Source organism: Arminella tubonensis (genome assembly GCF_003240585.1).
Taxonomy (GTDB): domain Bacteria; phylum Pseudomonadota; class Alphaproteobacteria; order Rhizobiales; family Rhizobiaceae; genus Rhizobium; species Rhizobium tubonense.
This window is the reverse complement of the sequence record NZ_PCDP01000001.1, coordinates 223,358-278,849: the sequence shown is the minus strand read 5'-3', so window position 1 is coordinate 278,849 and position 55,492 is coordinate 223,358. Positions and strand designations below refer to the sequence as shown.

56 protein-coding genes, 1 tRNA gene and 1 pseudogene (1 of these 58 only partly in view) are annotated in these 55,492 nt (G+C 58.9%); 37 read left to right on the top strand and 21 right to left on the bottom strand.

Annotated elements, in window-relative coordinates; translation table 11 throughout:
• The first annotated feature begins 178 nt into the window (after positions 1-178).
• The 5 genes from CPY51_RS01460 (at position 179) to CPY51_RS01440 (ending at position 6,381) form a co-directional block, all read left to right on the top strand.
• Complete coding sequence (locus tag CPY51_RS01460) at positions 179-1,306, top strand: AI-2E family transporter (RefSeq protein WP_111158271.1); 1,128 nt, start codon at positions 179-181, stop codon at positions 1,304-1,306.
• A 1-nt stretch (position 1,307) separates the two neighbouring features.
• Entirely contained in the window at positions 1,308-2,027 is a 720-nt protein-coding gene (gene hdaA / locus CPY51_RS01455) for a DnaA regulatory inactivator HdaA (protein ID WP_111158270.1), read from the top strand.
• Positions 2,028-2,088: 61 nt separating this feature from the next.
• Positions 2,089-4,290 carry an RNA degradosome polyphosphate kinase gene (locus CPY51_RS01450; protein ID WP_111158269.1) on the top strand — a complete coding sequence of 734 codons (2,202 nt, stop codon included), beginning with the start codon at positions 2,089-2,091 and terminating at the stop codon, positions 4,288-4,290.
• Between the two features lie 10 nt (positions 4,291-4,300).
• Positions 4,301-5,821, top strand: a complete 1,521-nt coding sequence (gene ppx, locus CPY51_RS01445; RefSeq protein ID WP_111158268.1) for an exopolyphosphatase — start codon at positions 4,301-4,303, stop codon at positions 5,819-5,821.
• A 71-nt stretch (positions 5,822-5,892) separates the two neighbouring features.
• Positions 5,893-6,381 carry a hypothetical protein gene (locus CPY51_RS01440; RefSeq protein WP_146260062.1) on the top strand — a complete coding sequence of 163 codons (489 nt, stop codon included), beginning with the start codon at positions 5,893-5,895 and terminating at the stop codon, positions 6,379-6,381.
• 105 nt (positions 6,382-6,486) lie between these two features.
• Here CPY51_RS01440 and CPY51_RS01435 read toward each other — a convergent pair whose 3' ends face one another.
• The 5 genes from CPY51_RS01435 to CPY51_RS01415 all read right to left on the bottom strand — a co-directional run bounded on the left by CPY51_RS01435 (position 6,487) and on the right by CPY51_RS01415 (position 13,089).
• On the bottom strand, positions 6,487-7,845 hold the full coding sequence (locus CPY51_RS01435; RefSeq protein WP_111158266.1) for an esterase-like activity of phytase family protein: 1,359 nt from the start codon (positions 7,843-7,845) through the stop codon (positions 6,487-6,489).
• Between the two features lie 71 nt (positions 7,846-7,916).
• Entirely contained in the window at positions 7,917-9,008 is a 1,092-nt protein-coding gene (locus CPY51_RS01430; RefSeq protein WP_111158616.1) for an adenylate/guanylate cyclase domain-containing protein, read from the bottom strand.
• Positions 9,009-9,139: 131 nt separating this feature from the next.
• A complete protein-coding gene (gene rnd / locus CPY51_RS01425) occupies positions 9,140-10,285 on the bottom strand; it encodes a ribonuclease D (RefSeq protein WP_111158265.1) in 1,146 nt (381 codons plus the stop codon).
• A gap of 84 nt (positions 10,286-10,369) precedes the next feature.
• Complete coding sequence (locus CPY51_RS01420) at positions 10,370-11,761, bottom strand: multicopper oxidase family protein (RefSeq protein WP_111158264.1); 1,392 nt, start codon at positions 11,759-11,761, stop codon at positions 10,370-10,372.
• Positions 11,762-11,850: 89 nt separating this feature from the next.
• Complete coding sequence (locus CPY51_RS01415) at positions 11,851-13,089, bottom strand: MFS transporter (RefSeq protein WP_111158263.1); 1,239 nt, start codon at positions 13,087-13,089, stop codon at positions 11,851-11,853.
• A gap of 223 nt (positions 13,090-13,312) precedes the next feature.
• Here CPY51_RS01415 and aspS point away from each other — a divergent pair, with 223 nt between their 5' ends.
• Positions 13,313-15,103: an aspartate--tRNA ligase gene (aspS, locus tag CPY51_RS01410; RefSeq protein ID WP_111158262.1), complete on the top strand. Its 1,791-nt coding sequence runs from the start codon at positions 13,313-13,315 to the stop codon at positions 15,101-15,103.
• A 71-nt stretch (positions 15,104-15,174) separates the two neighbouring features.
• Here aspS and CPY51_RS01405 read toward each other — a convergent pair whose 3' ends face one another.
• Entirely contained in the window at positions 15,175-16,332 is a 1,158-nt protein-coding gene (locus CPY51_RS01405; RefSeq protein ID WP_111158261.1) for a serine hydrolase domain-containing protein, read from the bottom strand.
• A 65-nt stretch (positions 16,333-16,397) separates the two neighbouring features.
• Here CPY51_RS01405 and CPY51_RS01400 point away from each other — a divergent pair, with 65 nt between their 5' ends.
• Complete coding sequence (locus tag CPY51_RS01400; RefSeq protein WP_420820653.1) at positions 16,398-17,042, top strand: TetR/AcrR family transcriptional regulator; 645 nt, start codon at positions 16,398-16,400, stop codon at positions 17,040-17,042.
• 48 nt (positions 17,043-17,090) lie between these two features.
• On the opposite strand, the gene CPY51_RS01395 is transcribed toward CPY51_RS01400, so the two are convergent.
• On the bottom strand, positions 17,091-18,281 hold the full coding sequence (locus tag CPY51_RS01395) for a hypothetical protein (RefSeq protein WP_111158259.1): 1,191 nt from the start codon (positions 18,279-18,281) through the stop codon (positions 17,091-17,093).
• 227 nt (positions 18,282-18,508) lie between these two features.
• Here CPY51_RS01395 and parC point away from each other — a divergent pair, with 227 nt between their 5' ends.
• Positions 18,509-20,761: a DNA topoisomerase IV subunit A gene (parC, locus tag CPY51_RS01390; RefSeq protein ID WP_111158258.1), complete on the top strand. Its 2,253-nt coding sequence runs from the start codon at positions 18,509-18,511 to the stop codon at positions 20,759-20,761.
• 16 nt (positions 20,762-20,777) lie between these two features.
• Here the strand turns inward: parC and CPY51_RS01385 are convergent, their stop codons facing one another.
• From CPY51_RS01385 to hemB, 5 genes are all read right to left on the bottom strand, one after another.
• Positions 20,778-21,167 carry a type II toxin-antitoxin system death-on-curing family toxin gene (locus CPY51_RS01385; protein WP_111158257.1) on the bottom strand — a complete coding sequence of 130 codons (390 nt, stop codon included), beginning with the start codon at positions 21,165-21,167 and terminating at the stop codon, positions 20,778-20,780.
• The gene (locus tag CPY51_RS01380; protein ID WP_111158256.1) at positions 21,167-21,388 is read right to left on the bottom strand and encodes an AbrB/MazE/SpoVT family DNA-binding domain-containing protein; all 222 of its coding nucleotides are present in this window, start codon (positions 21,386-21,388) and stop codon (positions 21,167-21,169) included. Before CPY51_RS01380 ends, CPY51_RS01385 begins: the two co-directional genes overlap by 1 nt.
• Positions 21,389-21,446: 58 nt before the next feature.
• Entirely contained in the window at positions 21,447-22,220 is a 774-nt protein-coding gene (locus CPY51_RS01375) for an arginyltransferase (RefSeq protein ID WP_111158255.1), read from the bottom strand.
• 151 nt (positions 22,221-22,371) lie between these two features.
• Positions 22,372-22,830 (bottom strand): RDD family protein, encoded by a 459-nt coding sequence (locus CPY51_RS01370; protein WP_111158254.1) that lies wholly within the window; start codon positions 22,828-22,830, stop codon positions 22,372-22,374.
• 72 nt (positions 22,831-22,902) lie between these two features.
• Complete coding sequence (gene hemB, locus CPY51_RS01365) at positions 22,903-23,919, bottom strand: porphobilinogen synthase (RefSeq protein WP_111158615.1); 1,017 nt, start codon at positions 23,917-23,919, stop codon at positions 22,903-22,905.
• Between the two features lie 241 nt (positions 23,920-24,160).
• On the opposite strand from hemB, the gene CPY51_RS01360 reads away from it, so the two are divergent.
• The gene (locus tag CPY51_RS01360) at positions 24,161-24,598 is read left to right on the top strand and encodes a DUF6163 family protein (RefSeq protein ID WP_111158253.1); all 438 of its coding nucleotides are present in this window, start codon (positions 24,161-24,163) and stop codon (positions 24,596-24,598) included.
• A 131-nt stretch (positions 24,599-24,729) separates the two neighbouring features.
• Positions 24,730-25,245: a transcriptional regulator LdtR gene (gene ldtR, locus CPY51_RS01355; RefSeq protein WP_111158252.1), complete on the top strand. Its 516-nt coding sequence runs from the start codon at positions 24,730-24,732 to the stop codon at positions 25,243-25,245.
• A 94-nt stretch (positions 25,246-25,339) separates the two neighbouring features.
• Here ldtR and CPY51_RS01350 read toward each other — a convergent pair whose 3' ends face one another.
• Complete coding sequence (locus tag CPY51_RS01350; protein ID WP_195909386.1) at positions 25,340-26,056, bottom strand: GntR family transcriptional regulator; 717 nt, start codon at positions 26,054-26,056, stop codon at positions 25,340-25,342.
• Positions 26,057-26,154: 98 nt separating this feature from the next.
• On the opposite strand from CPY51_RS01350, the gene CPY51_RS01345 reads away from it, so the two are divergent.
• The 8 genes and pseudogenes from CPY51_RS01345 (at position 26,155) to CPY51_RS01310 (ending at position 35,710) form a co-directional block, all read left to right on the top strand.
• On the top strand, positions 26,155-27,711 hold the full coding sequence (locus CPY51_RS01345; protein WP_111158250.1) for a sugar ABC transporter ATP-binding protein: 1,557 nt from the start codon (positions 26,155-26,157) through the stop codon (positions 27,709-27,711).
• Between the two features lie 20 nt (positions 27,712-27,731).
• Positions 27,732-29,014 (top strand): annotated as a pseudogene (locus tag CPY51_RS01340) (ABC transporter permease).
• A gap of 32 nt (positions 29,015-29,046) precedes the next feature.
• Positions 29,047-30,012, top strand: a complete 966-nt coding sequence (locus CPY51_RS01335) for a substrate-binding domain-containing protein (protein ID WP_111158249.1) — start codon at positions 29,047-29,049, stop codon at positions 30,010-30,012.
• 587 nt (positions 30,013-30,599) lie between these two features.
• A complete protein-coding gene (locus CPY51_RS01330; protein ID WP_111158248.1) occupies positions 30,600-31,904 on the top strand; it encodes a L,D-transpeptidase family protein in 1,305 nt (434 codons plus the stop codon).
• A 288-nt stretch (positions 31,905-32,192) separates the two neighbouring features.
• A complete protein-coding gene (gene glyA, locus CPY51_RS01325; protein WP_111158247.1) occupies positions 32,193-33,491 on the top strand; it encodes a serine hydroxymethyltransferase in 1,299 nt (432 codons plus the stop codon).
• A 9-nt stretch (positions 33,492-33,500) separates the two neighbouring features.
• Complete coding sequence (gene nrdR / locus CPY51_RS01320; protein ID WP_111158246.1) at positions 33,501-33,977, top strand: transcriptional regulator NrdR; 477 nt, start codon at positions 33,501-33,503, stop codon at positions 33,975-33,977.
• A gap of 3 nt (positions 33,978-33,980) precedes the next feature.
• Entirely contained in the window at positions 33,981-35,090 is a 1,110-nt protein-coding gene (ribD, locus tag CPY51_RS01315; protein WP_111158245.1) for a bifunctional diaminohydroxyphosphoribosylaminopyrimidine deaminase/5-amino-6-(5-phosphoribosylamino)uracil reductase RibD, read from the top strand.
• Positions 35,090-35,710, top strand: coding sequence for a riboflavin synthase (locus CPY51_RS01310; protein WP_111158244.1), 621 nt, complete (start codon positions 35,090-35,092; stop codon positions 35,708-35,710). Before ribD ends, CPY51_RS01310 begins: the two co-directional genes overlap by 1 nt.
• On the opposite strand, the gene CPY51_RS01305 is transcribed toward CPY51_RS01310, so the two are convergent.
• Both CPY51_RS01305 and CPY51_RS01300 read right to left on the bottom strand, forming a co-directional pair.
• The gene (locus tag CPY51_RS01305; protein WP_244598383.1) at positions 35,691-36,257 is read right to left on the bottom strand and encodes a GNAT family N-acetyltransferase; all 567 of its coding nucleotides are present in this window, start codon (positions 36,255-36,257) and stop codon (positions 35,691-35,693) included. The genes CPY51_RS01310 and CPY51_RS01305 overlap by 20 nt on opposite strands.
• Complete coding sequence (locus CPY51_RS01300; protein WP_111158243.1) at positions 36,254-36,757, bottom strand: cupin domain-containing protein; 504 nt, start codon at positions 36,755-36,757, stop codon at positions 36,254-36,256. The genes CPY51_RS01305 and CPY51_RS01300 overlap by 4 nt, the downstream gene beginning before the upstream one ends.
• A 190-nt stretch (positions 36,758-36,947) precedes the next feature.
• Between CPY51_RS01300 and ribH the strand changes: the two genes are divergently transcribed.
• From ribH to CPY51_RS01285, 3 genes are all read left to right on the top strand, one after another.
• Complete coding sequence (gene ribH, locus CPY51_RS01295; RefSeq protein WP_111158242.1) at positions 36,948-37,394, top strand: 6,7-dimethyl-8-ribityllumazine synthase; 447 nt, start codon at positions 36,948-36,950, stop codon at positions 37,392-37,394.
• Between the two features lie 3 nt (positions 37,395-37,397).
• Complete coding sequence (gene nusB, locus CPY51_RS01290) at positions 37,398-37,880, top strand: transcription antitermination factor NusB (RefSeq protein ID WP_111158241.1); 483 nt, start codon at positions 37,398-37,400, stop codon at positions 37,878-37,880.
• Between the two features lie 309 nt (positions 37,881-38,189).
• Positions 38,190-40,325 (top strand): sodium-translocating pyrophosphatase, encoded by a 2,136-nt coding sequence (locus CPY51_RS01285; protein WP_111158240.1) that lies wholly within the window; start codon positions 38,190-38,192, stop codon positions 40,323-40,325.
• Positions 40,326-40,398: 73 nt separating this feature from the next.
• Here CPY51_RS01285 and CPY51_RS01280 read toward each other — a convergent pair whose 3' ends face one another.
• Entirely contained in the window at positions 40,399-40,908 is a 510-nt protein-coding gene (locus CPY51_RS01280) for an outer membrane protein assembly factor BamE (protein ID WP_111158239.1), read from the bottom strand.
• Positions 40,909-41,128: 220 nt separating this feature from the next.
• Here CPY51_RS01280 and CPY51_RS01275 point away from each other — a divergent pair, with 220 nt between their 5' ends.
• From CPY51_RS01275 to CPY51_RS01250, 6 genes are all read left to right on the top strand, one after another.
• Positions 41,129-41,722 carry a ubiquinol-cytochrome C chaperone family protein gene (locus tag CPY51_RS01275; RefSeq protein WP_195909385.1) on the top strand — a complete coding sequence of 198 codons (594 nt, stop codon included), beginning with the start codon at positions 41,129-41,131 and terminating at the stop codon, positions 41,720-41,722.
• A gap of 11 nt (positions 41,723-41,733) precedes the next feature.
• Positions 41,734-42,294 (top strand): YceD family protein, encoded by a 561-nt coding sequence (locus tag CPY51_RS01270; RefSeq protein ID WP_111158237.1) that lies wholly within the window; start codon positions 41,734-41,736, stop codon positions 42,292-42,294.
• Between the two features lie 103 nt (positions 42,295-42,397).
• The gene (gene plsX, locus CPY51_RS01265) at positions 42,398-43,444 is read left to right on the top strand and encodes a phosphate acyltransferase PlsX (RefSeq protein ID WP_111158613.1); all 1,047 of its coding nucleotides are present in this window, start codon (positions 42,398-42,400) and stop codon (positions 43,442-43,444) included.
• A 19-nt stretch (positions 43,445-43,463) separates the two neighbouring features.
• Positions 43,464-44,435, top strand: a complete 972-nt coding sequence (locus CPY51_RS01260) for a beta-ketoacyl-ACP synthase III (RefSeq protein ID WP_111158236.1) — start codon at positions 43,464-43,466, stop codon at positions 44,433-44,435.
• 109 nt (positions 44,436-44,544) lie between these two features.
• Entirely contained in the window at positions 44,545-44,883 is a 339-nt protein-coding gene (locus tag CPY51_RS01255) for an integration host factor subunit alpha (RefSeq protein WP_111158235.1), read from the top strand.
• 193 nt (positions 44,884-45,076) lie between these two features.
• Complete coding sequence (locus tag CPY51_RS01250) at positions 45,077-45,610, top strand: MerR family transcriptional regulator (protein WP_111158234.1); 534 nt, start codon at positions 45,077-45,079, stop codon at positions 45,608-45,610.
• Between the two features lie 9 nt (positions 45,611-45,619).
• Here CPY51_RS01250 and CPY51_RS01245 read toward each other — a convergent pair whose 3' ends face one another.
• A complete protein-coding gene (locus CPY51_RS01245; RefSeq protein WP_111158233.1) occupies positions 45,620-45,982 on the bottom strand; it encodes a response regulator in 363 nt (120 codons plus the stop codon).
• A gap of 173 nt (positions 45,983-46,155) precedes the next feature.
• Between CPY51_RS01245 and CPY51_RS01240 the strand changes: the two genes are divergently transcribed.
• From CPY51_RS01240 to CPY51_RS01230, 3 genes are all read left to right on the top strand, one after another.
• Complete coding sequence (locus tag CPY51_RS01240) at positions 46,156-47,796, top strand: ATP-binding protein (RefSeq protein ID WP_111158232.1); 1,641 nt, start codon at positions 46,156-46,158, stop codon at positions 47,794-47,796.
• 258 nt (positions 47,797-48,054) lie between these two features.
• Entirely contained in the window at positions 48,055-49,167 is a 1,113-nt protein-coding gene (locus tag CPY51_RS01235) for a porin (protein WP_111158231.1), read from the top strand.
• 163 nt (positions 49,168-49,330) lie between these two features.
• Positions 49,331-49,516, top strand: a complete 186-nt coding sequence (locus tag CPY51_RS01230; RefSeq protein WP_111158230.1) for a hypothetical protein — start codon at positions 49,331-49,333, stop codon at positions 49,514-49,516.
• 73 nt (positions 49,517-49,589) lie between these two features.
• Here the strand turns inward: CPY51_RS01230 and CPY51_RS01225 are convergent, their stop codons facing one another.
• Entirely contained in the window at positions 49,590-49,775 is a 186-nt protein-coding gene (locus CPY51_RS01225) for a hypothetical protein (RefSeq protein WP_111158229.1), read from the bottom strand.
• Between the two features lie 113 nt (positions 49,776-49,888).
• Between CPY51_RS01225 and CPY51_RS01220 the strand changes: the two genes are divergently transcribed.
• On the top strand, positions 49,889-50,356 hold the full coding sequence (locus CPY51_RS01220; protein WP_111158228.1) for a YbaK/EbsC family protein: 468 nt from the start codon (positions 49,889-49,891) through the stop codon (positions 50,354-50,356).
• A gap of 9 nt (positions 50,357-50,365) precedes the next feature.
• Here CPY51_RS01220 and CPY51_RS01215 read toward each other — a convergent pair whose 3' ends face one another.
• On the bottom strand, positions 50,366-50,620 hold the full coding sequence (locus tag CPY51_RS01215; RefSeq protein WP_111158227.1) for a hypothetical protein: 255 nt from the start codon (positions 50,618-50,620) through the stop codon (positions 50,366-50,368).
• Positions 50,621-50,856: 236 nt separating this feature from the next.
• Between CPY51_RS01215 and CPY51_RS01210 the strand changes: the two genes are divergently transcribed.
• Together CPY51_RS01210 and CPY51_RS01205 are read left to right on the top strand one after the other, a co-directional pair.
• Positions 50,857-51,207, top strand: coding sequence for a CAP-Gly domain protein (locus CPY51_RS01210; protein ID WP_111158226.1), 351 nt, complete (start codon positions 50,857-50,859; stop codon positions 51,205-51,207).
• A gap of 135 nt (positions 51,208-51,342) precedes the next feature.
• Positions 51,343-51,633, top strand: a complete 291-nt coding sequence (locus CPY51_RS01205; RefSeq protein WP_111158225.1) for a hypothetical protein — start codon at positions 51,343-51,345, stop codon at positions 51,631-51,633.
• A 166-nt stretch (positions 51,634-51,799) separates the two neighbouring features.
• Here CPY51_RS01205 and CPY51_RS01200 read toward each other — a convergent pair whose 3' ends face one another.
• Positions 51,800-52,243 carry a DUF3597 domain-containing protein gene (locus CPY51_RS01200; RefSeq protein ID WP_111158224.1) on the bottom strand — a complete coding sequence of 148 codons (444 nt, stop codon included), beginning with the start codon at positions 52,241-52,243 and terminating at the stop codon, positions 51,800-51,802.
• A gap of 347 nt (positions 52,244-52,590) precedes the next feature.
• Between CPY51_RS01200 and CPY51_RS01195 the strand changes: the two genes are divergently transcribed.
• From CPY51_RS01195 to CPY51_RS01185, 3 genes are all read left to right on the top strand, one after another.
• A tRNA-Pro gene (locus CPY51_RS01195) sits at positions 52,591-52,667 on the top strand.
• A gap of 321 nt (positions 52,668-52,988) precedes the next feature.
• The gene (locus tag CPY51_RS01190; protein WP_111158223.1) at positions 52,989-53,384 is read left to right on the top strand and encodes a DoxX family protein; all 396 of its coding nucleotides are present in this window, start codon (positions 52,989-52,991) and stop codon (positions 53,382-53,384) included.
• Positions 53,385-53,719: 335 nt separating this feature from the next.
• Positions 53,720-54,046, top strand: a complete 327-nt coding sequence (locus CPY51_RS01185) for a hypothetical protein (protein WP_111158222.1) — start codon at positions 53,720-53,722, stop codon at positions 54,044-54,046.
• A gap of 90 nt (positions 54,047-54,136) precedes the next feature.
• On the opposite strand, the gene CPY51_RS01180 is transcribed toward CPY51_RS01185, so the two are convergent.
• Positions 54,137-54,532 (bottom strand): hypothetical protein, encoded by a 396-nt coding sequence (locus CPY51_RS01180; protein WP_111158221.1) that lies wholly within the window; start codon positions 54,530-54,532, stop codon positions 54,137-54,139.
• A 297-nt stretch (positions 54,533-54,829) separates the two neighbouring features.
• On the opposite strand from CPY51_RS01180, the gene CPY51_RS01175 reads away from it, so the two are divergent.
• A protein-coding gene (locus tag CPY51_RS01175) for an extracellular catalytic domain type 1 short-chain-length polyhydroxyalkanoate depolymerase (RefSeq protein ID WP_111158220.1) crosses the window boundary here: on the top strand, positions 54,830-55,492 show its 5' portion. It continues 348 nt past the right edge of the window; only the first 663 of its 1,011 coding nucleotides appear in the window; it begins with the start codon at positions 54,830-54,832; its stop codon lies off the right edge, out of view.

The window sequence follows — 55,492 nt, the reverse complement described above, 5'->3', positions numbered from 1 at the left end:
GATCGGGTCGCAATTGCATGGCAAGACCCTTTATGCAAGGCATTGCCGGCGGAAGCCCTGCATTTTCCCCGCTTTGCAGCTGCCGAAAGCGCTTCGCCGGCGTGAGACTTGACCATACTTACGACGCCATCCTATGTCCTAAGCCGAAGGTGCGACGGTACCAAATTCGGGGAAGATGATGGAGCAGAAACTCAGCAACGCAGGCCTCAGGCAGCAGGTTATCTTCTGGCTTGTCGTGCTTGTCCTGGTGATCGGCTTTCTTTTCCTGTTCAGCTCGATCCTGCTGCCCTTCATCGCCGGCATGGCGATTGCATATTTCCTTGATCCGGTAGCCGATCGACTGGAAATGCTGGGTCTCAGCCGGATGATGGCCACCCTGGTGATCCTGATCGTATTCGTCCTGGTATTTGCCCTGGCGCTGACGCTGTTGATCCCCGTTATCATCAGCCAGTTCAATGATTTCATGTTGCACATTCCGGGCTACGTCCAGCAATTCCAGCAATTTGTTGAAAATACCCAGAATACCATCGTGCCGGAATGGATCCGTAGCCAGGCGGGCGCGCTGAAAAACAATCTCTCGAGCATCATGTCGGATGGCCTTGGCTTCGTCGCCGGTCTGTTCGGGCAGCTATGGAGTTCGGGCAAGGCCCTGGTCAATATCATCTCGCTGATGGTCATCACCCCCGTCGTCGCCTTCTATATCCTGCTGGACTGGGATCGCATGATCGCGAAGGTCGATGCCTGGATCCCGCGCGATCACGTCGCGACGGTGCGGCAGATCGCCCACGAGATCGACCAGGCGATCGCCGGCTTCATCCGCGGGCAGGGCTCGCTTTGCATTATCCTTGGCATCTACTACGGCGTCGGCCTGTCGCTTGTCGGCCTTAACTTCGGCCTGCTGATCGGCCTGTTTGCCGGCATGATCAGCTTCATCCCGTACGTCGGTTCGCTAGTCGGCCTGTTCCTCGCCGTCAGCATCGCCATCGTGCAGTTCTGGCCGGATTATCTCTGGGTCGGCCTCGTGCTTGCTGTCTTCTTCACCGGCCAGTTCCTGGAGGGCAACATTCTCCAGCCGAAGCTCGTCGGCTCCAGCGTCGGGCTGCATCCGGTATGGCTGATGTTTGCCCTGTTCGCGTTCGGCGCGTTGTTCGGTTTCGTCGGCCTGCTTATCGCGGTACCGGCAGCGGCTGCCTGCGGCGTTCTTGTCCGCTTCGCCCTTTCGCGATATCTTCAGAGCGACCTTTACTACGGCCGCTCGGCGACCGGTCCGGCCAGCCGGACCAAGGCACGCACTCCTGAGAAATAATATGGAACCGAACGACCCCAAGAACGCCTCGCCGAGGCGCAAGGGCGCTGAGCAGCTGCCTCTGGCTTTTACGCACGACACCGCAAGCGGCCGGGACGATCTGCTGGTCTCCGGGCCGCTGAGTGCCGCCGTGACGCTCGTCGACAGCTGGCCGAACTGGCCGTCCCCCATCGTGATCCTGACCGGCCCGATCGGCTCCGGCAAGTCGCACCTTGCCAGCATCTGGCAGGAACATAGCGCCGCCGCCGCCATTCACCCGGTCGCAGGATCGGGCGCTGCCATGGCGGCAGCGCTCGGACCCGTTGTATTCGAGGACGTCGACCGGCGAGGCTTCGATGACACTGAGTTATTCCACGTCATCAACAGCGTCCGCGAAAACGGCACGAGCCTGATGATGACGAGCCGTCTCTGGCCGATGTCCTGGCCCGTTGAATTGCCCGATCTGCTGTCCCGGCTGAAGGCGGCGACAGTCGTCGAGATCGGCGAGCCGGACGAGGAACTGCTATCGCAGGTAATCGTGAAGCTCTTCGCCGATCGGCAGCTTTATATTGATGACAAACTTGTCCTCTACGTTGTCTCGAGAATGGAGCGGTCGCTGAATGCCGCCCAGACCATCGTCGACCGGCTGGATCGCTTGGCGCTTGCCCGCGGCACGCGGATCACACGGACGCTCGCAGCCGAAGTATTGAATGAATTGGGAAATTCCGAACCGGCGGATTGACTGTCACGGTTACGTCATCAAACTGATATAGTCGCAAGAAAAGCAATAAAGGCAGGTGGACATGGACTCGTCAGTCGCGGAACATCAGGAACAGAGCCCGCCGGCAGTTGTGCCACGGCCTCCGGTCAGCGAGCTTCTGTCGAGCCCCGAACGTTTCATCAACCGCGAGTTCTCCTGGCTGCAGTTCAATCGGCGTGTCCTCGAGGAGACGCTGAACACCGCTCATCCGCTGCTCGAGCGCGTGCGGTTTCTTTCCATCTCGGCCGCCAACCTCGATGAATTCTTCATGGTGCGCGTGGCCGGCCTCGAAGGCCAGGTCCGGCAGAACATTGTCATGCGTAGCCCGGACGGCAAGACGCCAGCCGAGCAGCTCGATGACATCCTGCGCGAGATCGACAATCTGCAAATGGAGCAGCAGGCTTCGCTCGCCGTCCTGCAGCAATATCTCGCCAAGGAAGACATTCTGATCGTCCGCCCGGCCGCTCTGTCGGAGGCCGATCGCCAGTGGCTTGCGACCGAGTTCGATCAGTCGATCTTCCCGGTCCTGACGCCGCTGTCGATCGATCCGGCCCATCCTTTCCCCTTCATCCCCAACCTCGGATTCTCCATTGGTCTGCAGCTGACCAGCATGAACGGCCGCGAGCCGATGACGGCGCTTCTGCGCCTGCCGCCGGCGCTTGACCGGTTCGTCCGGTTGCCCGATGCGAGTAGCGTCATCCGCTACATCACGCTTGAAGATGTCGTGAACATCTTCATCCACCGGCTTTACCCCGGCTACGAGGTCAAGGGTTCGGGAACGTTCCGCCTCATCCGAGACAGCGATATCGAAGTCGAGGAAGAAGCAGAAGACCTGGTGCGGTTCTTCGAGACCGCGCTGAAGCGCCGCCGGCGCGGTTCGGTGATCCGCATCGAGACCGACAGCGAGATGCCGGCGTCGCTGCGCCAATTCGTGGTCACTGCGCTTGGCGTGCCGGACAATCGCGTCGCGGTTCTGCCTGGCCTGCTGGCGCTGAATACGCTTTCCGAGATCACCAAGGCGCCGCGCGACGACCTCCGGTTCGAGCCCTACAATGCGCGATTTCCTGAGCGCGTCCGCGAACACGCCGGCGATTGCCTCGCCGCCATCCGCGAAAAGGACATGGTGGTCCACCATCCGTACGAGTCTTTCGACGTGGTGGTCCAGTTTCTGATCCAGGCGGCCCGCGACCCTGATGTACTCGCCATCAAGCAGACGCTTTACCGAACCTCCAACGACAGCCCGATCGTCCGCGCCCTGATCGACGCGGCCGAGATGGGCAAGTCGGTGACCGCGCTGGTCGAGCTCAAGGCGCGCTTCGACGAGGAAGCCAACATCCGCTGGGCGCGCGATCTGGAACGCGCCGGCGTGCAGGTCGTCTTCGGCTTCATCGAATTGAAGACTCATTCGAAGATGTCGCTGGTGGTCCGTCGCGAAGAAGGCAAACTGCGCACCTACTGCCATCTCGGCACCGGCAACTACCATCCGGTAACGGCGAAGATCTATACCGACCTGTCCTTCTTCACCTGCAATCCGAAGATCGCCCACGACATGGCGAACATCTTCAATTTCATCACCGGTTATGGCGAGCCGGAAGAGGGCATGAAGATCGCGGTTTCGCCTTATACGCTGCGTCGCCGTATCCTCCAGCACATCGAGGAGGAGATCGTCCATGCCGAGAACGGCGTTCCGGCGGCGATCTGGATGAAGATGAATTCGCTGGTCGATCCGGAGATCATCGACGCGCTCTATCGGGCAAGCTATGCCGGCGTCGAGATCGATCTCGTCATCCGCGGCATCTGCTGCCTGCGGCCGCAGGTTGCCGGCCTCTCCGAAAACATCCGGGTGAAGTCCATCGTCGGGCGCTTCCTCGAGCACAGCCGGATTTTCTGCTTTGGCAACGGTCACGGCCTCCCATCCGACAAGGCGCTGGTTTACATCGGTTCGGCCGATATGATGCCGAGAAACCTCGATCGACGCGTCGAAACGCTGGTTCCGCTCATCAATCCGACCGTACACGAGCAGGTTTTGTCACAGATCATGCTCGGCAACTTGATTGACAACCAGCAGAGCTACGAGATATTGCCCGATGGTACGTCCCGGCGCATGGAAGTGCGCAAGGGGGAGGAGCCGTTCAACGCGCAGCAATATTTCATGACCAATCCAAGCCTTTCGGGCCGCGGTGAAGCTTTGAAATCCAGTGCGCCCGAACTCATCGCCGGACTGTTGTCCGGCCGCAAGACATAACTGGAATTGCATGGTGGAATCAGAAGCCCAGGGGCGCCTTCCCGGAATTGCCCCTGTTTCCGTCGTTGACATCGGTTCGAACTCCGTCCGCCTGGTGGTCTATGAAGGTCTGTCTCGGTCGCCGACCATTCTTTTCAACGAGAAGGTGCTTTGCGGTCTCGGCAAGGGCATAGCTTTGACCGGAAAGATGGACGAGGACAGCGTGCTGCGTGCGCTGAGCGCGCTGCACCGGTTCAAGGCGCTCTCCGATCAGGCCCGCGCCAGCACCATGTATATCCTGGCAACGGCTGCGGCGCGCGAAGCCAGCAATGGCCCCGATTTCATACATCAGGCGGAGACCATCCTTGGCCGCAAGGTCCGCGTGCTTTCCGGCGAGGAAGAGGCGCGCTTTTCAGCGCTTGGCATCATCAGCGGCTTCTTCAGTCCCGACGGCATAGCCGGTGACCTCGGCGGCGGCTCGCTCGAACTGATCGACATCAAAGGCAAACAAATCGGCAAGGGCATAACGCTTCCGCTCGGCGGGCTGCGCCTTTCAGAATATGCCTCCGGATCGTTGGCCAAGGCGCACAGCTTTGCCCGCAAGCACGTCAAGACCGCAAAGTTTCTGGGCAACGGCGAAGGGCGCACCTTCTACGCGGTCGGCGGCACGTGGCGAAACATCGCCAAGCTGCATATGGAAATTCGCAAATACCCGCTGCACATGATGCAGGGCTACGAGCTTCCCCTCGACGAGATGCTGCGCTTTCTCGATCAGGTCGGTCTGGCCAAGGACAGCAAGGAACCGGCTTTTCAGGCGATTTCCAAACATCGCCGCTCGCTCTTGCCATTCGGCGCCATTGCCATGCAGGAAGTGCTGATGGCCATGAAGCCGGCCACCGTCTCCTTCTCGGCGCAAGGCGTTCGCGAAGGCTATCTCTATTCGCTGTTGACCGAGCACGAGCGCAACGCCGATCCGCTGCTTGCCGCTGCCGGCGAACTGGCGATCCTCAGGGCGCGATCACCGGAACACGCGCGCGAGCTCGCAGACTGGACGGGCCGGATGATGCCGTTCTTCGGCGTGGCCGAAACCGAAGAGGAAAGCCGCTACCGACAGGCCGCCTGTCTTCTGGCCGACATCAGCTGGCGCGCCCATCCCGATTACCGCGGGCTGCAAGCGCTGAACGTCATCGCCCACTCGTCCTTCGTCGGTATAACCCATGCCGGACGCTCGTTCATCGCCCTGGCAAATTATTATCGCTACGAGGGATTGAGCGACGACAGCGCCACCGGTCCGCTGGCGACGATCGCAACGCCGCAATTGATCGAGCGCGCAAAGCTGCTCGGCGGCCTCTTGCGCGTCGTCTATCTGTTCTCGGCGTCGATGCCCGGCGTGGTGCGCAACCTGACGTTCCGCCGTTCACGAAGCCCCGATGTCGATCTCGAGTTCGTCGTGCCGCCCGAATACCATGACTTCGCCGGCGAACGACTCGACGGTCGCCTGCAGCAGCTCGCGAAACTGACCAACCGAAGATTGACGTTCGTATTCGAATAGGTCAATATACAGCCTTTAGTTGATATATTATTATCGCGAGGCTCATTCTGGCTACTTATTTGAGCGAGGCAGTGAAAATGATTGTCGTCGCCGCATGCGCTGCAGCCTTGGCGCATTCCGCGATAGTGGTTACCAGGGTCGTTGGCACCTATCGGCCGGATGCAAACGCCGGTGTATCGAACGCACCGTCGGCGGAGGAGGCTTCCTTTGTCATCGACAACACGCGGGTAACATTGCAGCGCTATGCCAGCGAGCTGGCGGGATATAAGCGCTACCTCATCGTCGAGAGCGGCAAAGGACAAAAGATTCGCGCTGAGCTCGATAAAGACCCTGGGGGATGGGGACATTTCGATATTTGTGAGACGATGGAAGGTGATATCGCCCTTTTGAACACCTCGCCGCATGCCAGCCCGGGTAACAAGGCCTACGTTGTGCGCTTGGGCCAGAACCCCCGGGTAGTTCAGGCCAAGGCACCATTGGTGAAATGCGTTCGGCCCATCGGTGTCTTCGGCAACGGTCCTGATCAGGACTACGCTTTCCAGGAAATCTCCAGCGAGTAGCGTGGATATCGGTCGCGCCTGGAAGCTGCAGAACGGACAGTGTGAGGTGTCGCGCCTCCAACGAAAGGCGCGACATCTTCAATTCAGATATTGTCCTTCAGAACGCTACTTCGCGTTCAGGAAATCACCGACTTCCAACAGGCTAAACTCGTTGTCGTCAGGTTTGTTGAGTGCGCGGCCTGCTGAAAATGGCAGGTTGTTGTCGTTGGCGACGACGATATGCGTGTCGTCGACGCGATCGACATTCTCAATAGTCAGGAAGGGCATGTCGTAGTAGCCGGGACCGCCGCCCTGGAGCTTCTTATTGTCAGGGTCGTTGATATGCATCAGGTCGATGTAGCCGATCTTGCGAACGGCCTTGCCGACATTCGCGTCGTTCATCTCGATCTTGTAGATTTTCTTGTGCTTGGCCGGGGTGGCAAAGCAATCCGGCTTCGGCGCTTTCGGATCGGCGCATGCCTTGTCTGCCGTGCCCTCGCCATTGTCGCGCTCGATGACGAGTGCAGTCGTCGCGTCAAGCATGTTGAAGTCACCGATGGATTCGCCAAGGTCGCTGAACGCGTAGAGCCAGGTCCGTCCGGTCCAGCTCTTCGAAGCAACGTTGAATTCGACGATCCGTAGGGCAGGGTGGTCATCCACCTTCTCGACCGTGCCGTCGTCCTGGTAGAGAGCGCCCTCGAGGAGAGCATAGAGCGTCTTGCCGTCCTTTGACATGGCAAGCCCTTCAAAGCCACGGGAGCGCTTGAGGTTGAAAGCCGGCATTTTGTCCGTCGGGCTGTTCGGCAGGCTGATCAACGGATTGTCCGGCGAGAGCACAGCCTTGCCGTTTACAACAGTCGAGATTACGTCGGTCAGCTTTCCCTCAGTGTCGACCTTGATCAGATAGGGACCCAGTTCGTCGCCGATCCAGAAACCGTCGGCAACCGGCTGGATAGACTCGATGTCGAAGTCGGCGCCAGTCAGGTAGCGCTTGGTGGCGCCTTCGAGGGTAATCGGGAAGGGTGCCTTCATGTCGGGGTCGGAAAGGAACAGGTTCTTGACCACCTCGACCTTGCCGCCTTGCCAATCGAATTTGATATTATGCAAGAACAGCGTGGCGTCGCTCGAAGTCGCCTTCGAACCGAAGCCATTATCGGTCAGCGTCCAGAACGTGCCGTCCGGCATTGTCTTGATGCCCGAAAAACCCTGGACAGGTTGACCGTCGAAGGGAAGCGACAGGCCTGTAGGGCGATTGCCGTCCATCCCGGGGACTGTGCCGAGGCCCTGCGCGCGTTTGCGGTCGGGCGTCCAGAATTTGCCGGAGGTTTTCACGAATTCCGGTGCGTCGCTCGGCGCCGGGACGATCGTATTTGCGGGAAGAACGGCTTGAGCAGTTAGCTTTGCCGGGAAGGCCCTTTCCTCGGCGGATGCGGATGCTGCAATCAAAAGGAAGATCGCCGTGGAGGCAAAAAGACGTTGAAGCATAAATCACCTTGTTAAACTACGTTGGGCAGAAAGCCCCGATTAACAGGCGGTCGATGTCAGGCTGTTGACGTTCAGGTGAAGCTTCCGTGACGATGCCCGGCATCGAGGCGTCGGAGATTTGATTCACTGAGCCGCGACGCCTTAGGCTCCGCACGAGCCAGTGCCACGACGCCAAGCGCCTGACCTCTTCCCCTGACAGCATGCTCGCCCAGATCTTCGGCCACGATATCGTCGGGAAGCATCAGTCGATTTGCGAGATCGGCGGATATCAGCACCGGTCTTTCCAGCGTCTTGCAAAGGGTCTCGAGCCGCGCCGTGGTGTTCACCGTGTCGCCGAAATAGGTGATCTTGTGATGGTCGACCCCGATTTCGGCCGTGATGATGAACCCACCGTGCAAAGCGGCACGCACCCGCGGCACCTGACCGTATGTCTGCAGCCAGAATTCGGAATTCTTCTCGATGTCGGCCAGGATATCGAAGACGCAGCGGATGCAGCGGCCGTTCTTGATGCCACGCTCCAGCGGCCAGGTGATGATTGCCGCATCGCCGATGTAGTCGTCGATGGCGCCTCGATGCTGCCAGACATGCTCCGCATAGGCGCCGAACAGCGAGCCGAGATATTGCTGCGCACGCAGATCGCCGTATTTCTCCGCAAAAGCGGTGGAACCGACCAGATCGATGAAGAGGAACACGCGCTCCTCGGGCACCGGATTGCGGTACCGGCTGGTCAGCAGGCTGAAGAACACGTCCCGCCCCAGAAGCTCCCGGACACGCACAACGAACACCACGACTGCCGACATCGCCAAGGCGTAGAGGAACACGTCCATCGGTAATATGGTGACCTGGGCCCACGTTCCGGTCAGTACCCCGAGCGATTTAAGCAGGCTGCCGGCGGCCGCAAAGCCGATGCTGATCAGCCCGAAGTCGATGACGAGCGCCGACGCGATGAAAATCGGTGTCGGCAGTCGGTGGATCCGGTGGAAAAGGCTGGGAAAGAACATGCCCCGTTCGAAAGCCAGTATCGGGATGCCGCAAAACAGGGCGAAGATCGCGCCGATATAAAGCCTGCCGGGTTCGCCGAACAACAGATTGTAGAGCATGCCGGACGCGGCAACGAAGATCGCGATGAAAATCCAGTTCAGCGCCGAGGATAGGTTTCTCATCATGGCGGTCCCGTACGGCCGCGGACATCCGTCCGCCCCGTCTATTGTTTCCGCCAAAATAAGGCCGTCAAGCGGAATCAATCGCAGCGGCGGCGAACCGCGTTCCCACAACTCCGGACAGAGAATACCGCCTAGAGGTTGACGGTCTCGACCTTCTTGCCGACGAAACGCAAGGCGACCTGGCCCTGTATCAGCCGCAGCGCCGTTTCCCCGAAGAGATCGCGGCGCCAGCCGTGTAGCGCGGCTACATCGGCCTTCTCGCCTTCCGCTGCGATCCTGTCTATGTCTTCGCTGTTGGCGATGACTTTCGGAGCAACGCCGTGTTTTTCAGCGATCAGCTTCAGCAGGACCTTCAGAAGTTCTGCCGCCGCCGCCGTTCCCTCGGGCGCCTGATTGTGGCGAGGAACATGCGGCATATCCGCCTTTGGCAGCGCAAGTGCCTCGTTGATGGCTTCAAGCACGGCAGTGCCCGAGGACGATCGCTCCCAGCCTTTCGGTATAGTGCGCAAGCGGCTGAGTGCCTCCATATCCCTAGGCTGCTGTTGGGCGATCTCGTAGATGGCGTCGTCCTTGAGGACACGGGAACGTGGCACATTGCGGCTGCGCGCTTCACGCTCGCGCCATGCCGCAACATACTTCACCACGGCCAGTTCCTGCGGCTTGCGCAGCCGCATCTTCAGACGCTGCCAGGCATCGTCAGGGTGAATATCGTAGGTATCGGGTGATTCGAGGATCGCCATCTCCTCCGCAAGCCACGATGCGCGGCCTTCGCGCTCCAGCTGGTCGCGAAGCGAGATATAGACGTCGCGCAGGTGGGTAACGTCCGCCAACGCGTAATCGAGCTGCTTTTCAGAAAGCGGCCGGCGGCTCCAGTCGGTGAAGCGCGACGACTTGTCGATCTGTTCGCCCTTGATACGGCTGACGAGCTGGTCGTAGGAGACAGAGTCCCCGAAGCCGCAAACCATTGCCGCGATCTGGGTGTCGAAGACCGGATGCGGAATGAGATTACCGCGGTTATAGATGATTTCGATGTCCTGGCGCGAGGCGTGAAACACCTTCAAAACGTCAGGGTTCGCCATCAAGTCGAAGAGAGGCTGGAGATCAATGCCCGGAGCCAGCGGATCGACCAGAACTTCGGTGGTCATGCTCGCCATCTGAACCAGGCAAAGCACTGGCCAGAACGTGGTCTCTCGGAGGAATTCCGTATCGATGGTAATGAATTCTGACTTGGCCAGCTCTTTGCAGGCCGCCTCCAGTTCGGCAGTTGTTTCGATCATTTGAACACATTCATCGGAAAATACTTCGTTAACCTTCCTTCCCCTTTCGGTTCAAGATGTCAATATCATTGCAGCGTCACACACTTAAACCACGCGCAGATAACTCGTCATACCAGTCTTTTGATGCTCGATGATGTGACAATGCAGCAGCCAGTCACCAGGATTGTCGGCGACCAGACCGAGTTGCACCTTCTCGTTCGGCTGGATGAGATAGGTGTCGGACACGAACGGCATCACCTCGCGGGCCGATGAGGAAAGCACCGTGAAGCTCATGCCGTGGAGATGGATCGGGTGCGCGTGCGGCGTCAGGTTCTCCATGTCGAACACATAGCTCCTACCGAGTTTCAGCTCCGAAAGCGGCGCGGTTGGATCAGGCGTGTCGCCAGGCCACGGCACCTTGTTGATCGCCCAGAAGCTGTAGCCGAGCGAACCGCAAATGCTGTTGTCGGCGGTGTTTTCCGCCGTCGAGCTCAGGATCAGCGGAATGTGCTCGGCGGACGACGGATCCACAGACTTCACCGGGTTGGCCTCAAGCAAAGCCAGATCGCCGACGTCGCGCTTCAACGACGTGCCTACCGAGCGAAACTTCGCCAGTGTCTTCGGGGCCGTGCCGCGGATATCTTCTAGAGTGGCGATCGCACCCTCGCTATCGGGCATCCGCACGGCCAGCTCGAGCCGCTGGCCCGGCCCTAGCTGCAGCACGTCTAGCGGAAAGCGCTTCGGCACGGGATTGCCGTCGATCGCGATGACGGTCGCCTCGGCGCCCTCCATCCTGAACGAATAGATGCGCGTGACATCGGTAATCGCAAGCCGCAGGCGAAGAAGCCCGCCGGAAGGAGCGTCGTACTGCGGCTCGACCTGCCAGTTCGCCGTCCGAACCGTCCCGTACGTGCCCGACTTCGCCGCATCGCGCGGGCGAAATTGCTCGATGAACTGGTCATCGCCGCCAAGCCGCCAGTCGCGCAGGTTGATGACGATCTCCTTGTCGAACTGCGGATCGCCGGGGTTCTCGACGACGATGACGCCGGTCATGCCGTGGCCCATCTGGATCAGCGTGTTGCAATGAGGGTGGTACCAGAAAGTCCCGGCATCGGGCGGCGTGAAGGCGTAGTCGAACTTGTCGCCGGTATAGACATAGGGCTGCGTCAGAAACGGCACGCCGTCCATGTTGTTGGGGATGCGCAAACCGTGCCAGTGGATAGTGGTCGGCTCGTCGATGCCATTGATCAGCCGAGCGGCGAAGGGTTCGCCCTTGCGCATTCGCAAGACAGGCGGCATCCCGTCGGAACCGTAGCTGAGTACATCCCTGGTCGGGCCGGTTCCTGTCAGGTTGGCTTCAATTTTTGCCGTCTTCAGGATTTGCGGTTCCGGCGCCGCCTCGGCCCGGCTGAATCGGCCCGCAAGCCCAAGTCCGACGCCGTAGACGCCCGCAACGGCAGACGCTTTGAGCAGATTGCGGCGCGTGAGGATAGGCATGCAGACTCCGGACGATAATCAATGCGCGCTCATGTTTAAAGTTGACTGTCGATTTCAGCAATACCGCTGCACCGAGCAAACTGCCGCAGCTACGGCTTGTCGCGCTCCGAGGGCGGCGTCGCCAACTTGTTGAAGAAGGTCGACGTTCGAAGCAGGTTGCGGAAGCGCATGCTGCGCCGCTCGGTCGGAACGCCCTCGCGCACGGTCATCCGTTGCAGGGTGTAGAGCATGAACAGGAACAGCACGACGGCCATGTACGCGAAGAGGACACGCGGGCCGAACATGTCGAGCATGAACGACGCGAATAACGGCCCGACGATCGCCCCGACCGACCAGAAGAACAGGGTGCCGGCTGAGACAAGCGCGTGCTGGCCTTTCGCCGCATGATCGTTGGCATGCGCCGAGCAAAGCGAATACAGCGGCATGCAGAACGCTCCGAAGACGAAGATGCCCGCAAAGTTTCGCCATTCGTTGCTGCCCGCCAGAAACGACAGGAACAGGCAGGCCGCGAGCGAGCCGAGCGACGAGATCAGGATGATCAGCCGCCGGTCCAGTCGGTCCGAATAGGCGCCGAGCGGATATTGCAGGACGATCCCCGCGAAGATGCCGACACTCATGAAGGTGGCGATCTCCGTGACCGAAAGGCCGATGCCCTGCGCATAGACCGGCCCAAGTGATCGGAAGACGGAGTTCGTCAGGCCGACGACGATGCAGCCGATTGTCGCCAGCGGCGATATGTTCCACAGCGTCTTGATGTCAAAACGGATCGCCTCCGGCGCGCCGGGGCTCGACCGGTCGGCAAACGAGATCGGCACCAGTGAGAGAGAAAGCGCCATCGAGATGACGGCGAAGAGCTGGAAGCCGGAGATGCCGACGGAGGGGATAAGATATTGAGCCAGCGTCACCGAGCCGAGGTCGACGAAGCGGTAGATGGAAAGCGTGCGGGCGCGGTTTGAGTTGGTGACGCGCGCATTCAGCCAGCTTTCGACCACCGCAAAAAGTCCGGCGAAACACAGCCCCTGCATCAGGCGCATGCTGAACCAGAACCACGGCACGATCAGAAGTGCCATGGCGATGGACGCCGCCGACGCGATTGCGGCCAATGCCGAGAAAGTCCTGATGTGCCCGATCGACCGCATGATGCGAGTGACATAGACGCAACCGAGGGCGAAGCCGATATTGTATCCCGTGCCGACAAGCCCGATGGTGGAGGCCGAGAAACCTTCCTGCAGCGCTCGCAGTGAAATGAAGGTCGCCTGCAATCCGTTGCCGCCGATCAGGATGCCGGCGGTGATGAGCAGGGGGATAAGCGGTTTGATCTGGCTCATCGGGAAGGGGCCTGTGCGATATCTTAGCGGGAATCGATCCCCGACGAAGCATGATTGCCTTTCTATGCACGCTTTCAGTATAAAGACAGTTCAAACGCGACGGCCTGCGGCAAGTCTTGACAAATCAGGCCGGCCATGCGCTTTTCCGCCCGATTTTCTTGATGGGGAGCAAGCGGCCTGACGCCTGCTGCGACCGCCATCCGCCAAGTCCAGGAATGATAAAATGCATCGCTATCGCAGCCATACATGCGCCGCTCTGCGCAAGTCCGACGTCGGGTCCACAGTCCGGATTTCCGGCTGGGTCCATCGTGTTCGCGACCATGGCGGATTGCTGTTCATCGACCTTCGCGACCACTACGGCATGACGCAGATCGTCGCCGATCCGGATAGTCCGGCCTTCAAGCAGGCCGAGACCGTTCGCGGCGAATGGGTCATCCGCATCGACGGCCTCGTCAAGGCCCGCACCGAGGACACCGTCAACAAGCAGATGCCGACCGGCGAAATCGAACTCTATGCCCAGGAAATTGAAATCCTGTCGGCTGCCAAGGAATTGCCGCTGCCGGTCTTCGGCGAGCCCGATTATCCCGAAGACGTCCGCCTGAAGTATCGCTTCCTCGATCTGCGCCGCGAAACGCTCCACAAGAACATCGTCAAGCGCACCCAGATCATCGCCGACATGCGCCGCCGCATGAATGAGATCGGCTTTGCCGAATACTCCACGCCAATCCTGACGGCATCCTCGCCGGAAGGTGCGCGCGACTTCCTGGTGCCTAGCCGCATCCACGAAGGCAAGTTCTTCGCGCTCCCGCAGGCCCCGCAGCAATACAAGCAGCTCCTGATGGTGGCTGGTTTCGACCGCTACTTCCAGATCGCACCCTGCTTCCGCGACGAAGACCCGCGCGCCGACCGTCTGCCGGGTGAATTCTACCAGCTCGACTTGGAAATGAGCTTCGTCGAACAGGAAGACGTCTGGACTACCATGGAGCCCGTCATTCGCGGCGTCTTCGAGCAGTTCGCCGAAGGCAAGCCGGTAACGCAGACGTTCCCGCGCATCCCCTATGACGTCGCGATCCGCAAATACGGTTCCGACAAGCCGGACCTCCGCAACCCTATCGAAATGCAAGCCGTCACGGAACACTTCGCCGGCTCCGGCTTCAAGGTCTTCGCTGGCATGATCGCCGCGAACCCGAAGGTCGAGATCTGGGCGATCCCGGCAAAGACCGGCGGCAGCCGCGCATTCTGCGACCGCATGAACGCATGGGCTCAATCGACCGGCCAGCCCGGTCTTGGCTATATTTTCTGGCGCAAGGAAGGTGAAAAGCTCGAAGGCGCCGGCCCGCTCGCCAAGAACATCGGCGAGGAACGTACGGACGCGATCCGCACGCAGCTTGGGCTCGGCGATGGCGACGCCTGCTTCTTCGTCGCCGGTGATCCGGCCAAGTTCTACAAGTTCGCAGGCGAAGCCCGCACTCGCGCCGGTGAGGAACTGAACCTCGTCGATCGCGACCGTTTCGAATTCTGCTGGATCATCGATTTCCCGTTCTACGAATGGCTCGAAGACGAGAAGAAGATCGATTTCGCCCACAACCCGTTTTCGATGCCACAGGGCGGCATGGATGCGCTGAACAACCAGGAACCGCTGTCGATCAAGGCCTACCAGTACGACCTGGTCTGCAACGGCTTCGAACTCGCCTCAGGCTCTATCCGTAACCAACTGCCCGACGTCATGGTCAAGGCGTTCGAGCTGACCGGCAAGTCGAAGGAAGAAGTCGAGGAGCAGTTTGGCGGCCTCTACCGCGCCTTCCAGTACGGCGCGCCTCCGCATGGCGGCATGGCAGCCGGCGTCGACCGCATCATCATGCTTCTCGTCGGTGCAAAGAACCTGCGCGAAATCTCGCTGTTCCCTATGAACCAGCAGGCACAGGACCTCCTGATGGGTGCTCCGTCCCCGGCAACGCCGGCCCAGCTGCGCGAACTGGCACTGCGGGTCGTGCAGCTGCCGAAGAAAGACTGAGCTTTTTTAAAGTAGTCACAAAAAACCCGGCGAACGAATTCGCCGGGTTTTTTCATGGAAACGTCCAGCGGCTAAAGCGCCGAGTAGACTGCGTCGCGAAGATCGATTGTGAACTGGCCCCACATGCCCTCAAGCGCTGTGTTCGTCAACGCTACGACCGTCAGCTTTTGCACCGGGTCGACAAACCAGCTGTGGCCATAGGCGCCGCCCCATTTGAAGGTCCCTTTGGAGAACGGAACCAACGCCGCTTCCGGGTCCACGATGACGGACCAGCCAAATCCGAAGCCGACGCCCGGCAGAAACGCTTGGTGGGTGCCCCCGGCCTGATCGACAGTCATCACGTTGACGCTGTCCTCAGATAGCAGAGGTGCACCACCCTTTCGTATTGCCTCGAGCACGACGAGAACGTCGTCCGCGGTTCCTGCCATGCCCGCACCACCGGATTGATACGAGTTCGGATCGAATATTCGGCTCGGCGCGAAACTGACGGAGCCGGTCAGCGCAGGGACAGACGCGGTCTCCGGCATGAGTAGCGGCTCCGGTTCCGCAGTTTGATATGCCGCCGCGAGCCTGCTGCGATCTCGCACTGAAAACGCCGTTTCGTGCAAGCCGAGCGGATATGTAATTAGATTCTTGATGACGTCCCCGAGCGGCGAGCCGGTCTCGCTCTCGATCACGCCGCCGAGCACATCCATGGCCAATGAATACTGCCAGGCGCTGCCGGGAGCAAAGCTCAGGGGAACCGTCGCGATCCGGCGGAGATTTTCTGCGAGCGATAATCCCGGTTCTGCAAGGCCGTCCGAAACACCCGCTGCGGCATAGGGACCATCGGTCTCGTGAAAGCCATAGGACAGGCCTGCGGTATGTGAAAGCAGATGCCTGACGAGGATGACGGCATCGCTACCATCAGGCAGTTTTGGCCGAAAGTCCGGAAGCCATTTCGTGATCGGATCGTCAAGGCCGATCCTTCCCTGTTCGACCACCCGCATGGCCGCAATCGCCGTGAACGGCTTGGTAATCGATGCCAGCCGGAAAATGGCATCCTCCTTCATCGCCACCTGATTTTCGCGATCGGCCAGCCCGGCGGCTCGGCGATGGATAAACTTTCCGTCTTGCGCGATCAGAACGACCGCGCCGACCAGCCGTTTGCTGGCAATTGCAGAATCGATAGCCGCGTCGACAGCGTTGCTGAGCGGCACTGCGGAAAATGTTTTGGATGGAAGACTCATGGCTGAACACCTATATAATCACAACGACCGTTCCTGAATAGCAGAAGCGGCCTCATAATTCTAGAGTGATCACTGTGAAAAATATGAATGATGCGAAAAAAACCCCAGTGAAGCCTCGCGGCCGACCGCCTGCGTTCGATCGCGAGACCGTCCTGGCGTCCGCAAGGGAGACATTCTGGCAGCACGGATACGAGGGAGCCTCGATTGCCGACCTGACGGCCGCCATGGGAATAACCCCTCAAAGTCTCTATGCGGCCTTCCGCTCGAAGGCCGGGCTCTACAAGGAAGCGCTCGACCAATATCGGCGCATGCCGAGGCCGCTGGCCGGCAATCCACTGACGGAAGATGTGGATACGACAACCGCGTTCGATCGCTTCTTGCGAAACTCGGCTCTGCTTTTCAGCGCGCCGGAGCATCCGAAAGGCTGCATGATTTCGACCGCCGTGTTGAATTGCGCTACCGAAAACGATGAAATAGCCGACTATGTCTCCTCGCTCCGAGGCGGGATGCTGCAGGCGTTTATCGCCCGTATCGAACGCGGCATCCACGATGGCGAGATCAGAAAAGGGACCAATGTCGGAGCCTTGGCGCGATTCCTCGGTGCTATCGTCCAGGGCATGTCGGTCCAGGCGCGCGACGGGGCAAAAGGCGAGGAACTCCTGGAGGTCGTCGCTATTGCGATCGGCCAGCTCGCCAGCCACCGCGCATAGAAAACCCGGCGAACCAAACTCGCCGGGTTTGCCGATATCAGAGTTAGATCAGTTGTTGGCCGAAACCTTCAGGCCGATGACGGACGGAATGGTGTTCGGAGCGCCCATGGCCGCGCCGACGATCATCGGGAAGGGAACGGGCTTGGCAGGGGCGGCCGTCACGGTGAAGCTTTTAGGATCGTCGAGATAGCTGGAAACGGCTGCAGACACGGCCGCCTGCAGTTCCGGAATGTTGAGCTGCGCCAGCATGATCGGGGTCAGGCCCTTCAGAGTATTTGCCATCTGGACCCCGGACACGCCCTGAGATGCGCCGGCATAATCGAGCGCCCGCTTGGTGATCGATGCGTCCTTGAAGGTGATTTCGGCACTGTTGAGGGTCAGCTGCTGCATCAGTCCGAGCATCGCCAGACCTGTCGCCTGCTGTGCTTCCGCCTTGTTTGGGTTGGCCTGCGAAGCCTTCATCGTGTCCTGCAGCGATTTCATGAAATCCAGTGTATAGCCTGAAATTCCGAATGCCAGGTCGAGGCGGCCGATGTTGTCGAGATCGATCGCGAAATCCTTGATATCGATCGTTCCGGGCTGAAGCGCCCAGCTTCCCTTCATCGTGACGTTGCCATTGACATGCTGAAGCGCCAGCTTGTTGATCGTATCCTGGGAGGCTGGATCGTCGACCTTGGAAAGATCGGCCTTGATCGCCTTGATGCTGCTGTCGAAGTCAAACCCGGATTTGTCACCGCGCTCTGTCAGATTTGCATCGATGCCTTCAAGCGAAAAGACTTCCAGTCCATCCTTGACGATGTGTATGGGGCCGGCGTGGGCTTTCTGGTAGAGAAGCATACCGTCAAGGCCACTCGCTGTTGCATCGGCTGGAATGGTAAGGCCACTGATCGACATGTCCGTTGCGTTGACGGTGACGCCTTCCTTGGTTGCCGAAAGATCAGGGAAAGCAACCTTGTCGACTTTGTAGCCGCCGGCTTCTTCATCGACACCTGTCATCGTTACATTGCCGAGCTGAGTCCCGGGACCAGCAGCGCTGATCGGCTTGAAGCTGGCACCCTTCAAGGTCACGGTTGAGCCATCGACATCGATGCCATCGGACGCGAGCGACACCCCCTGAATGGCATAGGCTGCATTGATCTTCTTCAGGAGATCGACGCCATCAAGCGCGAAAGCCGAGCTTGCGAACGACAGGATAGCAGCGCTGGACAGCATCAGCCGCGTTGTCCGGTAGAAGGTCATGATGATATTTCCTCGTTGAACATGGTGAAATCGATAATGTCTTTATTCTGCATTGGGACGACGTTCTATTCGTCCTTTCCTAAAATTCCTATGAAAGTCGAGTTAGAAATCGCTGCAATTGCGATTGCGTTACATAGAGCCGCAAATTTTGTTCAAATGGTGCTTCATCCACAGCCCGCTTGCGTCGATTCCTTGCCGGACCGCGGCTTCTCGGCTAGGCAAGGCCCATGGGACAAGAGATTTTGCCGCCTGGCGGTGGCGACGATGGCATTCTTCCGGTTGACCTGAAGGCGGCGCTCGAAGAGCGCTACCTCGCCTATGCGCTGTCGACGATCATGCATCGCGCGCTGCCGGACGTTCGCGACGGCCTGAAGCCGGTGCATCGCCGCATCATTCACGCGATGAGCGAGATGGGCATACGCTCCAATTCCTCGTTCAAGAAATGCGCCCGCATCGTCGGCGATGTCATCGGTAAATTCCATCCGCATGGCGATCAGTCGGTCTATGATGCGCTGGTTCGCCTGGCGCAGGATTTCTCGCAGCGCTACCCGATCGTCGATGGCCAGGGCAATTTCGGCAATATCGACGGCGACAGCGCCGCCGCCTATCGATACACCGAAGCCCGCATGACCGAGGTCGCCTCGCTGCTGCTCGAGGGCATCGATCAGGATGCCGTCGATTTTCGCCTGACCTACAACGAGGAAGACAACGAACCGATCGTGCTTCCCGGGGCGTTCCCCAATCTCCTTGCCAACGGCTCCTCCGGCATCGCCGTCGGCATGGCCACATCGATCCCGTCGCATAACGCCCACGAACTCTGCGATGCCGCCCTGCATCTCATCAAGCATCCCGATGCCACCGTGGAGAAGCTGGTCGAGTTCATTCCCGGCCCGGATTTCCCGACCGGCGGCATCATCATCGACAACCGCGAAAGCATCATCGAGGCCTACAAGACCGGCCGCGGCGGTTTTCGCGTCCGTGCGAAGTGGCAGATCGAGGACCTCGGTCGCGGCGGTTATCAGATCATCGTCACCGAAATCCCGTTCCAGGTGCAGAAGTCGCGCCTGATCGAGAAGATCGCCGAACTGCTGATCGCCCGCAGGCTGCCATTGCTCGAAGACATTCGCGACGAGTCTGCCGAAGACGTTCGCGTCGTGCTGGTGCCGAAGAGCCGCACTGTCGATCCGACGATCCTGATGGAATCGATGTTCAGGCTGACTGAGCTCGAAAGCCGCTTCCCGCTCAACATGAACGTGCTGTCCATGGGCCGCATCCCGCGGGTCATGGCACTGAACGAAGTGTTGAAGGAATGGCTCGACCACCGTCGCGAGGTGCTGCAGCGCCGCTCGCGCTTCCGTCTTGCAGCCATCGAGAAGCGCCTGGAGATCCTCGGCGGCTTCCTGATTGCCTATCTCAACATCGATGAGGTCATCCGGATCATCCGCGAGGAGGATGAGCCTAAACCGATAATGATGGCGCGCTGGAGCCTCACCGACAATCAGGTCGAAGCCATTCTCAATATGCGGCTGCGCTCATTGCGCAAGCTGGAAGAATTCGAGATCCGCACCGAATTCGACGCCCTGACCAAGGAGAAGGCAGAGATCGAGGCGCTTCTCGCCTCCGACGACAGGCAGTGGGCGACGGTCGCCTGGGAGATTGGCGAAGTAAAGAAAAAATTCGCCAAGGCAACCGAACTCGGACGCCGCCGTACGCAATTTGCCGATGCGCCGGAAGCCGATCTCGAAGCCATCCAGCAGGCGATGATCGAGAAAGAGCCGGTTACGGTCGTCGTCTCGGAAAAAGGCTGGATTCGCGCTCTCAAAGGACATATCGCGGATAAGTCGACGCTCACCTTCAAGGAGGGTGATGCGCTCAAGGTCGCTTTCTTCGCGCAGACGACCGACAAGGTCCTGATTTTCACGACCGGCGGCAAGGCATACACGCTCGGTGCCGACAAGCTGCCCGGCGGTCGCGGCCACGGCGAGCCCTTGCGCATCATCGTCGACATGGAAAACGACCAGGACGTGCTCACCGCTTTCGTCCACGATCCGTCCCGCAAGATGTTGCTCGTATCCACCGAGGGAAATGGTTTCATCGTCTCGGAAGCGGAGATGGCTGCCAATACCCGCAAGGGCAAGCAGATCATGAATGTCGCGATGCCTGACGAGGCGAAGCTGATGTTGCAGGTCAGGGGCGATCATCTCGCCGTCGTCGGTGAGAACCGCAAGATGCTTGTCTTCCCGATCACCCAGATACCGGAAATGTCGCGCGGCAAGGGCGTTCGCCTGCAGCGCTTCAAGGACGGCGGCGTATCCGACGTCCGCTTCTTCTCGATTGCCGAAGGCCTGATCTGGGCCGACAGTGCCGGCCGCACGTTTACCAAGACGAAGGAAGAACTTGTCGAATGGCTCGGCGATAGGGCGGGAGCCGGACGTACCGTGCCGAAGGGCTTCCCGAGGACGGGCAAGTTCTCGGGGTGACCGGACGCGTCGAAGATCAGGCGGCGAGGGGGATTGTCACATCCCTTAGGAAGCGCAATGCACCTTCTTCGTCGATTTCGCCGGCGGCGACGGCAATGACAAAGGTATAGAGGTGCACATCGTTCGTCTCGATCTCGTAGCCATTATCCATCAGAAAGACAGCCGCCGCGGTGATGGCGATGCGCTTATTGCCGTCGATGAAGGCATGGTTCTTGACCAAGCCGAACAGATAAGCCGTCGCTAGCTCGACAATGTCGTCACAGCCGTAGCCAGCCTTGTTGATCGGGCGGGCAAGCGCGGATTCCAGCATGCCTTCGTCGCGGAGCCCGTGGGCGCCGCCGAACCGGTCTATCTGCTGCTTGTGGAGTTCCTCGATCAGGGGTCGCGAAAGAAAATTGACATCCATTATTCGGCAAGTTTCTTCAGTGCGATCTTGTACTTATCCATAAAACGATTGGCGTGCTCGATCTGACGCGAGAAATCTGCCTCGACCGGCTGCATCTGCATGCCGCCGTTGTTGGTCACGAGCTCGAGCTCATCGCCCGCTTTCAATCCCAGGCGATCAAGGACTTCCTTCGGAATAATCACACCTTCCGAGTTGCCGATCTTTCGAATGACCACGTTCATAATATTGGGCTCCAATGTAATAACCTAGTTATAACATGTGGTGCGCGGTCAGGCAATATCAATCGCTGCCATCATGGAGATCGGAAAGATCTGGCCGCTCCCATCCGCGCGGGGTCAGGTGCTCCTGCGGCTGGAATCGCGTCTTGTAGTCCATCTTGCGCGAGCCTTTGACCCAGTACCCAAGATAGACGTGGGGGAGGCCGAGAATGCGGGTGCGCTTGATATGGTCGAGGATCATATAGGTACCGAGCGAGCGCCGCTCGTATTTTGGATTGAAATAGGAATAGACCATCGATAACCCGTCGCTCATGACATCGGTGAGCGCTGCCGCCAGCAATTCGCCTTTCGGGCGTTCTTCGAGCCCGGAACCTTCTTCGCGCAGGCGATACTCGACGATGCGAGTATTGACATGGGTGTCCTCGACCATGATCGCATAGTCCAGAACAGTCATGTCGGACATGCCGCCCTGCTGGTGCCGATAGTCGAGGTATCGACGGAACAGGGAGTATTGCTCGCTTGACGGCTGGGCTGGGAATTCAGTTGCGATGATATCTGTATTCGACGCCTGAATTCGCTTCATCGAGCGGGTCGGCTCAAATTCCTGCGCAAGGATGCGCACGGAGACACAGGCGCGGCAGGCTTCGCAGGCGGGCCGATAGGCGATGTTCTGCGATCGACGGAAACCACCTTGCGTCAGAATGTCGTTCATCTCGGCAGCACGCGGGCCGACCAGATGTGTAAAGACCTTCCGCTCCATCTCGTTCGGCAGATACGGGCAAGCCGCAGGGGCCGTCAGGTAAAACTGGGGAGATGGTGTTGCCTGCGTATTCATTTGCAGCCAATCAACCTTTCGCTCGACGTGATGCTCTTACAAGCATGGCGTAAGTTTGGAAAACGTCAACTGCTTGACCGGGTCGGTCGATCCGCATTGCGCGCTTTATTTGGAAGGAATGGTCCCCGGCCGAAAATCCGCGCACTTGCCCTCAGAGCGCGCGCACAGTCACCGTGCCGATCAACAGGTCGTGCAACAGCCGGCTGCGTTCCGTAAACAGGCCGACAAGCAGAATGAGCGGCGTGAGAACCGAGTTCAAGATCCAGAACAACGCCAGATGCACGATCGCGGTCAGGAAATCGATACGCTGTCCATCGACACGCGCCATCGAAATACCCATCGCCCGCATGCCGAGAGACGCCTGGCTCGGCCCGCCGACCGTCAGGCCGAAATAGATACCGGCCACGATCACATAGAGGGCAGGATATAGAAAGAAGCCGAGCCCCAAGGTCGCGATCGACACGAAGAACAGGATGATTGCCGCGGGAATGCACAGCAACGCAATGATCACGTAGTCGAGGATGAAGGCGAAGACACGCCGACTGAGCACGCCACTGTAGGCGCGCCAATCGTCCGGTGCCGCGTAGAGCGGGTTTTGGTTCAAGCTCATCGTTTTCGTCCTTTGCGTATATCTTCTAAAAATATGGTGGGCCTCGAGAGAATACAATAAGTGCTGCTCAACTTATCCTCTTTTCGCCAGCAGCTTTGCAACCTCGGGCGCGAAATAGGTCAGGATGCCGTCGCAGCCGGCACGCTTGAAAGCAAGCAGCGTCTCGAGCATCACCCGTTCGCCATCGATCCATCCATTGGCGGCCGCAGCCTTGATCATCGAATACTCGCCTGAGACCTGATAGGCGAATGTCGGCAGCCCGAAGGCTTCCTTCATCCGCCAGCAGATGTCGAGATAGGGGAGGCCGGGCTTCACCATCAGCATGTCGGCGCCTTCCTCGACATCGAGCGCCGCATCGCGCAGCGCCTCGGTGCCGTTTGCGGGATCGATATAATACGTCTTCTTGTCACCCTTCAGCAGGCCGCCGGTGCTGATCGCCTCGCGGTAGGGGCCGTAGAAGGCGGAACTGAACTTCGTCGCATAGCTCATGATCCCGACATCCTGGTGGCCAGCGGCATCGAGTGCGCGGCGGATCGCGCCGATGCGCCCATCCATCATCTCGGAAGGAGCGATGATGTCGGCCCCGGCCGCCGCCTGAACGACCGCTGCCCTTGCCACCTGTTCGACCGTTTCGTCGTTGACGATCTGGCCCGCGCGCAGGATGCCGTCATGACCATGGCTGGTGAAGGGATCGAGCGCCACATCGGTAATGATGCCGATATTCGGCACAGCGTTCTTGATGGCGGAAGTCGCCAGATTGATCAGGTTGTTGCGCTCGAGGCTGTTGGAACCCGTCTCGTCGCGCAGGTGCATCTCTATATTGGGGAAGGTCGCTATCGCCGGGACGCCAAGATCGGCGGCTTCCTTTGCAGCCTCGACAGCCCTGTCGACCGTCATGCGATTGACGCCGGGCATAGCGGCAATGGGTTCGGAGATGCCGGTACCGGGAATGAGAAAGATCGGCCAGATCAAATCGTCGACTGTCAGGCGGTTTTCCTGCACCAGACGGCGCGTCCAGTCAGCCTTGCGGTTGCGACGCATGCGGCGATGGCCGGTGATTTCGTCAACGAGGTGCGTCTTGTCCTGCATGGTCCCGTCGTCCTTCTTGATATAATAGCGTATCGGCGCCGTGCTTATCACGCTCCCGTGCCGATGCAAAACCCGACGAAAGGCCGCAGTGAGATGTCAGCCCCTTGCCTTGATGAGAGCCGAAATAGAGCGCCCGGAGCGGTTTCGATCAACGAGTACACAATGTCGATCACGATATCGTACGAGTTGAGGACGGTCGACAGCTCTGGCGAGATTGCGGCGTCGAACGTATGGTTCGCCCATGGAACCTGATTCTTCTACCATTCCGAAACGGTCGCTGGCGAACATCATGTTCGTTGTCTTCCTGAGGCTGATCGCGATTTCGTGCTTCTGGTTCGGCCTGCAATATTGGTCGATGCTGGTGGGATATTCGCTGAACGGCCATGCCCGCTTCGACCTGCTCGACCTGCAGTGGAAAGTTGCAAGCACAGCACTTGCAGTCCTCTTCCCCGTGGCGGCACTCGGACTGTGGCTGACGGTATCCTGGGGACCGGTCATCTGGGTGCTCGCAGCTGCGGTGCAATGCCTGATGTACGGGGTCTGGCCGGCGATCTTCGGCTTCAATCCATTGATCATCATTCTGCATGCCGGCGTGGCCGTGCTCTACTGCGTGTTCCGGCTCGTGCTTTTCATGGAGAAAAGGCGTCGCCGCGAGCCGGTAATGGTTGATTTACCCTGATACAACGAAGGGTTTTCGGTAAGGTGCTGTTAAGCCTGCAGTTTAAGTAGAATTTTATGTGTATTCGATAGGGTCTCACTCAAGGCGGGAAGAAAACCAACACCGCCAAACAAAACAGTGAGGCAGTCATCATGAACACGAAAATCAAGCCGCAGGCAGCTGCTAATCCGCGTGACGTCAAGGTCGAAGAGATCCGTGACCTCTATATGGAATCCCTCCACCTCGTCGAGCGCCTTCACCGCCGCCTCCTCGATGTCATCAAGGATGAGTTCGACCGTCAGGGCCGCAGCGACGTCAATGCCATCCAGGCTCTTCTCCTCTTCAACATCGGCAACTCCGAACTGACAGCCGGCGAACTTCGCTCACGCGGCTATTATCTCGGCTCGAATGTTTCCTATAACGTAAAGAAGCTTGTCGACCTCGGCTTCATCAACCATCAGCGCTCGCGCATCGACCGTCGCTCGGTCCGCATCAGCCTGACGGAAACCGGCCAGGACATCGCCGAAACCGTTGCCAAGCTCTATGAACGCCACATCTCCTCGATCGACAAGGTCGGCGGCATCGGCACCGACGAGTTCACCCAGATGAACAAGCTCCTGCAGCGCCTCGACCGCTTCTGGAACGACCAGATCTTGTACCGCCTTTAAGCCTGCGAACCGTTACTCCCGATGGCCTGAAGACTGTCGACGCAACAAGATTGAGCGCAGCGGTGCAAGATGCACGTCGCTGCGCCTTCTGATTTTATACCTCTCCCAGTTTCTCGAAGAGTTCGGGCCGTGTATCTCGCAGGTCCAGCAGCATCTTTCCCATCTGAGAAATATGCGCCTCCAGCACTCTGGCTGCGCGGTCTGCATCTCTGTCTCCGATTGCTGCGATAATTGCTTCGTGCTCAACCAGTGTCTCGGTCATCCGTGTCTCGTAATGAAGCAGCAAGCGTCTCGCCCGGTCGATCTGGCTTCGCTCGCGCGCCGCAATCTCGCGCAAGCCCACCAGCCCGGCTGCATCGCTGATTATGTCGTGAAAGGCCTCGTCCAGTTCGTAGAACTGCTCAAGTTTCCGGCTGCTCACCGCCGCCCGCTGTTCTTCCAGGTTCCGGCGCATCTGGGCGACCGTCTCTTTGGTGCTTTGCGCCGCGGTCCGGCGGATCGCAGCCGTTTCAAGTGCGACGCGAACGAACTGAGCCGTCTCGATCTTGTCCAGGACCAGCCTTGAAACAAAGGTGCCCGCCTGCGGATAGATCTTGACCAAGCCTTCATCGGCCAGCCGGTTGATGGCGTCGCTGACCGGCGTGCGGGAAACGCCGAGCTGTATTGCCACAATTTCCTTGCGGATCGCTTCTCCGGGTGACAGTTGCGATGAAATTATCGCCTGGCGTAATATCGTATAGACCTGATCCTTGCGCGTGACCGCAACGACCTTTTTTTCGCTGAAATGTGTGTCCGGCGGTTGCAGTTGCAAGATTGTTCCTGTGACCAATTGACTCCTGATACATAACACCTAACATGTTACATATTAAGAACAAAGTGATATAAACAAAAGTTTTTGGGAGTGTGCATTTGGCTAGCGGGTCGCTAATCGTTTCCCTGCGCGGCATCAGCAAATCCTTCGCTCATGTAACCGCGCTTCGGAACATCGACCTGGATATTCATTCAGGCGAAATTCACGCAATCATGGGTGAAAATGGCGCCGGCAAATCAACGCTGGTGAAAATACTGAGCGGTGTTCATCGTCGAAGCGGCGGGCAGATGATCGTTCGTGGCAAGGCCGTCGATTTCGCGACTCCCAAAGATGCAGAATTGAATGGCATCGCGATTATCCACCAGGAACTCAATCTCATTCCGAGCCTGGCCGTGTCGGAAAACATCTTCCTTGGTCGTGAGCCGCACAGGGCCGGTCTGTTCATCGATTATGCTCAGATTGAAAAGCGCAGCACAGAAATTCTTGCCAAATTCGGTATCGATATCGACCCGCGCACCGACGTTGAAAGTCTTCGGATCGGCGAACAGCAACTGGTCGAAATCGCTCGTGCTTTGTCGCTAAATGCGGATGTCCTCATCCTGGATGAACCAACCTCGGCCTTGTCCGAAGCCGAGGCCCAGCGACTTGCGAGCTTTGTTCGCGACCTCGCGCAGCAAGGCGTCGCCATCATCTATATTTCACACAGGATGAACGAGGTCTTTGCGCTTGCCGACAAGATAACGGTGTTGCGCGACGGTAGCTTTATTGCAACGCGGAATTCCAGCGAAATCAGCGAGCGCGACGTGATCCGCATGATGGTCGGACGTGAGGTGAAGAGGCAGGAAGTCGCGCCATCCGTATCGGCCAACCCGGTTGTCTTGTCCGTCCGCAAACTGGGCCTGCAGCGGCCAAATTCGCGCGGTCGAACTCACAGCGTTGTCGACGATGTGAGCTTCGATCTTCACGCCGGCGAAATTCTCGGGATCGGCGGATTGCTGGGCTCCGGCCGTACCGAAGTGCTTGAGCTCGTTTTTGGTGCGGCTCTCGGCAGGCGCTCAGGCTCGATCACCCATCGCGGGGTTAGCAAGCACGTGCCGTCGCTCACACCCCGCGGATCGGTAACAAGCGGTATCGCTTTCGTGACCGAAGATCGCAAAGGAACGGGTCTGCTGATGCACGCAGATATCCGCTCCAACGCCGTCCTCCCATCGCTGCCTTGGATCGCGCCGCTTGGTTGGGTCACCAAGGCCTGTGAGGACTCCGTGGCCAACCGAATAATCAAGGCGATGCGGGTCAAGTGTGCGGGTCCCGATCAGGGAATAGACAAGCTCAGCGGCGGCAATCAACAAAAGATTGTCATTGGCAAATGGTTGGAGATCAGGCCGAGCGTCGTTTTGCTCGACGAGCCCACGCGAGGTATCGACGTCGGCGCCAAAGAAGAAATTTACGAGCTTCTCAAGACGCTTGTTCAATCCGGTGTCGCCGTGGTGATGGTCAGCTCGGAGTTGCCGGAACTCCTCGCGCTGTCGAACCGCATACTCGTCATGTGCGAGGGCAGGGCGGCAGGGATAGTCGAGAGCAAAGATTTTTCTGAAGAGCGGATCATGGAGCTTGCAACGCCGCTGGGGAATGCCCTCACGGGAGCGGTCGCATGATTGATAGAAACGAGCATGACATGCCATCATCAAAAAACGCCGGCTGGCTCACGCGCCTGGCCAAAGCCACCAAACTCTATTGGGGACTGGGGCTGCTGCTAATCATCGGTGTGCTGTCCTCGCCGATTACTTCCAAAGGCCATAACATATTCCTGTCCTACGGAAATCTGTCGGATGTCTTCAGGCAGATTTCAGTCACCGGAATTACCGCGGTCGGAATGACGTTGGTCATTCTCATCGCCGGTATCGACCTTTCGGTTGGGTCCGTGCTTGCGTTGGGTTCAGTCACCTGCGCGATGCTTTTGACCCACGAGGGTTGGTCTTCGGCATACCTGCTGGGTGTACCGGCGGCATTCCTTCTGTCATTCGTGCTGGTGCTCGGTATCGTCACCTTTGTTCTCAAGCTTCGACGCAATTCCCCATACTTAACCGACGAAGCTCATACCCGCCTTTCGAAAATCGCTTTCATCGCGGCCGTGGCGGCGGCATTTTTTATCGTGCTCTGGGTCTCGGCGAGTTCCAGCGAAAAAGCAGGCGTGCTGCTGGTTCTCCTGGTCGTTCCCGCAATTGGAATGATGTTGGGCGCGATCAACGGAGCGGTAATTGTCTTTGGGCGCTTGCAGCCTTTCATCGTGACGCTCGCCATGATGGTCGCAGGTCTCGGGATAGCGCGGTTGACCGCCGGCCAGAACACTGCCGTGTGGCCGGTCTACACCGGCAGCAACGCGACAGAAAATTTCGAAGTCTTGCGCTCGTTGATATTCGGAATAATTCCTGTTCCAGGCGTCATATTTGCCGGCATCGTTTTGCTGTTCTGGGTCGTTCTGAAGTTCACGAAATTCGGACGCTACATCTACGCCATCGGCGGGAATGAGGAGGCGTCCAGACTGGCAGGAGTGCCTGTCTGGCCAGTGAAGATAACGGTCTACGCCATCTCCGGCTATCTGGCGGCGCTTGCCGGCAGTACCGTCAGGGTAAAGCCGATGCGGGGATGGGGCTGGAACTCGACGCCATCGCTGCCGTAGTGATCGGCGGCACCAGTCTCATGGGCGGCCGCGGCTCGATGATCGGCACGCTTGTCGGCGTGCTGATCTTCGGCTTCCTCAGCAACATTCTGCAACTCAACAATATCGATGGAAACACACAGCTCGTTCTGAAGGGCGCCATCATCGTCATTGCCGTCCTGTTGCAAGAACGGCGTTCGAGCGGCGGGCTGTATTTCCTCACTCAACTCACCGCGCGCAACGCGCCCGAGAAACCCGTGCCACGCCAAAATGTCGTTCCGCAACCGCACGGTGACTAAGACGAACAATCGAAATGTAATGGGAGAGAGAAATGATTGGAAATCGCAGACTATTTCTAGCTGTGGCGATCGCAGCCGCTTTTTCAATACCAACAACATTCAACGCGTCTTTGGCAGAGGCGAAGGACAAATACGTCATTGGCTTCAGCCAGGTAACGACTGCTGAACCTTGGCGCGTCCAGTTCAACAAGGATATCGAGGCAGAAGCCAAGAAACATCCGAACGTCGAATTGCTGGTCGCCGACGGTCAGGACAGAACTGAAAAACAGGTTGCCGACGTTGAAAACTTCATCCGCCAGGAAGTCGATGCGATCCTGGTTTCGCCGAAGGAGTCCGCTGGTCTTACGGGCGTCGTCGAAAAGGCCACGGCCGCCGGCATTCCGGTCATCCTGCTCGATCGCAACGTCGATACACAGAAGTACATACAATGGATCGGAGGCGACAATGTTGTGATCGGCGAAGAGGCCGGCAAGCACGCTGTCGAGCTTCTCGGCGGCAACGGCAAGGCCAAGGGTTCGGTTGTGGAAATTTGGGGTGGTCTCGGAACGCAGGCCAGTCACGATCGTAGCGACGGCTTCCACAAATACACCGATGCAGAGCCGGGCATCAAATACCTGCTCGACAAGCAGTCCGGAGACTGGAAGCAGGACCAGGCTTACAACATCATGGCTACCGCCCTGCGCAACCACGAAGACATCAAAATGGTCTACGGTCACAATGACCCCATGGCCTACGGCGCCTATCTTGCTGCCAAGGATGCCGGACGCGAAAAGGATATTCTTTTCCTCGGCGTCGACGGACTTCCAAACGAGGGCGTCCAGTGGGTGAACAACGGCGAACTTGCTGCAACTTTCCTTTATCCGACCCCGGGCGCCGAGGGCTTGCGGCAGGCACTTAAGGTGCTGGCAGGCGAGAAGGTCGAGAAGAAGATCATTCTCGGGACAGAAACTATCACCAAGGAAAACGCGCCCGCAATCTTGAAAGCAAACGGGCTCTGAGGCGCGCCCGGGCGGGCCTGCGGTTTCGTACGGCCTGACTTTCTCGACCGCATGGTTTGAGCCACGCCGATGATACTCGCAGCCAAAGAAGCTTCACAGCCGCAACCTCTGTCACCTTGTGAGCGGCTTCGAAGGCAACGCACACGCCGGACGCATTCCCTGCGTATCCGGCCTGTGGGCTTTTTGCCACTCGTCTCCAGGATGTTGCGGTGCAACCTTGGCCTGCGCCGCATCGGCGATTGACGGCAGACGTCGAAAAGCTATCTAGCTCGGGCAGGTCGTGGCGTTTCGGCAACCCATATGGCAATCCGGATGCGTCGCATGCATGGAGGCAGTTTCATGCTTGGCGACACGAATTGGCCATATTGGTATGACAGCGAAAAGGCACGGAAAGCGGCGCATTCAGCGGACTAATCTTCATGTCATCTGCGCTCAGGGCTCGCAATATTGTGATGGCCCGGCGTGAGGTTTGCATGGCGTGAAAACTACGGATTGGTAGTGAACTGCGTTTGGATCTTGCACGAGTCTTGCGCTGCCATTTCACTTGGCTGCGGACGACGGTTGGCTCAGCGTTGAATGGTAGGAATATGTCGAAGAAAAACGAAATTGGACCTTTCTCGCGTCGCTCGTTCTTGCGGTCCGCCGCAACTTTCGGTGCGGCGGCTGTAGCGGCCCCGGCTTTTGCGCAGTCGGCGCTTGATGGCCTCCTCAATGCTCCGGAGCGCGGAAACTGGGATGAGCAGTTCGACGCCAAGGCGGCATCGCGAACCGCTTCGATAGCCGTTACCAATACGCCGGTCCTCGGCCCCGACTCCGTCCCGAACATACAGCAGGCCATCGCGCAATATCAAAGCATTGCTTCGAACGGCGGCTGGCCGCAGGTTACCCCCGGCGACACCCGCCTGCAGCTCGGCGTCAGCGATCAGTCTGTTCAGGCATTGCGTCAGCGTCTCGCCATTACCGGCGATCTGCCGCGCGAAGCGGGGATGTCCTCCTCGTTCGACAGCTATGTCGATGGTGCCGTCAAGCGCTTCCAGGCCCGCCACGGCCTGCCGCCGGATGGCGTACTTGGCGAATTCACGATCAAGGCGCTCAATATTCCGGTAGAGGTTCGGCTGCAGCAGCTGAACACCAATCTTGTGCGCCTGCAGACCTTTCCGTCGGATCTTGGTCGCCGCCATGTGATGGTCAACATCCCGGCAACCTATGTCGAGGCAGTCCAGGACGGCCAGGTCGCGCTGCGCCACGAGGCGATCGTCGGTCGCCTGACCCGTCCGACCCATATCATCAACTCGAAGATCTACGAGGTCATCCTCAATCCCTACTGGACGGCGCCTCGCTCGATCGTCGAGAAGGACATCGTGCCGATCATGCGCAAGGATCCGACCTACCTGACGAAGAACAACATCCGTCTCTTCGACACCAAGGGTACGGAAGTGCCGCCTGATTCGATCGACTGGAATGCCGCAAAGGCGCCGAACCTGATGTTCCGCCAGGATCCTGGCAAGAACAACGCCATGGCCTCCACGAAGATCAACTTCCACAATCCGAACAACGAATACATGCACGACACGCCGGAGCAGGGCCTGTTCAACAAGCTGATGCGCTTCGATAGTTCGGGCTGCGTTCGCGTGCAGAACGTCCGCGATCTAGCTGTCTGGTTGCTCGCCGAAACGCCAGAGTGGCCGCGCCAGCGTGTCGAAAGCGTCATCGCGACCCGCGTCAACACGCCGATCGAACTGCCGCAGGAAGTGCCGGTCTACTTCGCCTATATCTCCGCCTGGGGTGCCGGAAACGGCGTCGTCCAGTTCCGCGACGATATCTACCAGCTTGACGGCAACGCACAGCTCGCGCTTGACACCACGGCCGGGGTCGAGCAGCCGGTTCAGTAAACCGACCTTTAACCTATCTACTAACTGAAGCCGCGCCCTTGGGTGCGGCTTTTTGGTTTGCCTCTGGAAGGCGCGTGACTGCAGGCGCAGCCTAACGCGCGCGCGTTGGTTCCAGCACCTCCGGTCAAGCAGAGAGCGCTCAAGCTTGCACAAAGGCGCTCGCCGCCGACGCTTCTTCATATCCATCTACCAAGCACCGTAGTTTGCCCAGCAAATGTCGCTGATCGTATTGCTCTCCCGCGACCGCAACGCTAATACCGTCAGGCATTCCCGTTCAGGAGCTTCACGATGACCAATGCTTCCACCGACACCTTTTTCAATCGCTCGCTAGCAGACGTCGATCCCGATATTTTTGGCGCGATCGAGAAGGAACTCGGTCGCCAGCGGCACGAGATCGAGTTGATCGCTTCAGAGAACATCGTCTCGCGCGCCGTGCTGGAAGCGCAAGGCTCGATCATGACCAACAAATATGCCGAGGGATATCCGGGCAAGCGCTATTACGGCGGCTGCCAGTTCGTCGACATCGCCGAGGAATTGGCGATCGATCGTGCGAAGAAGCTCTTCGGCGTCAATTTCGCCAACGTCCAGCCGAACTCGGGCAGCCAGATGAACCAGGCGGTATTCCTCGCCCTGCTGCAGCCGGGCGATACCTTCATGGGCCTCGACCTCAATTCGGGCGGTCACCTGACGCATGGTTCGCCGGTCAACATGTCGGGCAAGTGGTTCAACGTCGTGTCCTACGGCGTGCGCGAGGGCGACAACCTGCTGGACATGGATGAAGTCGCGCGCAAGGCCGAAGAAACCAGGCCGAAGCTCATCATCGCCGGCGGCACCGCCTATTCCCGCATCTGGGACTGGAAGCGCTTCCGCGAGATTGCCGACAGCGTCGGTGCCTACCTGATGGTCGACATGGCCCACATCGCCGGTCTCGTTGCCGGCGGCCAGCATCCGTCGCCGTTCCCGCATTGCCATGTTGCCACCACCACCACGCATAAATCCCTGCGCGGCCCCCGCGGCGGCATGATCCTCACCAACGACGAGGATCTGGCAAAGAAGTTCAATTCGGCCGTATTCCCGGGCCTGCAGGGCGGCCCGCTGATGCATGTGATCGCCGCGAAGGCCGTGGCACTCGGCGAGGCGCTGAAGCCTGAATTCAAGGACTATGCCGCACAGATCGTCAAGAATGCCAAGACGCTGGCCGAAACGCTGATGGCCGGCGGCGTCGACGTCGTTTCCGGCGGCACTGACAATCACCTGATGCTCGTCGATCTTCGCAAGAAGAACGCGACCGGCAAGCGCGCCGAGCAGGCGCTGGGCCGCGCCTACATCACCTGCAACAAGAATGGCATTCCCTTCGACCCGGAAAAGCCCTTCGTCACCTCGGGCGTCCGCCTTGGCACGCCTGCCGGCACGACCCGCGGGTTCAAAGAAGCCGAGTTCCGCGAGATCGGAAACGTCATCATCGAAGTGCTTGACGGCCTGAAGGTTGCCAACTCCGACGAAGGCAATGCTGCTGTCGAGGCAGCCGTGCGCGAGAAGGTGATGACATTGACCAACCGCTTCCCCATGTATGGATACATGGCTTAAGGAAAACGAATGCGCTGCCCATACTGCGGGACGGAAGACACCCAGGTAAAGGATTCACGCCCGGCGGAGGATAATACCTCCATCCGCCGGCGGCGCATTTGTCCGGATTGCGGTGGCCGCTTCACGACCTTCGAGCGCGTGCAGTTGCGCGAGTTGATGGTCATGAAGAAGCACGGCCGGAAGGTGCTGTTCGACCGCGACAAGCTGGTGCGCTCCTTCGAGATCGCGCTGCGCAAACGTCCCGTCGATCGCGACCGCATCGATCGTGCGGTATCGGGCATCGTCCGGCGGCTTGAAAGCTCCGGCGAGACCGAAATCAGCTCCGAGCAGATCGGCCTGCAGGTCCTCGAGGCGCTGAAGAGCCTCGATGACGTTGCCTTCGTCCGCTATGCCTCGGTCTACCGCGACTTTTCTCATGCCGAAGACTTCGAGAACGTCATCACCGAGATCAACGCGAAGATCGCCCGCGATCCGCTGGACCCGTGACAGATGGCGAGCGCGGCTGACGACGTACGGTTCATGGCGGAGGCGATCGCGCTGGGTCATGAGCATCTGGGCCTGACGTCGACCAATCCGTCGGTCGGCTGCGTCATCGTCAAGGACGGCGTTGTCGTCGGCCGTGGTGTTACCGCAGTCGGCGGCAGACCGCATGCCGAGCCGCAGGCGCTGGCGCAAGCCGGCGAAGACGCGCGCGGCGCGACGGCCTATGTCACCCTCGAACCCTGTTCCCACTTCGGCAAGACGCCTCCCTGCGCCGACGCTCTGGTCGCCGCCGGCGTGGCTCGCGTCGTGGTCAGCGTCGTTGACCCTGATGTCCGCGTCGCGGGCCGGGGCCTGGACAAGCTTCGGCTGGCGGGCATCGAAGTCGGATCGGGCGTGCTCGAGAAGGAGGGTCGGCGCGCTCTGGCTGGCTATCTCATGCGCCAGACGAACGGGCGGCCCTATGTGACTCTGAAACTTGCCGTTTCCGCCGATGGCATGATCGGCCGGAAAGGCCAGGGGCAACTGCCGATCACCGGTGCTGCGGCGCGGGAAAGGGTGCAGTTTCTGCGCGCCGAAAGCGACGCGATCCTGATTGGTATCGGCACCGCTATCGCCGACGACCCGGAGCTGACCTGTCGGCTTCCGGGCCTTGAAGACCGGTCGCCGATCCGCATCGTTCTCGATGAGGAATTGAGGCTGCCGCTGGAGAGCAAGCTGGTGCGGACTGCCCGTGAGGTTCCCGTCATTGCCGTCGCCGCAGAGCCGCCGTCCTTCGACGACAATAGAGACGACGCGTTCATGACCCGACGCGCAGCCTTGGATGCGGCAGGCGTCGAGGTGCTGCAATGCAATTTGCAGCAACCAAACGATCTCCTGAGGGCGCTCGCCTCTCGCGGCATCTCCTCGCTGTTGGTCGAAGGCGGGGCGCGGGCGGCACGCAATTTCCTCGATGCGGGATTGATCGACCACATATTGTTGTTTCAAGGGCCGGCAACGATCGGCGAGGGCGGTATTGAATCGCCCGTCACCCCATCCGATATCTCAGCAGGATTTACGCATGTCGGCACGAGCGCCTTCGGCGCTGATCGCTGCGACGAATACGAAAGAGAGCTTTGATGTTTACCGGAATTGTCACCGACATTGGGACCGTAGAAGAAGTGTCGGCCTTGAAGGAGGGCATCAAGCTCCGCGTGGCAACCATCTACGACCCAAAGACGATCGATATGGGTGCGTCCATTTCCCATTCCGGCATCTGCCTGACCGTCACCGGTCTGCCGGAGGAGGGCAGCAACGATCGCTGGTTCGAAGTGGAAGCCTGGGAGGAGGCCTTGCGCCTGACGACAATCGGAACCTGGGCTCAGGGTAAGCATATCAATCTCGAGCGCTCCTTGAAGATCGGCGACGAACTCGGCGGCCACATCGTTTCTGGCCATATCGACGGCAAGGCGGAAATCCTGTCGGTGATGGAAGAGGGTGACGCCACCCGCTATCGCCTGAGAGCCCCAACGCATCTCGCCCGCTTCGTCGCCCCCAAGGGCTCCATCGCTCTCGATGGCACGTCGCTGACAGTCAACGCAGTGGACGGTACGGATTTCGACGTCCTTCTCATCCGCCACACACTCGAAGTCACCACCTGGGGCGAACGTCGTGCCGGGGATTTCGTCAATTTTGAAGTCGACACCATGGCGCGTTACGCAGCAAGGCTCGCCGAATTCCCTACCGCGAAAGCAGAATGATCTCGCCGTTGTAGTCGGCGCGTGCCGTTTCGCGAAAGCCGAGCTTCGCTGCCACACGAAGCGATGCCGCATTTTCGGGATCGATGATGCAAGTCATCGCCTTGTCAGGAAAATGCGTCCGGCCCCAGTCGATCATCGCCGTCAGTGCTTCCGTGGCATAGCCCTTGCCATGGGCGGAAGGTAGCATCGCCCAGCCTGTTTCAAGCGTCCCTTCGATCGAGGGTTCGATATCCCGCCGCGCCTCCAGAAAGCCGGCCTCGCCGATGAAATTGCCGGTGGTCCGTTCCTCGATCGCCCAAAATCCGAAGCCGAGAAAATGCCAGCTGCCCTTGTAGCGCAGCAGCCGCGACCAACTCTGCTCACGCGTCGAGGGGACGCCGCCGATAAAGCGCACCACCTCCGGATCGCTCCAAAGCGCTGCACAGGCGTTAAAGTCGTCGAGCCGGTGTGGCCGAAGGATCAGGCGCGCCGTTGTGAGGGTAGGAATAGAGACAAGGTTCCCATCGGCAAGAGTGGCCTCATTGGGAGATGTGATGTTCGTCGTCAAGCGCCGCGCTCTCCGTCCCAATAGTCGAGGGCTGTGTTGTCGCGACCGATGAAGCGGAAGCCAGCCTTCGCGTCTCCCGCACGATTGGTCTTGGCGAGGAATTTCCCGGAATCTGGATACTCGACAATCTCCGTCTTTGCCTTCGTCGATATGGCCAGATAGAGGAGTGGCGCCGTGCCTGTATTAATCAGCTGATGCGCGGTCTCGGGTCCACCGGCGGGAGCGCCAAGGACATCGCCCTTCTTCACCGGGATGCGCGCCTCGCCGATCCGATATTCACCTTCGCCCGAGGCAATGAAGAAAAGCTCTTCCTCGACATGGTGATTGTGGAACGGACAGCCGGATTTGCCGGGCGGTACCTCATTATAGCTGATGCCCAGATCCTTGAGCCCGAGGAGCGCTCCGAAAGAGACGTCGCGACCCTCGTAAAATTCTCCCTGCTGCCAATGATCGAGCTTGAGTTCGCCGATATTGACGGTCGATTTGACGGTGTCGGTCATAGGGCGCCTCCTTCATGAGCGAGGATTGTTACCCGAGCCGCCGCGTTGGGGAAAGTCGCAATCCCCTCCGACCGAATTCTCTTCGATTCGCTAATGAGAGCCGAAAAACACTTGCCAAGCGCGGTGCGGCATGGTTTGACCCGCGCTTGTCAGGCATTTCCCCCAGCCCACTCCCACATTCAGGTGTCGTATGTCCAACTCGCATATTCTGATCGTTGAAGCGCGATTTTACGATGACATGGCAGACGCGCTTCTCGATGGCGCCAAGGTCGCACTCGATGAAGCCGGCGCCACCTATGATGTCGTCACGGTTCCGGGATGCCTCGAAATTCCTGCCGCAATCGCCATGGCGCTAGATGGTGCGGACAATGGCGGAACGGAGTATGATGGTTTCGTGGCCCTCGGTATGGTCATTCGCGGCGAGACCTATCATTTCGATATCGTCTCCAACGAGTCTTCGCGGGCGCTGATGGATCTGTCCGTCAGCGAGTCATTGGCGATCGGCAACGGCATCCTGACCGTCGAAAACGACGATCAGGCATGGACGCGCGCGCGGCGCACGGAAAAGGACAAGGGCGGCTTTGCTGCCCGGGCAGCGCTGACGATGATCGCGCTGAAGCAAAAACTGGGTGCATAAACCATGAGCAACGACGATATCGAGCGGCCGGCCAAGACTGCGAACCAGCGGGGCGCGGCGCGTCTCGCCGCCGTGCAGGCGCTCTACCAGATGGATGTCGGCGGTACCGGCGTGCTCGAGGTCGTCGCCGAATACGAGACGCATCGCCTTGGCCAGGAACTGGATGGAGAGACATATCTCAAGGCGGATGCCTCCTGGTTCCGCTCGATCGTCTCCGGCGTCGTTCGCGAGCAGGTTCGCCTCGATCCATTGATCGGCTCGGCGCTTCAGGACGACTGGGCGCTCTCGCGGCTGGACAGCACCGTTCGCGCCATCCTGCGTGCAGGCACTTTCGAAATCCTCGATCGCAAGGACGTCCCTGTTCCCGTCATCGTCACGGAATACGTCGAGATAGCCCACGCCTTCTTCGAGGAAGACGAGCCCAAGCTCGTCAACGCAGTTCTCGACCGCATCGCCAAGCAGGTCCGGGGCGAGACTAGAAAGTAACGCTTGTTGCGATTCTTTTCGCACAATCGGATCAGCCGCTAGTTGCGCAGCGCCATGTTGCAATGCATTTTCGGATGTATGGCACCATCCGGAAAACGCAGAAATTGCAGCATCTTCGCACTCTGGCGCATTTCCCAATATTCTTTCGACACGGCGTGGTTTTTGCCCGCTGGCAGTCTTGACGCGACGTTTTCCCGCACGCAATCTCGCCTTGCACAAAGGCCGCCCTCCTTGGAGGAGGAGGCAGACCCTTGTCGCTTGCAGCCGGGGGAGGAGTGAGCCGCCGGTCATTTGGGAGGAAAGAGCGAAATGATCATACTGTTGGGCGTGATAGCGTGCGGCCTGCTTTCGGTGCTGTACGCCGCCTGGGCAACCAAGTCGGTGCTGGCTGCCGACCAGGGCAATGCCCGCATGCAAGAAATTGCAGGTTATATTAGAGAAGGTGCCCAGGCTTACCTGACGCGCCAATATAGAACCATTGCCATTGTCGGTGTCGTTGTCTTCATTGCGGCCTGGCTGCTGTTGTCGGGTGCCGCCGCCATCGGTTTCCTGATCGGCGCTGTTCTCTCAGGCGCGGCGGGCTTCATCGGTATGCATGTTTCCGTCCGGGCAAATGTCCGCACTGCTCAGGCCGCCTCGCACAGCCTGGCAGCCGGCCTGGAGATCGCCTTCAAGTCTGGCGCGATCACCGGCATGCTCGTTGCCGGCTTGGCGCTGCTCGGTGTCTCCATCTACTATCTCATTCTAACCAGCGTGCTTGGATATGGCGTCGGCTCGCGTGAAGTCGTCGATGCTCTCGTCGCGCTCGGCTTTGGCGCCTCGCTCATTTCGATCTTCGCCCGTCTCGGCGGCGGTATCTTCACCAAGGGCGCCGACGTCGGCGGCGATCTGGTCGGCAAGGTGGAAGCCGGTATTCCCGAAGACGACCCGCGCAACCCGGCAACGATCGCCGACAACGTCGGCGACAATGTCGGCGACTGCGCAGGCATGGCGGCTGACCTTTTCGAAACCTATGCCGTCTCCGTCGTCGCGACCATGGTCCTTGCCTCGATCTTCTTTGCCGGAACGCCGATCCTCGCCTCCGCCATGGTCTATCCCCTGGCAATCTGCGGCACCTGCATCATCACCTCGATCATTGGCACATTCTTCGTGAAGCTCGGCGCCAATGGCTCGATCATGGGCGCGCTCTACAAGGGGCTGATTGCCACCGGCCTGCTGTCAATCCTGGGGTTGGGCGCCGCTACCTCGCTGACGATCGGCTGGGGCTCGATCGGCACTGTCGCCGGCGCTGAGGTCACCGGTACGCACCTGTTTTACTGCGGCCTCGTCGGCTTGCTCGTCACAGCGTTGATCGTGGTTATCACCGAATACTACACCGGAACCGGCAAACGGCCGGTCGTCTCCATAGCCCAGGCGTCGGTCACCGGCCACGGCACCAACGTCATCCAGGGCCTCGCTGTCTCGCTGGAATCGACGGCGCTTCCGGCACTCGTCATCGTCGGCGGTATCATCTTTACCTACCAGCTCGCCGGTCTCTTCGGCACCGGCATCGCAGTCACGGCAATGCTGGGTCTCGCCGGCATGATCGTCGCGCTCGATGCTTTCGGCCCGGTAACGGACAATGCCGGCGGCATCGCCGAAATGGCGCACCTGCCGCCGGAGGTTCGCAAGTCGACTGACGCACTCGACGCCGTCGGCAATACCACGAAGGCGGTCACCAAGGGCTACGCTATCGGCTCTGCCGGTCTCGGCGCCCTGGTCCTCTTCGCCGCCTATTCGAATGATCTCAAATACTTCGCGGCGCATGGCGACCAATATCCCTATTTCGCCAATATCGGCGAAATCTCCTTCGATCTGTCCAACCCCTATGTCGTCGCCGGCCTGTTGTTCGGCGGTCTCATTCCCTACCTGTTCGGCGGCATCGCCATGACCGCGGTTGGCCGTGCGGCAGGGGCGATCGTCGAGGAGGTTCGCCGCCAGTTCCGCGAGAAGCCGGGCATCATGCAGGGCACCGAACGTCCGGACTACGGCCGCGCCGTCGATATCCTGACCAAGGCGGCCATTCGCGAGATGATCGTTCCGTCGCTATTGCCGGTTCTTGCGCCGCTCGTCGTCTATTTTGGCGTGTTGTTGATCTCGGGCTCGAAGGCGTCTGCATTCGCGGCACTCGGCGCCTCGCTGCTGGGCGTCATCATCAACGGCTTGTTCGTGGCGATTTCGATGACATCAGGTGGTGGCGCCTGGGACAATGCGAAGAAATCCTTCGAGGACGGTTTCGTCGACAAGGATGGCGTTCGCCACATGAAGGGCTCGGAAGCTCACAAGGCTTCCATCACCGGCGACACGGTCGGCGATCCCTACAAGGACACCGCGGGTCCTGCTGTCAATCCGGCAATCAAGATCACCAACATCGTCGCGCTGTTGCTGCTCGCGGTCCTCGCCTGAGGCCTTATTCGGAGCAATAAAAAACCCGCGAGGCCTGGCCTCGCGGGTTTTTTGTATTTCAACGCGTATCCGGCTATTGGCCCGGATTGAGGTTGTTGAGCAGGTTCTTCGCGCCGGTTGCGCCGCCGCCGCTGCCGAGCAGGATCTGCTGCAGGAAGGTGAGGTCCTTGCCACCAGTCGGTGTCGTGCGCGAGACCATGTCGAACACCTTGCCATCCTTGAGCGAATAATTCGCGCGGGATTTCACAGCGCCATCCTTGTCGAAATAGATCGCCAGGATGTTCTGGTCGACCAGTTTCGGCTTCATGAAGGCCACAGGGCGATCACGCTTCTGCGAGATGTAATAAAAGACCTCGCCGTCGAAGGTGGCGGTGGTCGACGGCGTGCCGAGCGAAAGCAGGACCTGCTCGCGGCTGGAACCGACCGGGACCAAATCGAGAGACTGCTGATCGAAGATATAACCTCCGTTGAGGACCTCTCCGGTCTGGCAACCCGTAAGTCCCGCGGTGGCGATCATCAAAGCGATGGCGGCACTGCTGATGAAAGTTCTGTCAGACTTGAAAACCCGTCGCTTCAACGACATCTCCCCTAATGTATTCAATCCTATGGCCAGAACGACCGTATACCTTGCTGTGCACATCATTATGGCCTTTCCGGGATTAGCGGATCGTCCATCGATGTTTGTTGGGCACTCTTCATTACCAATCGCGGCAGGCGCGTGACGACAGGTCGGGGCGGGTCCGGAAGCGGGCACAAACGGCATTGCAATTCGCGCCTGCTTCGGTAAACCAGCTTTTTAATGGATGCAACAAGGCCATGCGCTTGAGCGCGATCAGAATGAGCCAAATCCGGGAAATTTCATGATCTTTGGGCTTTTTGGCAAAAGAAATCACAATCGCACGATTGTCGACAGGCAATATGCGGCGTTGAGCGCGACGGTGCGTCAGCCGGCTTTCTATGCCGAACTCGACGTTCCCGACACGGTCATGGGCCGTTTCGAGATGTTGTCGCTGGTGATGATCCTGTTTTTCCGCCGCACGCGATCGTCGGAAACCAGTGGCCAGGAAATCGCGCAGGAAATTGTCGATGCATTTTTCCAGGATATCGACTATTCGATCCGCGAACTTGGTATTGGCGACAACGGTGTGCCGAAGCGAATGAAGAAACTTGCCGGCATGTTCTACGGCCGGCTGGAATCCTACTCGGCGGCAATGGACCACAACGATCGCGACGCACTGGCGGAGGCGCTTCGGCGCAATATCTACCCACAGCCGAACGAGGGCGCTCCGGCGATGCTTGGTCTGGCCGACTGGATGATGATTGCCGAAACGCACCTGGCGGCGATTTCCGAAGCGGATATAGCCACCGGCTCAGCGGCACTGCCGAAGCCTGTATAGGAGGCACTGATATGAAGAAGACAGATATGGATCCGGCAAAGCCGTTTTCGCATCTCGTGAAGGTTGGCCATATTTCCGGTGGACCGGTCGAGATGCATCTCAAAGCCGACGCACAGGAGCTCGCAGGGCTTGCCACGCTTTGGGCCGTGCTCAGCGTCGAACGCCTCGATGCGGATATCAAGATTTCGCGTTGGAAGCGGGATGGCGTCAGGGTTAAGGGACATGTCACAGGCAAGGTCGTCCAGGCCTGCGTGGTGTCGCTCGATCCTGTCGAATCGGAGATCGATGAAGAATTCGATGAGCTTTATGTTCCCGAAGGCTCTAAGCTTGCGCGCGCGCCCAAGGTGGATGCCGGCGAGATCGTGCTTGATCCGGATGGTCCTGATATTCCAGAGACCTTCGAGGGCGATGCGATCGATGTCGGCTCTGTTGTCACCGAATTCGCTGCTTTGGGCATCGATCCCTATCCCCGCAAGCCCGGTCTGGACTTCGAACCGCATATCGAAGATACCGCCGAAGATGACCGCAAGCCGTCGCCTTTTGCCGCCCTGAAGGCCTGGAAGAAGGAATAGCTTTCGCTTGGGGTTTAGACAAAATTCAGTTGTAACCCGAGGGGAAAACGGTATTTTGGCCCAAATTTCGCCGGCTGTGGTGAAAGAAAAGGATCAGAGACGCGTGATCAGAATTTCTCTCGACCTTATGGGTGGCGACTTCGGTCCGGAGGTTGTCATTCCCGGTGCAGCCAAGGCGTTGGACCGACACCCAAACATGACGTTCCTGATGTACGGCCTCAAGGAACGGTGCGAACCGGTTCTCGACAAATACCCGAAACTGAAGGCGAAATCGGTCTTTCACGATTGCGAAGTGGCGGTTGCGATGGACGAGAAGCCGAGCCAGGCGTTGCGCCGCGGTCGCTACGTGTCAAGCATGTGGCGCTCGATCGAAGCGGTGAAATCGGGCGATGCCGACGTCGTCGTATCTGCGGGCAATACCGGCGCGCTGATGGCGATGTCGAAGTTCTGTCTTCGCACGATGGCAAATATCGAACGTCCGGCAATCGCGGCCATCTGGCCGACGCTGCGTGGCGAGAGCATCGTGCTCGATGTCGGCGCGACGATCGGTGCCGATTCGCAGCAGCTTCTCGATTTCGCATTGATGGGCGGCGCCATGGCACGTGCCCTCTTTGAAATCGAGCGTCCGACCGTCGGGCTGCTGAATGTCGGGGTCGAGGAGATGAAAGGCCAGGAAGACGTCAAGGACGCCGGCCGCCTGATCCGCGAGGCCGACCTCGAATCGCTTGAATATGCCGGCTTCGTCGAGGGCGACGACATCGGCAAGGGGACCGTCGATGTGGTGGTGACGGAAGGCTTTTCCGGCAACATCGCGCTGAAGACAGCCGAAGGCACGGCCAAACAGATCGCCGGATATCTGCGAGCTGCGATGACCCGCACACTTCTGGCAAGGATCGGCTATATCTTCGCCAAGGGCGCCTTCGACATGCTGCGCGAGAAGCTTGATCCGAGCAAAGTCAATGGCGGGGTCTTTCTCGGCCTCAACGGTATCGTCATCAAGAGCCATGGCGGCGCAAATGCGGAAGCTTTCGCAGCGGCCATCGATGTCGGCTACGACATGGCTAAGAATGGCCTTACTCAGAAAATAGAAAACGATCTGAAGAGATATCATGCAAGACGCCTGCCGACCGTCGGCCCGGAAGTAGCATGATCGACGGGGTAGAGTCAGAATGATCCGTTCAGTAGTTCGCGGTTTTGGGTCGGCACTTCCAAAGCGTGTCATGACCAATCGCGAGATGGAAAGCGTCGTGGATACCTCCGACGAGTGGATTGTCCAGCGCACCGGCATCCGGCAGCGCTATGTCGCGGGCGAGGGCGAAACGACAGCTTCCCTCGGCGAGAAGGCGGCTCGGGCTGCGCTCGATAATGCTGGCCTGACAGCCGACGATATCGACCTCATCATCCTTGCCACCTCGACGCCGGACAACACGTTCCCAGCCACCTCGGTCGATATTCAAAATCGTCTCGGCATGCATCACGGCTTTGCTTTCGACATGCAGGCGGTGTGCAGCGGTTTCGTCTATGCGATGACCACCGCTGATGCCTATATCAGGGGCGGGTTGGCCAAGCGCGTTCTCGTCATCGGTGCGGAAACCTTTTCACGCATTCTCGACTGGACGGACCGGACGACCTGCGTCCTTTTCGGCGACGGTGCAGGCGCGCTGATCCTCGAGGCGGCGACCGGCGAGGGGACCACTGCCGACCGCGGCGTGTTGACCGCCAGCCTGCGTTCTGATGGCGCGCACAAGGAGAAGCTCTTTGTCGACGGAGGACCGTCGTCGACGGGGACCGTCGGACGTCTGCGCATGGAGGGCCGCGAGGTATTCAAATACGCGGTTGGCATGATCACCGATGTGATCGAGGCAGCCTTCCATGCGACCGGTACCACTGCCGACGATCTCGATTGGCTGGTGCCGCACCAGGCCAACCGACGCATTATCGACGGCTCGGCAAGGAAGCTTGGAATTGCACCCGAAAAGGTTGTGATTACGGTCGACATGCATGGAAATACGTCGGCTGCCTCCATCCCGCTCGCCTTGGCGGTGGCGGCTGGCGACGGGCGCATCAAGAGAGGCGATCTGGTGATGCTCGAAGCGATGGGCGGCGGCTTCACCTGGGGTGCGGTTCTCCTGCGCTGGTAGGGGCGTCGACCACTAAAATCTGATTCCGAACAAGAGCTTGACCGTTTGGCGCAAGGGCAATAGTCTCGTGCGACTTACTGAACATGCGTTTAAAAATGGGCGGGGAACTATGACGGCGAAGACAGTGACGCGGGCAGACTTGGCGGAGTCGGTGTTCCGGAAAGTCGGCCTGTCCCGGACTGAGTCGGCGGAGCTTGTCGAGACGGTCATAGACGAAATCTGCAACGCCATTGTTCGTGGCGAAACAGTAAAACTCTCATCTTTCGCGACGTTCCAGGTGCGCGACAAGAATGAACGCATTGGTCGCAATCCGAAGACCGGCGAAGAGGTGCCGATCTCGCCTCGGCGCGTGATGACGTTCAAGGCGTCGAATGTCCTGAAGACCCGCATCCTGAAGGCTCATACGGTCCGCAAGACCAAGGCGCGTCCGGCAAATCCCGCTCCCTGAATATCGTTTCACCAAGACATTTCCATCGTTTCACGACGAGACAGCACGGCTGATTTCCGGGCCATGTGATACTTTCATTCACTGCTTTGCTGTGAACACGCCAACAAACAACTTGAATTCCTCCCGTCAAACCGTTGAAATATGGTGAGTCGTTGCACAACTGGTGCGAGGACGTCCGCTTGGGAGTACGACGATGGACAAGAGTCCGGATGCTTTTCGCACGATCAGCGAAGTCGCGGATGACCTTGATCTGCCGCAGCACGTCCTGCGTTTCTGGGAGACGCGCTTTCTGCAGATCAAGCCGATGAAGCGCGGCGGCGGCCGGCGATACTATCGCCCTGAAGACGTCGACCTCTTGAAGGGTATTCGGCACCTTCTCTATGATCACGGCTACACGATCAAGGGCGTCCAGAAGCTGCTGAAGACCAACGGCAACAAATTCGTGGTCGCCGTCGGCCATGGCGATCTGGCAAGCGTCGAGGCGCTGGCTGCCGCCCAGGAAGCAACTTCCCCGGAGCCGCGCGTTGCCAACCCGGACGACGATCAGATCGTTGGGCGCGCCAAGGCGCCGATAAGCCGGCGCTTCTTCAATTTCGTCAGCGGTGACGAGGATACCCCGGAGATTTCGATCGGCAAATCGAGCGTCGGCAAGGAGGATCGGGCCCTGCTGCAGGAGGCACTCTACGATCTGCTGGAATGCAAGCGCCTGCTCGACCAGGTCCGTTGAGACCCGATATCAGCTATTGATCCGCAGACCGGCAAGGGCGGTCTCTAGCTCGTGAAGCTGATACGGCTTGCCAAGCACATGCTTGCCACTCTCCTCCATGCCGTCGGGCAAGCTGCCATAGCCGGTGGCGAAAATGTATGGCTTTCCCTTTTCGTCGAGCAGTTTGGCGACCGGCAGCGAACTCCGGCCCGCAAGGGATACATCGAGAATGGCGGCATCGAAGACGACGCTGTCGGCAAGTGTCAGTGCCTCCTCAAGACCAGCCGCCACGCCGGCGACTTCATAAGACAATTCTGAAAGCATGTCCTCCAGCAGCATGGCGATCAGTGCGTCGTCCTCCACGATCAGAATTTTTCCGTTAGCCCCGGCCATGACGTAACTCCTGCTTGCACTACAAGCCTTATTTGGACTGAAAACCGGAGCCGTCAAGCGGGCAACAACCGGTGCCGTGATTTGCAACCCTATCTTGCGCGGCCAATTGTGCTATGCAAAAGTTTGGCTTTGAATTTCAATTTACCAAGGGTTGTGCCGAGGAATTTTGCTGAATGGATTTGATCGCTGCGACCGATTCCCTGCGCCGGAACCCATGGTTGAGCTATCCCGTGGCGATCGCTGCAGTCGGCGTGACCCTGGCGATCCGATTCTCGATCGGTGAGGCTCTCAACGGATTTCCGTTTCTCACTTTTCTGCCCGCCATCCTGATCTCGAGCTTTCTGGGCGGGATGGGCCCGGGCATCGTTGCGGCCTGCCTGACAGGTTATCTTGTTCAGAAATATTTCCTGCCGCCCATCGGTTCCGTTTGGCCGGGGAGCATTGAGCAGTGGGTAGGGCTGAGCGTCTTCATTCTCAATGCGGTCGCGATGGTCGGCCTGATGTGCGTAATTCTCGCTTCCTATCGCAAGCTGGCCGAATTGCGGGCGCGACTTGCCGAATTCAATCATACGCTTGAAGGCATGGTGGAAGAGCGCACGGCCGCCTTGAAGAAGGAGGTCGCGGAGCACGAGGCTTCCCAGGCACAACTGCGCCAACTCCAGAAAATGGAAACGATCGGTCACCTGACAGGAGGCGTCGCCCATGACTTCAACAACATGCTGGCCATCATCATCGGGAGCATCAATCTCGCCGAACGCCGCCTTGTCGGCACCGAGGACCCTCGGCTTGTCGGCTCGCTGAAAAACGCCAAGGATGGCGCGCAGCGGGCAGCGGTCTTGACGGCGCGGCTCCTGGCATTTTCGCGACGCCAGCCTCTGGCTCCGGAGGCAATCGATGCCAACAAGCTCGTCGGAGGAATGTCGGAGCTCCTGCGCCGCTCGCTGAGCGAGAACGTGCGGATCGAGACGGTGCTGGCCGGCGGTCTCTGGTCGACATTTGCCGACCTCAGTCAGCTCGAAAACGCGATACTGAACCTTGCCGTCAATGCTCGTGACGCCATGCCCGACGGCGGCAACCTGACCATCGAAACTGCGAATGCCGAACTCGACGACCGCTATGCTCGCAAGCATACCGAGGTCGATGCGGGCCAGTACGTCATGATCAGCCTGACGGACACGGGGACCGGTATGCCGCCCGACGTGATCGAGCGCGCATTCGATCCCTTCTATACGACGAAGGAACCGGGGAAGGGCACCGGGCTCGGTCTCAGCCAAGTCTACGGTTACGTCAAGCAGAGTCGCGGCCACGTGGCGATCTATTCCGAGGTTGATCGCGGCACAGCGATCAAGATCTACCTGCCGCGCCACCTCGGCACTGCAAAGGATGGCAAGCTCGCGCTCGATGCGGCAGCGCCGATCCCGCAAGGCAGCAACAATGACATTGTTCTCGTGGTAGAAGACGACGAGGATGTCCGCCACATGACCGTCGATAGCCTCAAGGAGCTCGGCTATTTCGTTATCGCCGCAGCTAGCGGCAAGCAGGCGCTGGAACAGCTGGACCGTCAACCGCGAGTGGACCTGTTATTTACGGACATCGTCATGCAAGAGATGAATGGCCGCCAGCTGGCCGACATGGCCATCGCAAAAGCGCCGGGCATCAAGATTCTCTACACCACGGGCTATACCCGCAACGCCGTTGTACACAATGGCGTCCTGGACCATGGTGTGTCCCTGCTCGCCAAACCGTTCACGCTGGAGCAACTCGCCCATAAACTGCGGGAAGTTCTTGATGGCGCTACCCAGAGCAGGCGCTAAAATACCCAGTGAATCTGACGGCTTTGCACGGTCGAAAACGAGCGTGATGTTTTTGCAACAGCGGAGGCAAAGTGCGGCAGGCAAATTTAGTTCGCTTCACTTATTAACTTGTCAATTTTTGGAAGCGGGTCCAATTTCCGGCGCGAAGCCAAGGTGCTTCGTCTTATCCGTAAAGGATCATCAAATCGGGTCATGACTCGGCACGTCGTTTCCGAAGCGCAAAGCCCGCACCCGATAGATATTCAAATTGGAGCTATCATGAACATAAAGGGCCTTCTTTTCGGCTCTGCAGCGGCTTTGGCTGCTGCATCCGGTGCGCACGCAGCCGATGCTATCGTCGCGGCCGAACCGGAGCCGCTGCAATACGTTCGCATTTGTGATGCATACGGCAAGGGCTATTTCTATATCCCCGGTACGGAAACCTGCCTCAAGGTCGGCGGGAAGGTTCGTACCGAAGGCGAATGGTATGACGCATACGACGCGAAGAGCCACGTTGGAACGATGTGGCACGATCGAACCGAGCTCAACATCGATACCGCCACCGACACCGAATATGGTGCCCTGAAGACCAACACGATCTTCCGGTGGGAATGGAACGATGGGGGCAACACGAACTCGAAGCTTCTGTTCGCAAATATCAGCCTCGGCGGCTTTACGGTCGGCAAGCTCGACTCGCAGTACAATCTCTATGTCGGTTATGCCGGCAACGTCGCCAACGACGACGTCATCTACGACGGCCCGTATGAGCTTAACCAGCTGACCTACAACTACGATGCAGGCAATGGCTTCACAGCCGTGATCTCGCTGGAAGATTCCAATTCCAGCGGCAACGGCACGTACTTCGGCGACGCCAACCCGGCCGCCACTCATGACTGGGTCACTGCCAAGGGTGATCACTATGCGCCTGACGTTGTGGCCGGCGCCGGCTACACGGCAGGGACCTGGGGTATCAAGGTCATCGGCGGCTACGACTCTGTCGTCGAAGAGGGCGCAATCAAGGCCCGCCTCGATGCCAATTTCGGAGGCTTCAAAACCTTCTTCATGGCCGGCTGGAACACCGATGGCGACAAGTTGAACCAATATGCCGGCACCAACCTCAATTCGGATGGTGCGGCTTGCCCGGTCAACCGCGCGGATTGCGGTTGGGGCGATTGGGCGATCTGGACCGGCTTTACCGCGCCGATCAACGACAAGCTCTCAGCCAACGCGCAGTTCGCCTACACCGATACGAAGATCTTCGCCGCCACTGCGAACGTTCAATGGTATCCGGTCAAGAACCTGCTGATCCAACCGGAAGTGTCCTACACGGATTGGGACGCTGCCGACACCGATCAGTGGGCAGGCATCCTGCGGTTCGAGCGCAATTTCTGACCTGATCAGAGAGGGGCTCGGCTTCACGCCGGGCCTTTTTTGCGATCATCCGAACTGAGGCGATCAATCACGAAATATTAATTGCGGAACCGCATTCGCTTGCTTTGGTTATGCTTTCCGAGGTCGATGTCGGCCTCAGGTCAGCAACCCAAGGAGCACAGAAATGGCCCAACACGGCGGTTCTCACGAGCAGCACGGCAAGTCCGCTCAGCAAAAACACAAAAGTGCCGGCGACAAAAACCAGAAAAGCGCTGCATCGGGTGCGAGCGAGCAGACCATGGATAGCCGGGGCGCAAGCCGCGATCAGCAGTCCAAGCCAGGGCAGCAGAGCCACAAGAACAAGCACTGATGCCAACAGATCCTGTGTATCGGTAGGACCCGCGCCCACGAGTGCGGGTCGTCTTGCAAGCCGTAGTGGCTGACTATCTGAAGACGGTCGAACGGCGGGCATTCATGAGCAATTCGTGCTCGCCTGCGAATGGTCCGAACAGTGCAATCAGCTTGATTTCTTCTTCCTTGCTCAGACGATAGCGCCGCGCAAAATCCGCGACGCTCCAGATGCGACGATAAGTCGTCTCTTCAATATTGCTTTCAATATGTTTTGCCATAAAAAACACCGTTCCCAATCCGGTGTGAGAACGCGCGACCGGTGGAAAAGTTCCGACGGCTTCCGCTGCGCACCTCCCTTGCAGCATATGACGGGCTTGGCTAGTCTGCTCGCATGAGCTTGGAATCTGTTCGCGCCTTCTTTTCGTTGCGCGCCCCTGACATAGACATCATCGAGACGGCATCCAGCTCCGCAACTGTGGCGCTGGCAGCTGAAGCGCATGGGGTCGAGCCGGCGCAGATTGCGAAGACGATATGCGTCCGGGTCGGGGAAACGATTATGCTTGTCGTCACCAGCGGCGTCGCACGGCTCGACAATAAGAAATTCAGGGACGTCCTCGGCGGAAAGCCGCGGATGCTGGATGCGGAACAGGTCGTTGCTGCGACCGGCCATCCCGTCGGCGGCGTTTGCCCCTTCGGACTACCCTCGGAACTCCCCGTCTATTGCGACGTATCGCTGCGCTCCTTCAGCGAAGTCGTGCCGGCTGCCGGCGCGGTCAACGCCGCCGTCCGGGTTTCGCCGAACCGCATGGCGGAACTCGTCGGCGCAAGGTGGGTCGACGTCTGCCAATCGTTGGCGTGACGTGGTGATCTATCGCCAGTATCGTCGGCTGCTGTCGTCGCTGCTGGTACGTCCCAACAGGTAGCCTAGTCCGAAGGCGAGGGCACTTATCCCGATCAGCAAAGTTGACGCGGTATGCGGATGATCCGCCGCTACAGCGCTGACAGCACCAGCCTCGCTTTTTACCAATGCTGCAGCGCTCTTCGCCCGGCCTTTCAGCCCATCCTGCTTATCGAGAGGAGAGCCCGTAAAGCCGGCGTGAAGTGTCTTATCGTCTTTGGCCATGTGATTGCTCCTTTGACGCGAGGTAAACCGTTGAGCCCCGTATCGGTTCCCGACAGGTTCGCCTCGATCGAATGGCAGTTGCGACACGCCGATCGTGTGGCGGCGGCGATTGCTACTTCGGCTCCGACAAGGGAGGCAGTCACAGCGGTTCCACGGGGACGGCGCTACGGAATTGTTGACCTACGCACCCTATATGTAGCAATGACCGAGGACGAAGAGGACGCGAGGACTGCAGCATGAACGATTTCTACGTCGGCCAGAAGGTCGTCTGCATCGACGACAAGTTCAAGAATGTCAGCATCGACCAGATCATCCGCAAGGGGCAGATCTACACCATCCGGTGGGTGGGAATGTACAAGCACTATGTCGACGGCGAGTTCCTCGGCATCAAGGTCGAGGAAATCCATCGCGGCAATGATGACGGCCCGGAGGGCTACGGTGCTGCGGATATGCCATATCGTGCCAGCCGCTTCCGCCCACTGGTGGAGGACAAGATCAGTTCGCTGCGGAAACTCCTCGCCCCCAAGCCGGATGCTCCCGTAGAACCGGTACAGAAAACGCCTGTGAAGAAAAAAGAGAAAGTCTGATCTTTCGTGGCGGCAGCGAATTTCGCTGCCGCCACGCGCTATTTTTCGAGATTGGTCGACGTCGGCCCTTGATATCTGGAACCTTGACGGCGACCCCCACGTTTCGCGTTTGCGACCATTCACGGAGTACAGGACATGGATAAGCGATCCGCTTTCAAGATGGCAGCAATCATCGTTGCGCTCGGCACGACGACAGCTGCAGCGCCCGCCTGGGCAATTACGATGCCGGATTTGGCCGCTCCGACACGCTGGGACATTTTGAACGTCAACGACCATCACCACAATTGTCACAGGCGCGGCCATCAGGCGCACGGCTCCGACGATTACTACAGCGATGACGACGCCAACGGCACGTTGTTCAAATCCTTCGTCATGGGCGATCTGTTCGGTTCTCACAAAACGGATAAGAACCGCACGGCTGACTAGACAGGCAGAATCCAATTTTCAGACTTTGCAATCCGTAGAGCAGGTAGGGCCGCCGATGATAACCGGCGACCCGTGTTTTTCTGGTGATCTGATTGGCCGGCGAGCAATTCACCGAAGACAAGCCCGCTACCGGCCGCAAGCACCCGAGTCAGTCATGTCGCTTGGCTCAATCCATCAGGTCCGCCGGGACTTTGCCTCCGTTTTCGGCCAGCTTCTTCAATAGCGCCTTATGCAGCCACACGTTCATTGCCGCAGAATCGTGCGTATCGCCTGTATAATGAAGCTCGGCTGCAAGTTCCTTGCGCTCGGCAAGCGTCGCGTCCATTTTGAGAGCCTTCATCAGGTCGACGATGGAATGGCGCCAATCCAGCTTTTGTCCGCTCGCTGCGACAGCCTGATCGAGAATGGCGGTTACATCGACACTCGCCGCCACAGGTGACGCGGCCGGAGCAGCGGCGCTCGATGACGGTGTCGAAGCTGTAGACGTCGTTGCCGGCGTGCTTTGAGCGCTGGCCGCGGTCGGAGCCGCAGCACCAGTCGTTGGAGCGGCTTGCGCCGCGCTTGCCGGACCGCCGAAGATCGCATGCTTGATCTTGTCGAAAATTCCCATGATAGGCTTCCTTTCCTTTGAACCATCCCCAGCGACGCCATCAAACGGAGACTTGTCCCCTCAACGTCGCTATTTGAACAATGTGGGCCAACCTGAGACATTGCCAATAGGCAAGCGGTGGGAAAGATCGATAAAAGTTGTGACAGGAGAGAAAAACACGGAATAAGTTTGCCGTCTGCTCCCTTCGGCGTTCGCAGCGACGGCCCCCCGCGCTGCGTCTCGAAGTAAAAGGCCTGCATTCAAGTGTCAGCCGGTTGGTACTCTATCCATATTTATTCCGACTTTGCATTTTTCGCTTGCGCTCCCAAACCCAAAATACTAATGCCATCAAGCCGTTTTCGGCAGGTCGGGGCGTAGCGCAGCCCGGTAGCGCACTTGACTGGGGGTCAAGGGGTCGCAGGTTCAAATCCTGTCGCCCCGACCAACGAAATCAATAGTTTAGCGATAATTGGCCCAATCCCCCAGATAGCCAATCGCAATCCTGCCTCGGCGGGCGACTGAAATCATCGAAGACAACGAGCCGCATCTGACAACCTCGCTGAATTGCTCGGTTGCTAGGGCTGCTTCGGGTCGAAATCAACGAGACGATGGCTCTCCTCCATGCGGCCGCACCCGTAGTCTCGATCAGTTGGCGCTATTGCTTGATAGAAAAGGCGAAGGTCACCGCCAGTTGACTCGGTGCGGCACTGCGTTTCATTTGGCGTGTGTTTGTGGACGTCAGTGGCTGATTTGCGGAGGATGATAAATGGCTGAGATTGCTGTCGAACGGAACGTCTCCTGGGTGGGATGGGCTCTTACCGGGGTTGTTGCGCTGGCGCTGTTTGCCGACGCCGCCATCGACCTGTTGTCGCCCGGCACGATGAGCGCCGAAATGGAACTCACCGGCTTTCCGCCGAGCCAGGCGCCGCTTCTTGGTATCATCATCCTCGTTTGCGCCTTGCTCTACATCTTCCCACGCACGGCAGTCCTCGGCGCGATCCTGACGACCGGCTTTCTCGGAGGCGCCATCTGCACGCATTTCCGGCTCGGAGAAATCGGCACGCCGCCGCAACTGATTTGCTTGGCTCTCGGCGTGATGACGTGGGGTGGCCTATATCTGCGCGACCCGAGAATTAGGGCCCTGCTGCCGTTCACGTCCTAAAACCGCCACTGGCCAGGCGCGAAATATGTGAAGCGCCGACCAGGACGAACAGCGCGGTCTCTATCGGCCGCGATCACTATCCTATTGCCAGGAACCATCGCGGCAGATGAGCATTCCATCCGTCGCGAACCAAATCTGTATCGTACCGAGACAAGGAAATGAGGATTCCGTGCCACTTTCAGCAAGTGCAATCTCGCTCTGACACAGAGCGGCGCCGCAGTGGCGAAGTATAAAAGGCTAATTACAATCGGGTGCAAAAAAGACGTTTACTTTTGCTTAACCTAACGTAAAGTAGCTAAGCCTAACGTAAGGCGAGTTGTGTCAGGAGTATGCGTATGCTTTCCGAGTTTATTGGAGTACTATTCAACGCTGCCGCCGATGTTCAGGGTACGCCGACCGACAAAAGAAGATTTCTCGTCCGTCGCGCTGCCGTCATGATCGGAGAATTGTCAGATGCGGCCGCTCTCAGTCATATCGAGCGTTTTGCAGTGCCGACATCTTTGGCGGCAAGCAAGCTGGGAAGTCTGGCCGACGGAATGTCCAGCGCCCCGGACCACGAAACTGCAGCCATTCTTCTCGATGCTGCATTTGTTCTGCGGAAGATGAATACTGATCTTAACAAGCACGCTCCGGAAGAACGTTATTTCGCCAAGAGTGCTTAGCGCACTGCGCCGACGTCTGCTGGATCGATCGGAACAGCCGGCGACAGCCAGGCAAATCCAGGCTGTGCCCGCGGCCGGGGATAAGCTGTTTCAATTGGGCTGCTTCGTCGCCGGCTTGAGCTTGATCGCCATGGTGATCTGGCCACGCACGGTTAGGTTCGGGCTGCGGCCCTCGAAATTTTGTACATCCGCGTTGCTGGATAGGCTCTTGATCTCGCAACTGTCGGCAACGGTGGCCAATAGGGTCGTGCAATAGCTGCCCGCAATCCGATAGAACGTCTTGGCCGCTTCAGTCTGTTCCTGCCCATAGTCGTTCACATCTTTGAGTGGAACGTTGAACGACAAGCCCGCCTGGACCGATATATAGCCTTCCGGCAGCTGACCGTTGTTGCGCAGGGGCAGATTTTGAAAGCTCTGCGCTGACGCTGCGATAGTGGAACAAAACAACAGCGCACTCGTCGCGGCGACAATGCTAACTCTCTTCACAGGTAACCCTCCGTGTCGTCAATGTATGCCATGTTCCGCTGAACCTATTATTATTATTGCATAACCTAAAATTGTATTTTAATGCGGAATTTGGTGGCTCGAAGCCTTCGTCACAAGCTTTGCGGTCACTGCCGCTATCATTGGCGACGGCTAATCCTATTTATGCATGTTCGCGGGCTTTCTATTGCCCTATTGATGCTGCAGTGCACAAATACAGTTGTGGTCCGAGGGATCTCCTTCGGGGAGGTGCGGCCGAGGCAGTCGAGCTGCGCCCATTCTCAAAGGATATCGTCTTTCATGCGTTTGAAAATTCCGAGGCGGTTGACCCGTCTTCTTGTCGACCCCACCCAGTTTCAAAAGTTCGTCTTTCCAGGCCTGATTCCTCCGGCCAAGGCAAAACCGCGCACGGCGGCGCAGCGCCTTGCAGAGGTGACCGGTTTCGGGCGCAATCCGGGCAATCTCCGCATGCTGGAATATGTGCCGGAAAAGGTAGTCGGGGCCATGCCCCTCGTCGTCGTATTGCACGGGTGCACGCAGAACGCAGCGGATTTCGACCGGGCGGCCGGTTGGACGTCCCTGGCGCGTGCCAATGGCTTCGCCGTTCTCTATCCAGAGCAGAAGCCCTCCAACAATGCCAATCTGTGTTTCAACTGGTTTCGCCCCAGCGCCGTTGCGCGTGATCGCGGCGAGACCGGATCCATCCATGAAATGATCGAGTTCGTGTCCCAGCGGCACGCGATCGATGCGAACCGGATTTTCGTGGTCGGGCTCTCGGCCGGCGGCGCCATGGCATCGGCTTTGCTTGCCACATATCCGGAGCTCTTCAACGCGGGCGCAATCGTTGCCGGCCTGCCATTCGGAGCGGCACGTGATGCCATGTCCGCGATGTCCGCAATGAACAATGCCCCTGGCCGCACACCTCAGGAGTGGGCGGAATTTGTGAAGCAGGTCTCTCCCGAA

What these genes read in the sequence shown, in the direction of transcription:
- CPY51_RS01460 (WP_111158271.1), top strand. Translation starts at nt 179, where the DNA reads ATGGAGCAGAAACTCAGCAACGCAGGCCTCAGGCAGCAGGTTATCTTC.
- hdaA (WP_111158270.1), top strand. Translation starts at nt 1,308, where the DNA reads ATGGAACCGAACGACCCCAAGAACGCCTCGCCGAGGCGCAAGGGCGCT.
- CPY51_RS01450 (WP_111158269.1), top strand. Translation starts at nt 2,089, where the DNA reads ATGGACTCGTCAGTCGCGGAACATCAGGAACAGAGCCCGCCGGCAGTT.
- ppx (WP_111158268.1), top strand. Translation starts at nt 4,301, where the DNA reads ATGGTGGAATCAGAAGCCCAGGGGCGCCTTCCCGGAATTGCCCCTGTT.
- CPY51_RS01435 (WP_111158266.1), bottom strand. Translation starts at nt 7,845, where the DNA reads ATGCTTCAACGTCTTTTTGCCTCCACGGCGATCTTCCTTTTGATTGCA.
- CPY51_RS01430 (WP_111158616.1), bottom strand. Translation starts at nt 9,008, where the DNA reads ATGAGAAACCTATCCTCGGCGCTGAACTGGATTTTCATCGCGATCTTC.
- rnd (WP_111158265.1), bottom strand. Translation starts at nt 10,285, where the DNA reads ATGATCGAAACAACTGCCGAACTGGAGGCGGCCTGCAAAGAGCTGGCC.
- CPY51_RS01420 (WP_111158264.1), bottom strand. Translation starts at nt 11,761, where the DNA reads ATGCCTATCCTCACGCGCCGCAATCTGCTCAAAGCGTCTGCCGTTGCG.
- CPY51_RS01415 (WP_111158263.1), bottom strand. Translation starts at nt 13,089, where the DNA reads ATGAGCCAGATCAAACCGCTTATCCCCCTGCTCATCACCGCCGGCATC.
- aspS (WP_111158262.1), top strand. Translation starts at nt 13,313, where the DNA reads ATGCATCGCTATCGCAGCCATACATGCGCCGCTCTGCGCAAGTCCGAC.
- CPY51_RS01405 (WP_111158261.1), bottom strand. Translation starts at nt 16,332, where the DNA reads ATGAGTCTTCCATCCAAAACATTTTCCGCAGTGCCGCTCAGCAACGCT.
- CPY51_RS01395 (WP_111158259.1), bottom strand. Translation starts at nt 18,281, where the DNA reads ATGACCTTCTACCGGACAACGCGGCTGATGCTGTCCAGCGCTGCTATC.
- parC (WP_111158258.1), top strand. Translation starts at nt 18,509, where the DNA reads ATGGGACAAGAGATTTTGCCGCCTGGCGGTGGCGACGATGGCATTCTT.
- CPY51_RS01385 (WP_111158257.1), bottom strand. Translation starts at nt 21,167, where the DNA reads ATGGATGTCAATTTTCTTTCGCGACCCCTGATCGAGGAACTCCACAAG.
- CPY51_RS01380 (WP_111158256.1), bottom strand. Translation starts at nt 21,388, where the DNA reads ATGAACGTGGTCATTCGAAAGATCGGCAACTCGGAAGGTGTGATTATT.
- CPY51_RS01375 (WP_111158255.1), bottom strand. Translation starts at nt 22,220, where the DNA reads ATGAATACGCAGGCAACACCATCTCCCCAGTTTTACCTGACGGCCCCT.
- CPY51_RS01370 (WP_111158254.1), bottom strand. Translation starts at nt 22,830, where the DNA reads ATGAGCTTGAACCAAAACCCGCTCTACGCGGCACCGGACGATTGGCGC.
- hemB (WP_111158615.1), bottom strand. Translation starts at nt 23,919, where the DNA reads ATGCAGGACAAGACGCACCTCGTTGACGAAATCACCGGCCATCGCCGC.
- CPY51_RS01360 (WP_111158253.1), top strand. Translation starts at nt 24,161, where the DNA reads ATGGAACCTGATTCTTCTACCATTCCGAAACGGTCGCTGGCGAACATC.
- ldtR (WP_111158252.1), top strand. Translation starts at nt 24,730, where the DNA reads ATGAACACGAAAATCAAGCCGCAGGCAGCTGCTAATCCGCGTGACGTC.
- CPY51_RS01335 (WP_111158249.1), top strand. Translation starts at nt 29,047, where the DNA reads ATGATTGGAAATCGCAGACTATTTCTAGCTGTGGCGATCGCAGCCGCT.
- CPY51_RS01330 (WP_111158248.1), top strand. Translation starts at nt 30,600, where the DNA reads ATGTCGAAGAAAAACGAAATTGGACCTTTCTCGCGTCGCTCGTTCTTG.
- glyA (WP_111158247.1), top strand. Translation starts at nt 32,193, where the DNA reads ATGACCAATGCTTCCACCGACACCTTTTTCAATCGCTCGCTAGCAGAC.
- nrdR (WP_111158246.1), top strand. Translation starts at nt 33,501, where the DNA reads ATGCGCTGCCCATACTGCGGGACGGAAGACACCCAGGTAAAGGATTCA.
- ribD (WP_111158245.1), top strand. Translation starts at nt 33,981, where the DNA reads ATGGCGAGCGCGGCTGACGACGTACGGTTCATGGCGGAGGCGATCGCG.
- CPY51_RS01310 (WP_111158244.1), top strand. Translation starts at nt 35,090, where the DNA reads ATGTTTACCGGAATTGTCACCGACATTGGGACCGTAGAAGAAGTGTCG.
- CPY51_RS01300 (WP_111158243.1), bottom strand. Translation starts at nt 36,757, where the DNA reads ATGACCGACACCGTCAAATCGACCGTCAATATCGGCGAACTCAAGCTC.
- ribH (WP_111158242.1), top strand. Translation starts at nt 36,948, where the DNA reads ATGTCCAACTCGCATATTCTGATCGTTGAAGCGCGATTTTACGATGAC.
- nusB (WP_111158241.1), top strand. Translation starts at nt 37,398, where the DNA reads ATGAGCAACGACGATATCGAGCGGCCGGCCAAGACTGCGAACCAGCGG.
- CPY51_RS01285 (WP_111158240.1), top strand. Translation starts at nt 38,190, where the DNA reads ATGATCATACTGTTGGGCGTGATAGCGTGCGGCCTGCTTTCGGTGCTG.
- CPY51_RS01280 (WP_111158239.1), bottom strand. Translation starts at nt 40,908, where the DNA reads ATGTCGTTGAAGCGACGGGTTTTCAAGTCTGACAGAACTTTCATCAGC.
- CPY51_RS01275 (WP_195909385.1), top strand. Translation starts at nt 41,129, where the DNA reads ATGCAACAAGGCCATGCGCTTGAGCGCGATCAGAATGAGCCAAATCCG.
- CPY51_RS01270 (WP_111158237.1), top strand. Translation starts at nt 41,734, where the DNA reads ATGAAGAAGACAGATATGGATCCGGCAAAGCCGTTTTCGCATCTCGTG.
- CPY51_RS01260 (WP_111158236.1), top strand. Translation starts at nt 43,464, where the DNA reads ATGATCCGTTCAGTAGTTCGCGGTTTTGGGTCGGCACTTCCAAAGCGT.
- CPY51_RS01255 (WP_111158235.1), top strand. Translation starts at nt 44,545, where the DNA reads ATGACGGCGAAGACAGTGACGCGGGCAGACTTGGCGGAGTCGGTGTTC.
- CPY51_RS01250 (WP_111158234.1), top strand. Translation starts at nt 45,077, where the DNA reads ATGGACAAGAGTCCGGATGCTTTTCGCACGATCAGCGAAGTCGCGGAT.
- CPY51_RS01245 (WP_111158233.1), bottom strand. Translation starts at nt 45,982, where the DNA reads ATGGCCGGGGCTAACGGAAAAATTCTGATCGTGGAGGACGACGCACTG.
- CPY51_RS01240 (WP_111158232.1), top strand. Translation starts at nt 46,156, where the DNA reads ATGGATTTGATCGCTGCGACCGATTCCCTGCGCCGGAACCCATGGTTG.
- CPY51_RS01235 (WP_111158231.1), top strand. Translation starts at nt 48,055, where the DNA reads ATGAACATAAAGGGCCTTCTTTTCGGCTCTGCAGCGGCTTTGGCTGCT.
- CPY51_RS01230 (WP_111158230.1), top strand. Translation starts at nt 49,331, where the DNA reads ATGGCCCAACACGGCGGTTCTCACGAGCAGCACGGCAAGTCCGCTCAG.
- CPY51_RS01225 (WP_111158229.1), bottom strand. Translation starts at nt 49,775, where the DNA reads ATGGCAAAACATATTGAAAGCAATATTGAAGAGACGACTTATCGTCGC.
- CPY51_RS01220 (WP_111158228.1), top strand. Translation starts at nt 49,889, where the DNA reads ATGAGCTTGGAATCTGTTCGCGCCTTCTTTTCGTTGCGCGCCCCTGAC.
- CPY51_RS01215 (WP_111158227.1), bottom strand. Translation starts at nt 50,620, where the DNA reads ATGGCCAAAGACGATAAGACACTTCACGCCGGCTTTACGGGCTCTCCT.
- CPY51_RS01210 (WP_111158226.1), top strand. Translation starts at nt 50,857, where the DNA reads ATGAACGATTTCTACGTCGGCCAGAAGGTCGTCTGCATCGACGACAAG.
- CPY51_RS01205 (WP_111158225.1), top strand. Translation starts at nt 51,343, where the DNA reads ATGGATAAGCGATCCGCTTTCAAGATGGCAGCAATCATCGTTGCGCTC.
- CPY51_RS01200 (WP_111158224.1), bottom strand. Translation starts at nt 52,243, where the DNA reads ATGGGAATTTTCGACAAGATCAAGCATGCGATCTTCGGCGGTCCGGCA.
- CPY51_RS01190 (WP_111158223.1), top strand. Translation starts at nt 52,989, where the DNA reads ATGGCTGAGATTGCTGTCGAACGGAACGTCTCCTGGGTGGGATGGGCT.
- CPY51_RS01185 (WP_111158222.1), top strand. Translation starts at nt 53,720, where the DNA reads ATGCTTTCCGAGTTTATTGGAGTACTATTCAACGCTGCCGCCGATGTT.